This window comes from Novosphingobium rhizosphaerae, from assembly GCF_050920675.1.
Lineage (GTDB): Bacteria > Pseudomonadota > Alphaproteobacteria > Sphingomonadales > Sphingomonadaceae > Novosphingobium > Novosphingobium rhizosphaerae.
In genome coordinates, this window is sequence record NZ_CP137861.1 from 1,318,029 (window position 1) to 1,374,672 (window position 56,644).

The window sequence follows — 56,644 nt, forward strand, 5'->3', positions numbered from 1 at the left end:
CGCGGCGCGGAGCGGCGACCGGCGCGCTCTCACTTGCCGCTGCCATGATCGGCTCCCTTGGTATCGAAGAACTGCTGCATTTGCGCTGAAGGGCTGGCGACGGATGGTGCTGCTGCGCCGCCTTGCGGCTTGGCGAGGCTGGCATAGGTCTCGTCGCGGATGGTGGCGGTGATGTCGGGGACATCGCCCGCAACGACGGCGTTGCTCAGCAGCAGGACTTCGCCTTGCGCGGCATGGCGCGCGACGGCGAGATTGAGGGCCTTGAGATAAGCGCCGGTTTCCGCCGTGATCTGGTCGGGTGCAGCGCCGCTGCGAGCCTGTCCTTGCACATACTCGCGAACGAGATCGGCCAGCGCCACTTTTCGGATCGTGGTCACGCGCTGCTCGAGGCCGAGCAACTTGTGCGTTGTCCAGCTTCCCCAGAGCAGGCAGGCACCGGTGAGGCCCATGGCCAGGATTTGACGACGATGGCTGGCGAGGAAGGTCAGCAGCCTGCGGCGTTTCCCAGGGACGACGACAGCAGTGGAAGCCGTGTCCATCCCCAAAGGCAGTTCGCCCTGCGGTTGCGGGGTGTCGTCATGCATCGGTGGAATCCTTGTTGCCAATGGGGTCTTCAAAGGCCCGGGCGAAGCCACTGCGACGGAAGAAGGCGACCAGCAGCAGGATCGCGAAGAAGCCGATGAGGACCTCTTGGTCGAACTGGTCGCGGCGGATGGCATTGGCCGCGACGTAGCGATCGGCCAGGTTGGCGAGCTGCGTCATGGTGATGGGCAACGAGAAGTCGCCGATCGCAAAGAGGATCAGCGCCATGACGCCGGCAGCGGCCAGCACATTGACGGCGAACCAGCCCATGAGGCGCAAACCGCAGGCGGTGACGGCACCCCAATTGATTGTGGATGCGCGCCGCGTCATGGCCGCGCTCCCTTGGGATTGCGATCCAGCCCATAGGCGACGCATTCGATCGCCTCGGCCATAGTGGCGCCGCGCGCGACTTCGGCCTCGATCCGGGCATAGATGGCCGGGCTCGACGAATAGAGCGTGCCGGAAAAGGGATCGAGCACGAGGCGGCAGACTGTCTGCGTGTCAGGGCCGCGGATCAGGAGATCGGAATATTCGGTGCCATTGCGCTTCAGCGAACGCAGCAGGGCATCGGTGAAATTGTCCATCTCGAACCGGTCGGACTTGCGGAAGTCCGCGATGGTTTCCGGCTTTTGCTGGAGGACCAGCATCCAGTCGGAGTTTTCCAGCGCTGCCTTCGAGCCGCCCGACTTGTAAAAGTCGTTGATCGACTGGGTCGCGGTGATGAGCGAGGCGCCATATTTGCGGCAGGTGCGCGAATAGGTCTCCACGAAATCCGCCATCGCGCCGCCTTTCAGCATCGCCCAGGCCTCATCGATGATGAGCGCCTTCGGGATCTGCCGGTCGAGCTTCCTCATCGTCTGCGAGGCAACGAACATGATCGAGGTCAGGACCACGCTGCGCAGTTCCTCGCGTGAGGAAAGGTCCGACAGCTCGAAGACTGTCAGATCGGCTGAGAGGTCAAGATTGGTGTCGCCAAGGAAGAACGGCCCGTAGGTGCCCGCCTCCGAGAAGGGCAGCAAGGCCGTCGCCAAATCGTCAGCCTGCGGGTGACCGGCGGCATGCAAGGCTGCGATAATGCCATCGACAGTGCCCTCACGCGCCTTCTCGTTCCACACCGCGTTGACCGCCGCATCAATCAGCCCGCGCTCGGTGTCGTTGAGGCGGTTCTCGTGGCGAGCCATCTGGCTGATGATGGCCTTGAGCATGGCGAGGCAGTCGACGAGATAATCCTCGTCACCTGCCGCAAGATCGAGGTCGATCATGCGGAACGGGTTGATCGAGATCCCCGCCGACAGTTTGAACTCGGTGAACGTGCCGCCCAAGGCTTTGGCCATATGCTCGAAGGAGCGGCCATCATCGATAACGATGGTCTTGGCGTTCACCCCGGCAAGGCTGGCAGTCAGATCCTGAAGCAGCACCGATTTGCCCGAGCCCGACTTGCCCGCGATCGCGACATTGTGGTTGCCGGCATTGTTCTGGAAGGGTGACCAGAACTGGGGCTGGCCGCGCCGCCCGATGAACAGTAGATGCGGGATGGCCCCGCCATTATACTCGCCCTGGACCGGCGCGAGGGCCGCAACATTGGCGGAGAGCACGGTGCGGAAACGCCGCATCCGCATGAGATCCCGCGATAGGCCATCGGCCAGCGTCAAAGGAAAGGACGCCAGCAGCCCGCCGGTCTGGAGATAGGTCTCGTCGATCAGATCCCAGCCAGCGGCCTTGTAGATGGCTTTGAGCGTCCGCTCATTCACATCGCCCCGACCGAGCGGCGACACCATGGTGACGCTGTAGTAGATCTGGACCAGTTTTTGCCCCAGACGCACTTGCGCCTGCACATGCTCCCACTCGGCCGATTGCGTCTTGAGGGTCGGCACAAGGCGCGCGGCCTTGCCATCGGCAAGTGCGGTGGTGCGGGTGAACTTCCAGCCTGCCTTGGCTTCGGAGGTCTCAGCCGAGGGGATGATCCCGGCGATCGATTGGAGCACAGGGCAAGGCAGACAGAGCTTGGGATTGAAGATGTCGCCGATGACCTTCTGCGTGTCCCAGGGTGCCCAGCGTTCGGGGAAGTAGCGCACCGACATGGTCCGCACATCGAACTCATGTGGGCTCATTTCGGCCATTTCCGGGGTGCCATCGATCACCAGCCCAGAGGGGCGCAGCGATGGGGCATCAAGGATGAGCCGATCCTTCTCCACGCGGGTGACCAGATCGCGGCGGATGCACTGCTCGTTGATCGGGTCGAAGGGGCTGTAATCGGGCGCATCATCGCCAGCGCCCGTCGCCGGGCAGACCACATCGTCGATGAAGCGGATCAGCTCGGTCGGGCTGAAAATCCGGGTTTTGACATTGATCGAGTCAAGCGCCGAGGTAATCCCGTCGCGCACGGCGAGCAAGGTCTCGGTATCGACGCCCGATCCCGTGCCAACGCCCACGGCAAGCAGCACGCGGAACTGGCGCAGATGGAAAGGGCCATCCGTGGCGAGCGAGGTCCAGGCGCCGCCGCGCAGCAGGTCGAGCCGATAGCGGGCGAGCTTGTTGAACACCGTGCCTGCCCGGATGCGGGGCAAGGCCCATTCTTGCAGCTTCTCGGCGATGCGGGGTGACGCATAATTGATGATCTGGAATTCGCAGCCCGCAACCAGCACATCGGAGATGATCGAGGTCAGGATGTCGCCGATACGCTCGTCAGCTCCCATAAGCGGGGCGAGTTCAAGGATGAAGCCCTTCGAGCGGGTCAGATGGAAGATCTGCGTCTCGGCGGCATAGGCGCGATAGCCAAGGAAATTGGCGAGCATCGGCACATCACGCGTTTGCGCGCGGTGTTCGGGCGTTTCGCTGTCGCCAGTGACGAGTTCGATGAGCCGGGAGAGCATGGCGCGTCAGTTCCCCTGCGGCGGGAAGGTGGCCGCGCCCGCTTTGGTCTCACCAGGCTTGGCTGGATCGACTTTGATGGGGGCAGCGACCTGCTTGGGCTGGTTCAGGATCTCCTTCACCTGTTCCTTGATCGCCGCCGTCGGATCCGTGGGCAGCACTGGAGCTAGCTTGCCTCCGTCCGGCACTTTGGCTGGCGCCGGTGCCATCAGCGCCATGTCGGGAGCCATTTCCGCGAGGGTGAGCAGGCTCATGTCTTGCCCGGCACCCATGGCTTTCGCGTCCAGCGGAGCGCTGGACGCCTCGGCAAGCTGCGTTGCGTCGATGGGGATAAAACCTGTGGTGCGAGGGTGGAGGCGACCCGTTCCATCGCGCCAGGGCATATAGACGATCTTGAGCACCGGCCGAGCAGGGCCGACAAAGGTCCATGCCTTCTTCTCCTTGGGATTGGTGGATGGGTGAGATCCGTTGGCAGCGGCTTCGCTATCGGGCGCTGGAGCGTCCTTGGCTTCGGCCTCGGCGTCGATCGCATGGATGGCGCTGTCATCGATCGTGGTCGATGGCGCGCAGGTGCCGCGCGGTGCGCTGCACACGAAACCGCCTTTGACGTTCGAGTGGAACAGCGAGCAACCGGCCAGCGGCATCAGCCCGAGCGCGGCGATGATGGGGGAAATGCGCATGGTTCAGGCGCCTCCCTTCAGCCAGCTTTCGAGGAACTCTCGCGGGCGAAAGCCCAGCAGCACAGCGCCATCCTCGCGGACCAGCACGGGCGTACCGGTGAAGCCATGGGCGCGGGCAAAGGCCTCGTTGGCATCGAGACCGCTCGTTTCGCAGGCGCGTTTTGCGATGTCCTGATCGCTGTAAGCCCGCTCCACGGCCGCGGCCTTGTCCTCGGCGCAGATCACGCTTTCCGAAATCGCGCGCGTGCCGAGGATCGAGATCGGCCGTTCGGTGACGCGCACGCCCATAGCCTTGAGGGTCTGGTGCAGCGCGCGGCAGTAGCCGCAGTGGAAGTCGCTGAAGACCGTAACGCGAGGGGCGTTGGGGATGCTCGCCCCCCATTCAATGGCGCCATTGGCCGGAAGGCTGGCAAGGCTCACCTTCTGCGCGGGCGCCGAAGCGGGCGCAGAAGCGGGCCCTGATGCCGACTGCGGATGCGAAGGGGCAAGACCCGCGCTCTCCGTCTCTTGCGCCTTTGCCGTGGCGGCCGCGCCGACCAGCATGTCGGGATTGATCGCCAGCAGGCGCGCGGCGGTCAGATCCTGATGCGTCTCCATGTCATAGATCCGCCCGACGATCAGATAACGGGCCGAGGGATCGATGTAGAAGAGGTTGGTGCCAGCCTGGACCTCGCAAATCCCCGGCACATGGCCGCAATCGACTTTGGTGACCGCAGTACGCGGCAGGCGCTGGGTCAAAGCCCGCATGGCGGCGGCATCCCGCGAAACGACGGGACGGGCGCGCGTGGCCGCCGCAGCACGGGCATCGGCGATGCTCGGCAAAGTACCCAAGGCGAGCCCGAGAATGGGCAGCAGGCGCAGAAGTGAGTGGCGGTGAGACACGTGGGTGGGTTCCCTTCAATTGCGGATGAAGACGCCGTCGAGGAACACCACCTCGACATCGAGGCCGGTCGGCATTTCCACGACTGGCTGGTACTGCTCGGCGCGCTCGATCAGATATTTGGAGACCATGTCGCCGGACTGGGCGACGCCTTGGCCAAGCCCGCCCTGGGCGATGTCCGAGGGCGAGAGCGTCGAGCGCTGGCCGTTCACGCTGACCGTGGGCGAGGTCAGATAGGCCGAGGAATTGGTCGAGAAGCCGCGGCCGAACCCGCCCAGCACGCCGGCGATGAAGGCCTGGCCCACCAGATTGCCCGAGCGATTGACCACGCGGCCACGCACGCCGGTCTTGCCGCCAAAGGCAATGAAGCCTTTGACTTCGCTCACCGCGACTTTGCCGCCCGGCTGCGGACAGGTCATGCGCTGGAGCTTCACATAGACTTTCTCGGACGAGAGGTCGGCGAGCGCCGCGCCATTGACCATGCAGCCCACGATGTTGGTTTTGAGCAGCTTGCCAGCCACATAGACCGAGCGGGCGGGCCCCGTGATGCGCAGCACCACCGGCAGCGGATCGGTCTGGCTCTTGGTGTTGGTCGTGGCATCGACGCCCACCACCACTTTGGCTGTCGCGATCGAATTGGGCGGAAGATAGTTCTCGCTGTCGGTGAACTGGGTCGTTTTGCCTGGCACCATGCGCGTGCCTGTGCCGCCGGCATCCCCGCCGAAGGAGAGCAGCTTCACTTCGCTTGAACGCGGCGCGCTGGCCGGATCGATGGCGGCGCGGGCGGGATCACCGGAAGGCTGGGCCAGCGGCGAACCGCTGGGGACCGAGGCAGAGCGCTGATATGTCGGCGGGGCGCCAGTGCCATAGAGTGCGCTCGGCCCGGCGGTGGCGCGCTGCATCTGGGTCGAGAGCGCCGAGATCTGCGAGCGAAGCTGGTCGTTCTCGGTCTGATACGCCGAGAGCACCTTCGATCCATCACTCTTGAGCGCCTGGTTCTGGCCCTGCAAATCCTCGATCTGCTTCTGGAGTTGATCGAGGCGGACGGAATCGCCTTGCAACGTCTTGATCTGGTTGCCCTGCGTGGTTAGCTGGTTCTCCGACAGCGCCATCCATTCCTTGTCGGCCATCGACCGGTTGACCATGTCATCGGTCGAGATCTTGATGGCCTTGGGATCGTCTTTCTTCTCGGCGGCGGCATCCTTTGGTGTGGGCGAGGCAATGATCCACCACATGCCCGCCATCACCAGCACGCCGCCCAGACCCCACATGGCGATCTGCTGATTGCGGCGGGTGGTGGCGTTGCGGGCGAGATCGTCGGTTGTCGATGCGGGCACCGATGACGGTGCTGCGGGGCTGCCCTGTGTGCTCGGCGCGTTCATGGCTGGCCTCCGGCATCAGCGCTGCGCTGGACAATGAAGGCGGTGGTTGCCTCGCCGGGGGCCAGACGGGGGTTGGTAATGCTCACCGCGATCGCGTCAGCAGGCGCGACCTTGTCCTCGGCCAATGTCGCCGGCTTTGTCCCGCGATTGGTGATCTTGATGAGCTTGCCGGTGTAGCTGGCCCCGACATATTGCCCGACCATCTGGACGACGAGCGTATCGATGTTGACCGGCACCAGCGCGCGCCAGGTGATGTCGAAACCCTCGACCGGCTTCTGGGCATACATGGCAGCGATCAGACGCGCCGAGGCATCCTGCGGCGACAGGCCGGTGGGCCATGTCTCACCGACCGGGCGCGGGTGCTCGACATCGGCATTGGCGATGAACACCTGCCGCGCATCACTGCCGCCCACGGCGCAAATGAATTTGTAGACGAAGCCTTTGCGGGTCGTGCCGAAAAAGGAGATTGTGGGCTTGGAAAAGCCATTGGCGACCGACAGGTAGATGTCGCCGCGCAGGGGTTCATTGACCACCTGGAAGTCATCGGCGGGATTGGGCGCCTGCACCTTGGAGACCGAGGCGAACTGGTCGTCCTTCAGCGAAATGCGGGTCAGGTTCTTCGCCGAGGCTTCGCAGCGCACAGTGCCATTGTCGGCAACAAGCAAGGTCTGATCGGCATAGGCTGGCGCGGCCGTGGCAAGGCCAGCGCTCACCAGCGCGATGCCGAGGGCGCGTTCCGCCCACCACAGGCGCGGGGCAAGGCTTGCCCCCGCCGACAATTCCAGAATGGCCATGAAGGAAAACCCCTGTGTGAAGAGGCCGGGCAAGGAAGCGCTCATGGCGTCTCCTCCGGCTTGGCAATCATCCCGAAGCCTTTGAGCTTCAGCGAGATGCCGTTGTAGGTCCAGGTGAAGCGGAAGGTGCGATGCTCGGAGGTCACCTCCTTGGAGGCGACCACGGTATGGAGCGTGCCGCCGACCGTGCTGGTCAGATGATCGGGATCGACCTGCATGCCATCGGGCGTGAAGAACTGGGTGATCTGCGAGCTTTGCTGCTCGGCCACCACTTTCATCAGCGCCTTTTTGACTTGCCCACGCGCCTGTTCGTCAGTCACCTCAAGGATGGAATCCATCCAGTAAGTCAGGCTCTGGGGCGAGCGGTTGAGGGCGACCAACGCCACATCGCGGGTCACCATCTCGAGATAATCGGGCGAGACCTTGGCGCTGGTCAGCGTGACCGGTGCGCGCAGGGTCGGGACGAGCACGACCTCGCGGTCCTTGCGACCGGCTGAGACCACACTGCCGACCGCAACGAGGCCGAGAACCAAGGAAAGCAGCGCCAATCCGTTGCGCTGGCGCAGGACGCGTTGCGATTTGTCGTGGGCGAGATCGATGTCCATCTCAGCCCGCCAGCACGCGAAGATGGGACGGCGGGAAGCTTTTCATGGCGAAAAACTCGCCAGGAAGGTGCCAGTATCCAAAATGCAGGATCCAGGACATCGAGCGTCCGGCGCGGAGTTTGCGATAACCGAACCAGGCCACGGTGGAGAACACCAGCCCGATGACGATATGCGAAGCCAGAATGCCCCAGATGAAGGGGGTGACCATCACCAGGAACTCATCCAGCGTCCAGAACCCGATGAGTTCGGGATCATCCAGATGTTTGGGGATCGCATAGCGTTCCATCGCTGCCCGCCGTCACAAGAGTTGATGGGGGATCGGGCCGGTCTACGCGGGGCTGTGGAAGGGGCGATTGCCCGCGCAGCCGGCCTTCTCGTCAGATGGTGGCGGTGACCATCGCGGTGACGATGGGAACGCCCGTCCCGGCGGCGACACCCGTGCCGACCGGCACGGCGACCTGCGCCAGCGAGAAGCGGCCCGAGGCCAGACCGACGATGCCGCCAGCAAGGCTCAGCACGGTGATCACCTTGCCGCCCGAACCGGACAGGAAGTTGGTGAACTGGGTGAGAGCGGTGTTGAACGAGGTGTCGGTGCCGGCAAAGGCGGCGCCCGGGCCTAGCCTGTCTTATTCACCGCGGCGGGTGAGAGGGTTGGCGGGAGTGGCGTAAGCGATTGCTTTGCAGTAGGAAAATGGGTGTCTAGACCAGTCCTTCAGCGAGGCAATTTATGCCACGGACCACACCCGCCGGGAGCGATGATAGCGCACCGGGATTTTCGTTTCCAGCGGTTGGCGGCAAGAAGGTCACAACCGCGTTCGACGGTGGCCGGCTGACCTCTGACGGCGGCGTTCTGCTGCTGGCGCAGGCCGAGCGCGCGATGGGGATCTGCCGGCAGCTTGCTGCGTGCATCGCCGATCCGCGTGACCCGACGCGGGTGATCCATCGCCTCGATGACATTCTGCGTGCCCGTGTGTTCGCGATCACGTGTGGCTATGAGGACGCCGATGATCTCGATGCCCTGCGCGACGATCCGGGCTTCCGCCTGGCGCTGGGCAAGTTGCCGGGATCGGGCGCGGGGCTGGCCAGCCAACCGACGATGAGCCGCTGGGAGAATGCACCGACCACGCGTGAACTGGCCCGGATGATGGTCGCGATGATCGGCGTTTACTGTGCCAGCTATCCGGCCCCACCGGCGGCGGTGACGCTGGATATCGATGACACGTGTGATGTCGTGCACGGCTATCAGCAGCTCTCGTTCTGGAACGGACATCACGGTGAGCGCTGCTTCCTGCCGATCCATGTGTACGATACCGCGAGCGGGCGGCCGGTGGCGATGCTGCTGCGCACTGGCAAGACGCCGTCGGGTGCCGAAGGTGCCGGCCACATCCGGCGCCTGGTGCGTCATATCCGCCAGCACTGGCCCGATACCCACATCACCATCCGCGGCGATGGGCACTACGCCCGTCCCGAGATCATGGCGTTCTGCGAGGCGGCCGGGGTCGATTACGTGTTCGGCTTGCCGACCAACGCCGCGCTGCGGGCCGATCCGGCCATCGTTGCCGTCGCCGATGCCTGCGCGGTCAAGCGGGCCCAGGCCCAACATCCGGTCCTGCGCAACTATGTCGAGACCCGCTACGGCGCCAAAAGCTGGAAGAGCCAACGCCGCGTCGTCGCCCGGATTGAGGCCAGCACGCTGGGCATGGACATCCGCTATGTCGTCACCTCGCTGACAGAAGGCTCGCCCGAGCACATTTACGACACGCTCTATTGCGCGCGCGGCCAAGCCGAAAACCTGATCAAGCGCCACAAGACCCAGTTGGCCAGCGATCGCACCTCGTGCCGCTCGGCCAATGCCAACCAGATGCGCCTCATCCTGCATACCGCCGCCTACTGGCTGATGTGGCGCGTCCAGCAGGCCATCCCCAAGGCCACCTCTCTGGCCACTGCCGAGTTCGCAACGCTGCGCCTGCGGCTGCTCAAGGTCGCCGCCCGCGTCATCGAGACCGCCTCGCGCATCCGTGTCGCCTTCGCGTCAGCATGCCCCGACGCCGGCGTGTTCAAAGCCATCGCCACCAGTCTCCGGCCAGCGCCGACATAGCCAGCGCGGCTGTGCCGCACAAAGCCCGAGCCATCGCCCATCAACCTCGAAAAGCCATCGGTTTTGCTGCGGCGAAAAACGCCGCCGAAACCGCGCGCCCGGATCACGCGGCCACCGACACATCAAACCCGGCACGCCCCAGTGCAGCGGGCTCATGAATAAGCCGGGCTAGTATGGCGGCCGCCACCACGGCGACGCCGAGATAGGGCAGGATCGAGGCGCGCTTGGGCGCCGGCAGAGCAAGGGACGTCATGGGGTAAGTCCTTTCGAGAGGGCCAGGACGCGACGTGTTCCTGTGCCGATCCGAAGGCTCCGCCAGTCGGGGACTCACCGACAAGTCGGCTCCCGCCAAATTCGAGCTAAATCAAGTAAAATTCCAAGGCCGGGCGTATGCTCGACTCGATTCGGCCCAACAGGTGTGTGGGAAGCGCCCAGTCGCGGGCGAAACGAGACGGGGCTTGTTTCAATCTCGCGCACGGGTGGGCGCTCAGCGCCCATTATCGGGCTGAAATCATGGGGCAACAGGAGGTTGATATGGGGGCAGGCCATGAAAGAGGATCAGACAAGCGATAATCATCAGCCGCGATCTCAAACCGCACATCGCCTGAAAATGAGCCCGGCGGCGTTTCGGGCGCTAAGCCTGGCGCTGCACAATCTTTCGTCACGTGAGCTTGAGCTTTGCTCGCCCAGACGCCTGCTGACCACAGTGCTGTCCTCAGCGAAGGGAGAAATATTTCATATACCTTTGAGTGAGTTGGATGGCATTTGTCATCACGACGCGCTGGTTGGCGAGGTGGCGATCAACATCCGGGTCGATTCCACGATCAATGATCGCATGCGTGATTTTCGTGACGATGCGGGCCGCAGGCTCGGTAGATCGGTCAGCGTGATGGAGGCGATCAACGCTTGTGCCCATGTGCTGAACGAGGGTCTTTGAGCCAAAGCAACGACATTGTCTGCAACTTGACAAAGGTCACCCTCCCGCGCCGGTATTGGTTAACGCCGCAGCGCGCCGAGGAGTATTATGACTGAGCCCATCACTCCAACCACTGACTATACTTTAGTATCCCAAGATGGCGCGGCCTCCGAATGGGATGCCCCGTTTTCTGAAAGCTATCGCGCCTTGCTTAGTGAATGGATTGAGCGAGATAGTCGATCATTAGCGGAAATCGCATCACTGGCACGGATGAGCCGACGTCAGCTTGGCCGTATCATCGCAGGGCAGAAGCCACTACGGGTCGTCGATCTCCGGCTGCTTTTCGACATTCTTGGGCTTAACGCGGCACGAGCCGTTATTGCCATCGAAGTGATCGGTGACTGGAGTGCCTATGACGATCCGATGTTGGGAATCCTGATCGGGATGCTGGCACCGGTCTTCAAGAAGGTTGACACCCGTGCGGATTTTCCGATGGAACCTTTGACCGATAAGGCGCAGGAAGAGTTAACAACCTGGCTTGCCGAAACGCTCGTCACCAACCAGGCACAAATCCGCCAAAGGCGGGATAAATTCTTCAGTTCCACAACGCTCTGAAATGCCCTCGGCCTGCAAAGCAAAGGCAAACGGCTGCATTCCCTTCGGGTCGCCACAGCCGCAATGAAATGAGGGGCGCCAGGGCTATTCCCTGAGTGGCGTGGGCGCGGAAAGCTGCCTTTGCATCGTCACCAGAATGCTTGAGACGTAATGGATCGTCTCAGTGATGCGTGGCACCCGGCCAGTTGCCCGCACGCGCCCTGCACCAGCATTGTAGGCGGCCAGCGCCAGATCAAAACGGCCGAATTCATCGAGCAAAGCGCGAAGGTAGCGCGCGCCACCGTGCATGTTCTCGCGCGGGTCCAGAATGTTGCGCACGCCAAGGATACGGGCGCTGGCAGGCATGAGTTGCGCGAGGCCCGTGGCACCCTTTGGGCTGACAGCGACCGGGTTGTACCGGCTTTCCTGAATGATGAGGGCGTCGAACAGGTGAACGGGCAAGCCAGCCTCGCAAGCCGCTTCTGCCATGGCCGGATACCAGATGGCGCGGCGCTGCTCGGCCGCTGCGGGAAGTCGAGGGCTCGGGGCATAGCGTGGGTAGTCGCATCCATCGCGCAGACGAGCAGCATCGAAAGTTGAGGAGACGGAGGCAGGCTTAGTGCCCTTGGCCATCGTTTTACCGCGATGAACTGTGGTGTCCGACTGGGCCCGGGATTTCTCGGTTTCAAATGCGACGAACTCGTTGAGCAAGCCATCAAAGGCATCGGGCCTAAGCTGGTTTTCCCTAGGGTACGCCCCTGTTACTAGGAGTGAAAAAGGTTGCTGAACATCGCCAGCAGGGGTGAACGCCTTCAGATCTACCTGCTGAGCATAAGCGCCGGGAATCATTGCCAACGAACAGGCGTTGGCTAGAAGCAATTTTGATATCATGGCTCAATTCCATGGACGCGGCGGGCTCGGTTATCGCTCAGCTAACATGTGAGTTCGTCCAAGTTTTGCAAGTCTGAGCAAAACCAAGCGGATAAATGGCAAAGTCAGGTAACACGCACCATGTCTCATGGATATCGATGGTGCACATGCGGGATCGTGCCCGATGGCGTGGTGTATCTTATCGGAGGCATCGCCGATTTCGGCATCGGTTTGAGCCGATCATGCGCCTAGCACAGCCGAAAGATCGGTGCGGTCGAGCTGGAAGGTGAGGCGCAGTGCCCAAGCCCTAGAGCCACGAGTGGAAACCTGCAAAACTGGACACAGCCCTTCGACAGGCCAGTGATCGCTGTGCTCATCCACGAAGGCAAACCTCACGATTTTTGGCTCGCAAAGAACTGCGTAGCTTCCTAAGAAACAGTCATCTCTTGCTCATCCGGCAATTCCTTCAGCGCAATGCCAAAGGCCTTTGCGCGCCGCTGCAGATTGCTAATCACGCGACTGCGATAGCGCTCTTCGTACTGAGCTGCGTCTGGATAATGATGTACCATAACAATAAAGGTGAATTGGCTGGTGGCAAATGAAGTGACATCGCCTGACCGTGTCTAATGCCCCATCAGCATGCGCCGTATCGCTTCGAGCATTTATTTAAATTGATTATACATAAAAGAAAATGAAGCGGGCTGGAGCCTGGTCTCCAACCCGCTTCACCATTGAGCACGGCATGAACTATGGGAGAGAGGATGAAGTGCCCATGCCGGGGCTCACGATGTTCAAGGTGCTTCGATTTTTAAGCCGAGATGCGCTCGCCGGTTTCTTGTTCGTGAAGCGCGCCGAGCAGGCGACGCGTCTGGTTGACCGCACCGTCGCTGGCGATACCCACGAAAGCACGCAGCGGATCATCATCGATTCGCTTCTGCTGGGCATCCAGCGTTTCCTCATCCTCGGTAATCGTGTCGAAGAACTGAGAGAACAGCACTTCGGGAACGCCGCTGTCACGCGGAGCCGTGGTGCAGATCGTCCAGAGGTAATGACTGGTCGTGTCGGTTTCAGGCGTGATGAAGTGGTTGTTTGCGAGCATGAAACCGTGATCGCGTTTGCCTTCGTAAGCGCCGGTGCCAGCATCGCACCCGCCTGCGTTCACACGGCACGTCATGCCATGCGTTGGATCGAAACGAACTTCCTGCCAGCGGTCAACGCGCCCCTTAAAACCGCCTGCGTCAATGTAGGACTTGGGAGGAATTGAATTGGGCATTTTGCGCAGCAGGGTCACTTTTCGACCATCGAACTCCACCTTAGTGTCGGCCCCATAATGCTGTTCCGGATTGCCGCCGATGGTGCGTGCATGGATGTACGGCACGTGCGTCAGGTCCATGATGTTGTCGATGATGAGTTGCCAGTTGGCCTTGACATGAAAATTGTAAGGCTTCCAGGTCCAGCGTGGGTCATCATGCTCGGGATTGTCGATAATAGTCGACGGATCGGCCAAAGCGGCTTCGCCCATCCAGATCCAGATCAGGTGATCCTTCTCGACCACCGGATAATGGCGGACATTGGCGGCAGGCGGGATACGCTGCTGGTTGGGGATACGGGTGCAAGTGCCTTTCCCGTTGAATTCCACACCGTGGTAGCAGCAGCGGATGATGTTGCCGTCGACATGACCGGCGCTGAGAGGCATGGCCCGGTGGCTGCAACGATCCTCCAGCGCCGCGATTTCGCCGTCCTCAGTACGGAAAAGGACGACCGCTTCGTTCAGGAATTTCCGTCCCAGCGCTTTGCCCGGAGCGACTTCATCGGCGAAAGCCGCGACATACCATGTGTTGCGAATGAACATGTAGCTCTCCCAATATATAGCGGCGCGGGACGCTTGTGCTCCCGTTGTGCTCTGGTCTGTATTCCTTTCCAGAATATATCCGGTGCTGTCTGCCAGCCAATCGCATTCTCATAACCCCATAAAAAAAACGGAATGGCCTTTCCGTGGCGTTTGAATGGTGAATGCGATTGGCCAAGATTGCGGTCAGCGAAGGTAAAGGCCGCCGTTCATGTCCAGTGTGGCACCGACGAAAAATCCGCCACGGTCAGAGGCCAGCAAAGCAGCGGCCGCCGCGATTTCGCCGACTTCCATGAATCGACCGATCGGCACTTCGCCTTCTACACGGGCGATCTGATCGCCGCTGAGGCGCGTCTTGGCTGTATCGATCGGTCCGGGAGCAATGGCGTTCACTGTGACGCCGGAACCGGCCAGATAGCGCGCGAAGTATTTTGTGAGCATGATTGCGCCTGCCTTGGACGCGGCATAATGGGGCGATGCAACCGTCCCGCCGTTCTGCCCGGCCAGCGATGTGATGTTGACGATGCGGCCATAGCCGTGCTCGCGCATATGCTCGGAAAAGATCTGGCAGCTCAGGAACACACTGCGCATGTTAATTTGAACTATCTCGTCAAATTCTTCTGGACTGATGTCTTGCGTTGGGGTGCGCTTGGCGTAGCCTGCATTGTTTACGACAATATCTACCCGGCTCCAAGCATTGACAAGCCTGTCTCGTGCGGCCAGGAAATCGTCCTTGCTGCGGACGTCCAGCGCGACGGCCATGGCAGTGGAGCCGGACGAATCAAGGGAACGGGCAACCGCCTGCGCGGCCTCAAGGTCGACATCGCTGACGGCGACCTTGCCGCCGCCGGCATGTATTTCCCGGGCGATGGCTTCGCCCACGCCACGACCACCGCCGGTGACGAGCGCTTGACGCCCCTCGAATGAGAAGCTGCCGTTCGCGGGTAGGGTAAAACTTTCGGTCATAAGTGGCTCTCTTGATGATGAGAGGCAAGTTGCCTCTTTCGGGGAAATGTCGGGGCACAGCAGGGCGGACAGGCTGCCGATCGAAGAGCTTGCAGTGGACCATCAGCCGAAACATGCGAATTTGAAATCAAGGCAGGTGAAGGCCCGATTTCCGCATTTCTTGCCGTTTTTTGAGCTCGCGCCTTATCGCATTGCAGCGTTGCGGTTATGTCGTTGCGGGTGAAAATGATCGACTGAGGCGGGACGCAAACTGGGCGTAGGCAGTTGGTGCAGCAGGCCCTTAGCCGCGCTTCGGATGGGGAACCTTGCCCCATAAAACAGGACATTTTGCCTGACATCCGAAAACTCTCTCCATATCATCTCGCAACCTGACTGTCGCTTCGCGTCGGACAAAAGCAGCAAAGTAGCGATGGCTTCAAGCACATCGTCCCGAATTTTGAATGGTAAGACCTTATTCCGATTGGGGCGGAGGAGAGCACGGTATTATTGACGTCGACACAAGGTCACAGCCGGGCCGGCCAGCGCTCCTAACTGGAGTTGCCCTGCCGGACTCGCCACCAACATGAGGAAGAGCCTGACAATGCAGTCTAATGACAGTATCGATCTGACCCGGGTGGGGCCCGGCACGGTCATGGGCGAGTTTATGCGCCAGTACTGGATACCAGCTTGCCTATCGTCGGAAGTGACGGTCGATGGCGATCCGGTGCGCCTGATGATCCTGTGCGAAAAGCTCATCGCCTTTCGCGATAGCTCGGGCAGGGTGGGCATTATGGACCACCGCTGCCCGCACCGCTGCGCCTCGCTGTTCATTGGCCGCAACGAGGAAAACGGCATCCGCTGTGTGTATCACGGTTGGAAGTTTGACGTTGACGGCAAATGTGTGGACATGCCTTCGGTGCCGGCGCGGCTGGACTTCAAGGAAAAGGTGCACGCCAAGGCCTACAAGACGCATGAGGCCAACGGGCTGATCTGGGTCTATATGGGGCAGGATCAGGCCAATCCGCCCCCGTTCCCCGAGATCGAGGCGGCCATGCACCCCCAGGCCGAGATTTGGTGCCTGCAACGCGACTGCAACTGGCTCCAGGCGCTGGAAGGCGACATTGACACCAGCCATGTCGGCTTCCTCCATGTCGGCTCGATCGAGGCGGATGATCTGGACGAGGACCACCCGATGCGCCCCACCGTTTTGGACCGTGCGCCCGAGTATGAGGTCGCCCAGTCCGACTGGGGCGTGATGTATGGCGCCCACCGCCCCAATGATGACGGGCAGAAGTCATGGCGCGTGGCCCATTACATGTTCCCCTTCTGGACGCAGACCCCCAACAACCGCTTTGCCACCCGCGCCATCGCCCGCGCCTGGGTGCCGATGGATGACGAGCATTCGATGCTGTTTGACATCACCTGCGGGGTGGATGCGGGCAATCCGGCCTATACCTCTACGCTGAAGGACGGTACGCCGCTGTTCGACAAGATCAGCTATGCCCCCAACACCACCGACTGGTATGGCCGCTGGCGCTCGACCGACAGCGAGGCCAATGATTGGGCCATCGACCGCGACAGCCAGCGCAACGGCACGCAGTTCACCGGCATCCCCAATATTACAATGCAGGACCAGGCGGTGACCGAAAGTATGGGTGCGATCACCGATCACAATTTCGAGAATCTGGCCCCCACCGACCAGATGATCGCCCGCGTGCGCCGCCGCGTGCTCTTGGCGGCCCGGGCGCTGGCCACCAAAGGGACCGTGCCGCCGGGCGTGGAAGATCCCTCGATCTTTTACCGTGCCCGAGCTGGGTCGTTCCTGCATAATCCGGACGATACCCTGCAACAGGCCTATGATGTGGCCCTGACGAAGGCGGTTCGTTGGCCCGATAAGATCGAGGCCGCCGAATAATCGAATAGGAGCCGGCGCGATCCATGCGCCGGCTTTAACAAAATGAACTGATCGGGTGACGAAACGCATTCTGACCAGATACGCTGCCGATCCATGGTGAGCGGGTTTGGTCAAGACAGGCATCGCACCGCAGGGAGAGTGTGATGCAAGTAAGACTGAAGGCGATCCGCTGGGAAGCCGAAGATATTCTGTCGTTCATTCTGGAGCCGCTGGGTGGCGGCCTGATGCTGCCTTTTGATCCGGGTGCACATATCGATGTTCACCTGGCTCCTGGTCTTACGCGTAGCTATTCGCTGGTCAACGATCCGGCGGTGCGCGGCCATTATGAAATCGCGGTCCATCTCTCGCCGACCAGTCGCGGAGGGTCGCGACATATTCATGAGCGCTGGCGTGCGGGTGACATCGTCGAGATTTCAGCGCCCAAGAACAATTTCCCGATGGTCGAGGATGCGGTTCATACGGTGTTGATCGCCGGGGGTATTGGTGTGACGCCCATGCTGCCGATGATCGCGCGGCTCAGTCGCCTCAAGCGCAGCTGGGAACTGCATTACGTTGCTGCCACGCCCGAGCGCGCCGCTTATGTGCAGCATCTTGAGGGCTATGATGGTGTTACCGTTGCTTTCGACGGCGTGCCCGGCGGCCAGCGTCTCGATCTCAAGGCGATCAGCGATGCGGCACCTGAGGGGGCGCATCTCTATTGCTGCGGCCCGACCGGCATGCTCGATGCCTTTGTTGCGGTGAACGCCGGCAAGCCGAAGGACCATGTTCACATTGAATACTTCAGCGCCGAAACGGAGGTCGCGACCGAAGGCGGCTATACGCTGGAACTGGCCCGGAGCGGCAAGACAGTCGAGGTCGCGGAAGGCGAGACGATGCTCGATGCGCTGCTCGCAGCCGGCGTGGATATCGGTTTCGCCTGCGGCGAGGGGGTCTGCGGAACATGCGAGGTCAAGATCCTCGAGGGCATCGCTGACCACCGCGACCACTTTCTGAGCGACGAGGACAAGGCTGCAAACACCTCGATCATGGTTTGCTGTTCGGGGGTGAAGTCTCCACGCATGGTTCTGGATATCTGATCTTGCGCCGCTCCCGACCAGGGCGGCGTAACCATTCGGGCAAGCGGCGGCATAGAGAACCGCCCTGTCGGAGAGGAGATGGTTTTGGCCTCAGGTAAAATGCAGATGGCGGTTGGCGACCCGGGCAAGACCGGCCTCTATCGCGTTGGCGTGGTGTTGCTGGTCGCCATAACTGTCGTGCTCGATGGGCTCGACAATCAAATGCTCGGACTGGCTGCACCAGCTCTTCTTCGGGAATGGGGGCTGGAGCGAAGCGTGTTGGGCGGCATCTTTGCCCTCGGCTTTGTCGGCATGGCCTTCGGCACGCTGGCCGCCGGCCACATTGGGGATTCGTTCGGTCGACGCGCAGCAATTCTCCTGGGTGTCGCAGTGTTCGGGAGCGCTACTCTCGCGACAGGATTTGCCGGATCAGTCTGGCAACTCGCGCTGCTCAAAGCGTTGGCTGGAGTCGGCTTGGGAGGTGTACCGGGAACAGCGGCAGCCATGATCGCAGAATTCACGACAGCCCGCTGGCGGAGTTTGGCCGTGACCTTTGGGGTGGTTTGTGTTTCGATCGGCGGAATCCTTGGAAGTACTGCTGCAGCCTTGATCCTGCCCGCCCTAGGTTGGCGCTGGCTTTTCTGGGTAAGCGGGCTCGTAACGATTGTGATCGTTGTCTCGCTGATCCGCGTCTTGCCTGAGTCACCTGGATTCCTCGTCAGACATCCTTTACGCCGGTCAGAGCTTGATTGCTTGATGCAGCGGTTGGGAGATGATCCACCACCAAAGGTGCTGCGCGCCCTTTCCAAACCTCCGATGACTGATCTGATAACGGGAGACCTCGCTCGCGACACGCTGGGCCTTTCGACCGCGATGTTTTCCGGAATGTTCCTGGTCTATCTGATGTTCAATTGGGCGCCGACAATGTTGGCCGGCCAAGGATTTACGCTGAGAGATACAAGCCTCGGCCTTACCTGGTACAACATCGGGGGCACCACCGGCGCACTCATGGCGGCGCTGGTGATCATGGGGCTGGGGTCACGGGTTACGCTGCCGGCACTTGCCGGGCTTGCGGTCCTAGTATGCGCCATACTGGCCTTTGCGCCGATAGACCCGGCAGGACATGGTCTTCCGATTATGATTGGACTCGCGGTATTGGGATTGACGGGGAGTGCAGCCCAATCGGCAATGTTCGCATTAGGAGCTCATGCTTTTCCCCTGCCGCTGCGTGCGCGAGGGATGGGCCTGATGGGAGCCGCCGGACGCATCGGAGCCTTGGTCAGCGCTCTGGCCGGATCATGGTTGGTTGCCGGGAGAGGCGGATTTTTCGGCATGCTCAGCCTGCTTATGCTCATCAATATGACAAGTTTTCTGGCCGTTCGCGGCCATATCCCCCGGCTGGCCCGGGGCAGAACCGAGGATTTCTGAAGGTGAACGACGCATTCGACTATATCGTCATCGGTTCAGGTTCAGCCGGAAGCCTGATGGCCAATCGCCTCTCCGCCGATCCCGCAATGCGCGTCGCGCTGATTGAGGCTGGACCATCGGACCGCCAATGGCCGGTCAACATCAAGACGATCATGCCGGTGGGTAACATCTTCCTTATCCCGCACGCGCGCTACAACTGGAAGCATACGCTTTCCGGGAATGCGCAAATCGGCGGACGCAGCATCAACTTTCCGCGCGGCAAGCTAATGGGCGGCTGCAGCGCGATAAACGGGGGTGTCTATATCCGTGGCCAGCGCGAGGATTACGAGGGCTGGGTCAAGGCAGGTAACAAGGGCTGGGGCTACAGCGATGTGCTGCCCGCTTTCACTTCAATCGAGAATTATGAGGGCCCCAACAAGCCATGGCACGGAAAGGGTGGCGAACTGGATGTGCAGCAACCGCGCTCCTTCAACCCGATCACTCACGCCATCATTGAGGCCGCGCAGCAGGCCGGACACGCCCATAACCAGGATTTTGCGGGAGAGAAACAGGCCGGTTTCGGGACCTATGACCTCAACCAGCGCCGAGGTACGCGGCTGTCGAGCGCACGTGCCTTTCTTCATCCGGTGCTCAAACGCCCCAATCTGACGGTGCTGTCTGACACCCTGGCGCGCCGCATCCTCTTCGATCGCGGGCGGGCCAGCGGCATCGAGATCGAGGAGGCGGGACAGCGTCGAACCCTTGAGGCGCGGCGTGAGGTGGTGTTGTGCGGCGGCGCGATCAATTCGCCGCAGTTGCTGATGCTCTCGGGGATCGGTCCAGCGGCGCATTTGCGCGAAAAGGGCATCGAGGTACTGCACGATCTGCCCGGCGTAGGCGCGCATCTGCAGGATCATCCGACGGTCCATCTCGCGATGGAAAACCCTTCGGCCGAATCCTATGCGCTCTCGCCGCGAACCTATGGCCGCATCTTGCTCAGTCCCTTCCGCTTCCTTCTGAACCGAAAAGGGATGCTGGCGAGCAATGTTGCGGAGTGCGGCGGTTTTCTCTGCACCGACGGCTCCGGGCGGCCGGATATCCAGATCACGTTCCTAGTCGGCTTAAAGGCCAACGCTCGCGTCATCCCCTCAAACCACGGCTATATGGCTTTGATCCAACTGTTGCGTCCCAAGAGCGAGGGCTCGGTGCGTTTGGCTAGCAACCGGCCTGAGGACAAGGCGGTGATCGACCCCAACTTCTTTGCCGACCCCTATGATATGCGCACCTTGATCGCCGGGTTTCGCGAGGCACGGCGCATTTTTGCCCAGCCCGCGCTCGCCCCGATGACCGGTGCGGAAATCGAGCCTGGTGCCCATGCCCAGAGCGATGCCCAGATTGAAGCTGAGCTGCGTAAGATCGTGAACACCGCCTATCACCCGACTGGAACCTGCAAGATGGGGCCGGACAGTGATCCGATGGCGGTGGTTGACGACCGCCTTCGTGTTCGCGGTGTATCGGGGCTGCGCGTCGTCGATGCTTCGGTGATGCCCGAGATCATCAGCGGTAACACCAGCGCCCCAACCATGATGATTGCCCAGCGTGCAGCAGCCTTTATCCTTGAGGATACTGCACGGTCCAACATTGCCGCGTAACCCCCAATCAAAGATATCTGGAGAGACCTGCATGGAGACCACATTGGTTCGCAACCGCCCCGCGATGCTCGATCGTGTGGAACAGGATATGCTGATTGACGGAAAGCGTGTTCCAGCCCTTTTTGCCAAGCGCTTCGAAACCCGCAATCCGGCGACCGGAGAGCTTCTTGCCCAGGTTGCCCAGGCTGGAGCCGAGGATGTCGACCGCGCCGTCGCTGCCGCACGTGCGGCATTTGAGGGGCCCTGGCGGCGTATGAAGCCCGCAGAGCGTCAGCGTATCATGCTCCGTCTCGCCGACCTGGTCGAGGAGCATTACGAGGAGTTGGCACTGCTCGACACGCTCGACCTCGGCGCCCCGCTTTCGCGCACGGTTCTCGGCAAGGCCCGCGCTGGCGGACTGTTGCGCTATTATGCCGGGCAGGCGACCCTGCTCTCCGGGGACACGCTGCCCAATTCGGCGGCGGGCGATGTCTTGTCGCACACGCTCAAGGAGCCAATCGGCGTGGTAGCCGCGATCAACCCGTGGAACGGCCCCATCGGCATGTCCGTGTGGAAGGCCGGGCCGGTTCTGGCCAGCGGCTGCACGCTGGTTATGAAACCTGCCGAGCAGACGCCGCTTTCGGCGTTGCGCTTTGGCGAATTGTGCCTGGAAGCTGGCGTGCCTGCTGGTGTGATCAACATCCTGACCGGGCTGGGTGATGCCGGGGCGGCACTATCCTCGCATCCGGGGATTGATAAGATCGCCTTTACCGGTTCGACCGGGGTGGGTGAGAAGATCCTGCATGCCGCCGCCTCGACCATGAAGCGGGTGAGCGTGGAACTGGGCGGCAAGTCGCCCAACATCGTCTTTGCCGATGCCGATTTGGACAAGGCTGTGCCTGCTGCCGCCATGGCCGTTTTCGCCAATAGCGGACAGATTTGCAGTGCGGGAACGCGACTCTTCGTCCAGCGCGAGATCCATGATGAATTCATGGCTCGACTTGCTGATTTTACCCGGACTATCCGCGTGGGCGATCCGCTGGACCCGGCGACCCAGATCGGGCCTGTCGTTTCCGCGACGCAAATGGACAAGATTCTGGGCTTCATGCAAGGTGCCGGGCAGGAAGGTGCGCAAGCGCTGGTAGGCGGTGCGCGTATGGCGGGCGCGGGGCTGGAGGATGGCTTCTTTATCGAGCCGACGATCTTCACCGGCGTGACTGACGAGATGACCATAGCACGCGAGGAAATCTTCGGTCCGGTGCTCAGCGCCTTTGCCTTCGATACTGAGGAGGAGGTGTTGAAACGCGCCAATGCCACGCCTTTTGGGCTTGGTAGCGGGGTGTGGACGCGCAACCTTTCCACCGCTCATCGCATGGCGCGTGGTATTCAGGCGGGTTCCGTCTGGATCAATTGCTACCAGATGCTCGATCCCGGCGTGCCCTTCGGCGGCTATAAGCTTAGCGGCTTCGGGCGCGAATCCGGCCCGCATCACATCGAGGAATATCTGGAGACCAAGGCGGTCTGGATCAATCTGGACTGACAGACGCCCTAGACCCAGCCTGAGTTGCGCTCCTCAGGCTGGGGAAACTCCAGCCGCATGACTGCTGCGGCCTGCTCGAGGCAATTGAGGAAATGGCGCTGTGTGGCCGTTGGCCGCCAGCTACGCCGCGTGGTGATACCCATCATGCGGCGGCTACGGTCTAGGGGCGCGCCAATCTGCGTGAGAAGGCCGCTGCGGATCTGTAAGGCAACCTGATCGGGTGAGAGCAAGGTCAGGAAATCGCCCTCCGGCAGCAACCGGCTGATGATCATCACCGAACCGCATTCGATTGGCGTTTCCGGCGTGGTTGTGCCATTGAAAACCCGTTCCCATTGCTCGCGCAAGGGGGAATTGGTAGGTGGCACGATCCAGCGATAAGCGGCCAGTTGCTCCAGAGTCGGCTGTTCCACTCCAGCAAGCGGATGTTTGCTTCCGGCAGCAACAACCAACCGATCTTCGTAGAGCGGCATTTGATAAAGGTCGGCGATATCGAACGGACGAAGAGCACCGACAATCATGTCGATCTCGCCGTCGCGCAGCGGCTCAACCATTTCCTTCCAACTACCCTCGAGCACCTTGAAGGCTGCGCGGGGATGAGTACGAGTCATGCTCCCCATGGCCGTGGGCACGAGATAGGGGCGAGATAGCGGGAGGGCACCGAATGCGATCTGCTCTCCACCGCTATCAAATCCCATGTCGGCGACAGCTGCGGTAATTTCAGTTGCGGCTAGGCGGGCACCCCGCGCAAGGCGCTTGCCCGCCGCATTGAGCCATATGACTCGCCCGCGTCGTTCAACCAGTTGCCCGCCAATCATATGCTCCAGATCGCTGACTGCACGATGCACTGCGGTCTGGGACATGCCACTTGTATGGGCGGCAGCGGAAAATCCACCAGCTTCGGCTAGTGCGAGAAAAGCGCGCAACTGGGTCATAGTCATCAAGCGCTCGGGAAATTGAAAGACGGCCGAAAGGCCCTTCGCGGCATTGGATAGATGGTCGAGCGCTGCCCGCGTGCGTTCGATGACGATGACGCCCATCGGCGTAGGCACCATCCCCCGGCTCGCCTCTCAAACATTGAATAACCAAACTGTCGTTCCAGCTTGGCGAGGCCCTGCGTCAATGCGGGTTGGGAGAGGCTCACGCTTTCAGCAGCCGCAGTGATGCTGCCCTTTTCAGCAATCGCCAGCAACGCTCGCAGATGACGCAAATTGAGTTCGAAAGGATCGGCGGCCATGACTCCCTTGTACCCAAAAGGGCAGTCTGCGCCAATGCTGATTTTCAAATGGACAGACCTTTTGCTAAATGGTAGGACCATTTTGGATTGAGCGCCGTTGCGCCGCGATCGTTTCCACAGGAGAGACCTCATGGATTTTGAACTGCCCGACGAAATCGCCGAATTCCGCGAAGTCACGAAACAGGTCGTCAACGGCCTGCTGGCGCATGAGCGCGCCTTCCATGAAACCGGCGAGATCGACCCGATCGTCCGCAAGACGCTTGTCGACAACGGTTACTTCGCCATGGCCCTGCCTGAGGAATATGGCGGTCTCGGACTCGGTGCCCTCGCGCAGGCGGTTGTGCAGATCGAGCTGGCCCGTCTTCCTCCCCAGTTCTGGACTGAGTTGCGGCCGTTGATGGGGCCGGCGGCCAAGAACATCATCCACCACGGCAGCGAAGAGCAGAAAGCTCGCCTGTTGCCCGGCATGGCAACGGGTGAGATCGGGATCGCCTTTGCCCTGACCGAGCCCAACTCCGGTTCCGATCCCGGATCGATGCGCACAACCGCAGTGCGTAATGCCGACGGCTGGCTCATCAACGGCAGCAAGACCTATATTTCCAACGGTAAGAAGGCGAAGTACGTCATCGTCTATGCCTATACCGACAAATCTGCAGGATCACGCGGTGGCATTACTGCCTTCCTGATGCCCGCCGATACGCCGGGCTTTTCCGTGACGGGCACGATCGAACTGATGGGAACGGCTTCACCCGGCGTCTATGAACTGGCTTTCGACAATTGCCAGTTGCCGGTCGATGCTGTGATTGGCGAGGAAGGTCGCGGTTTTCATTATGCGCTGGAAGGCCTCAATGAGGGGCGCATGAACGTCGGTGCGACCGCCGTCGGCATGGGCGAATATGCGCTGGAACTGGCGATTGCCGAGTCGAAGGTGCGTCCGGCCTTTGGCGGTGTCATTTCGGATTTCCAGGCCATCCGTCACTATATCGCCACCATGGCGACCGACATGCGCGCGGCGCGCCTTATCCTGCTCGACGCCGCTTGGCGCTATGATCAGGGTGAGAAGAAGCGCGAACTCGCCTCCATGGCCAAACTCTTCGCAACCGAGGCCGGCAGCCGTACCGTGGACACTGCCCTGCAGATTTTCGGTGGTTCGGGCTATTGCAAGGGCTTCGCTATCGAGCGGCTTTATCGCGATATCCGTATCACCCGTATCTACGAGGGCTCCTCGGAAATTCAGCGCAACACGATCGCGCGCGAATTGCTGCGATAAGGTTCGGGCCGGGGCGTGATCGCCCCGGCCTTCCCTGTCAGAGTAGGTTTCCTGCAGCGCGCAGAGCGGCCAGTTCGTCCCCGGTCAAGCCAAGTTCCTCTTCAAAAACCGTGCTGCCGTCGGCTCCGAGTGCCGGCACCTGATTGCGGGCGCAGGTGCGCGAGGCGCTCATGCGGAACGGCGGATTGGTAACCTTATAGGGACCGGCACCATCGTCGATGTCGGCAAAGGCGTCACGCGCGGCCAGTTGCGGGTCTGCTAGAACATCTTCCATTCCCCGGTAAAGTGCACAAGGAACGCCGTGTGCCGCCAGTGTCGCCTCGGCTTGCGTGCCTGAAAGGAGGCAGGTCCATTCCTCGACCAGCCCCAACAGCGTGGCCCAATTGGCGTTGCGGTCCGAGACGCTGATGAAACGTGGATCTTGCTGCCATTCGGGGTGGCCGACGGCCTCGGTCAGTTGCTCGAAATTGCGGGGGCTGGTGGGGGCGACCATGATGAAGCCATCGGTGGTGCGCAACGGTGTATAGAGCGGGCGGCGTGCATCGCCGGGAAACTGCGCGGCCTGGGTTTCATAGACCAGCATGCCGACCATCGCCTCCAGCATCGAAACGTCGATGAACTGACCCTGGCCGATGCGCTCGCGCTGATAAAGCGCTGTCTGGATCGCTCCGAAGGCATGGGTGCCTCCGAGCACGTCGGCAATGAAAATGCCGCTGGCGGCCGGACGGGTCGTGTCGTCCTGATAATGTAGGTTGACCATGTCGAAGCCGCTGGCAGCATGAATTACAGGAGCATAGGCTGGGTGATGAGCCTTGGGACCATTCTGCCCATAACCCGAAATCGAGCAGTATATTAGCCGGGGGTTGATCTTGGCCAGCGTGGCGTAATCGAGCCCGAAACGAGCCATGACGCCTGGACGAAAGTTTTCGATCACCACGTCGAAGTTTGCGATCATACGGTAGATGAGATCCCGGATCGCAGGAGCCTTGAGATTGCAGGCCAGGGAGCGCTTGCCCGCGTTCAGATGTCCGAAATAGGCGCTCTTGCCATCGCGGACAGGCGGGCGTGCGCGGACCTGATCTCCCTCGAGTGCTTCGATCTTGATGACGTCAGCTCCCAGGTCGGCCATCATGCGGGAGGCAAAGGGTCCCGCCATCACGCTTGTGAAATCAAGCACGCGGACGCCTGCCAGGGCATCGCGCGTGGGATCTGCGCCAGGATAGGACATAGGCTCTCCGTTATAAAAGTATAATGGTCCTACCTATCGCATGATGTCGACAGAGGGTCAATCGCGCTTGGCGCGTCAATGTGTGGGAGATGAAAAGAATGCTGGGCTGGGTCAGGCGACCTGGGCGCCCCGGACTTTCAAAGTCTTGCGGACATGGCGATGAAGTCGCTCAAGATGCTTACGCATTTCCTGGGCAGCTGCTTCGGCGTCGCGTTTGCGCAGATGGCGGATAAGCCGCAGCCGCGAATCAATCAGAGTTTCCTGCAAGGTCTCGTAATCGGGACCCTGAACGAACTCATGCAGGATCGAAGCGAGCGAATTGACGAAAATGCCGTAGATACGGTTTTTCGTTGCCCGGGCCAGCGCCTCGTAAAACTGCGCCGCGCATTCATAGCGCGCCTCGACCCCGGTCACTTGCTTCGTTCTGGCGGCAATGGCTTCCAGTTCCGCGAGATCGCTCTCGCTAGCTCTTTCGCATGCAAGGCGTACGATGATATCGAGCGTAGCCAGGCGAGCTTCGGTCAGTTCATCAAGGGTAACATTGCCCAGATGTACATAGTCTTGCATGGCCTGGACGATGCGGTCGGGCTCGGCTGCCTGAATGAAGGAGCCGCCTTTCACTCCCTTGGTGTTGCGGATGATGCCCGCCACCTCAAGGCTGCGCAACGCCTCGCGCAGAGCACTGCGGCTGACTTGGAACTCAATCGCCAGCTCGCGCTCGGCTGGCAGCTTGTCTCCGGTCTTGAGCGTGCCGTTCGCCAACTGGCCGCGAATCTGTTCGCAGATCGCTTCGAAGGCGCGCTGGGTCTTGATCGGGGCGAAATTAGGCTTCTCTTTGGCGCTGGGCATGACCTGCAACTCTGGAACGGAACTGTCACTGCTATAGCGCTTGCGTAAAAAGGAGCAATGGCCAGACCGCGCCGTCTTGACACCGCCTTCGCCCTGCATAATGGTACGACCATTCAGCAAGGATGCCAATCATGAAGATTCTCGTGCCCGTTAAAAGGGTGATCGATTACAACGCCAAGCCGCGTATCAAGCCCGACGGCTCTGCCGTCGATCTCGCCAACGTAAAGATGAGCATCAACCCATTCGACGAAATCTCCGTCGAGGAAGCTGTCCGCCTGAAGGAAAAGGGCGTGGCAAGCGAAGTGGTTGTCGTCTCGGTTGGGCCGGCGAAATCTGTTGAAACGCTTCGCACGGCGTTGGCTATGGGCGCGGACCGTGCAATCCATATTCAAACCGACGAAGCTGTTGAACCGCTGGGTGTCGCCAAGATACTCAAGAGCATCGCCGATGATGAGAAGCCTGCCTTGGTTATCTTGGGCAAGCAGGCGATCGATGACGATAGCAATCAGACGGGGCAGATGCTTGCTGCCCTCATGGGGCGTCCTCAAGGTACCTTCGCTTCTGTTGTTAACGTGGATGGCGAGCATGTCTTGGTTACGCGCGAGATCGACGGCGGACTCGAGACCCTGCGTCTTGCTCTGCCCGCGATCATTACGGCTGATCTGCGCCTGAATGAGCCTCGCTATGCCAGCCTGCCCAATATCATGAAGGCCAAATCCAAGCCGCTTGTGACGAAGACGCCCGCCGATCTCGACGTGGATGTCACGCCGCGCCTCGCCACGCTGAAAGTGGCGGAGCCGCCGATGCGCAGTGCCGGCATCAAGGTTGCCGATGTCGATGCGCTGGTGGCCAAACTCAAGGACATGGGAGTAGCCTGAGATGACGAGTCTGGTCTGGGTCGAACACGATAACAAGTCTGTGAAGGATGCCACCCTGTCCGCGGTGACCGCTGCGGCACAATTGGGTGATGTTGTGGCGCTGGTGGCAGGTCAGGGCTGCGACGAAGCGGCGCAGGCTGCTGCGCGGATTGCGGGCGTCACGCGCGTTCTGCTGGCTGACGACGCTGCATACGGCCATGGTCTGGCCGAGAATATCGCCCCGCTGGTCGTCGGCTTGATGGGCGATTTTGATGCGTTCATTGCTTCAGCCACCACGGCGGGCAAGAATATCGCGCCGCGCGTTGCTGCGCTTCTTGATGTCATGCAGGTCTCGGAAATCCTCTCGATTGAGGGGCCCAGGACGTTCACCCGCCCGATTTATGCGGGCAACGTCATCGCAACAGTTGAAAGCCGCGATGCCAGACTGGTGGCGACTGTCCGCACCACCGCCTTTGCCAAGGCGGCCGCCACAGGCGGTTCGGCTGCGGTCGATAGCGTGACCGGGCATGGGGATGCCGGTCTTTCAAGCTTCGTGGGCGCGGAGATCGCCAAAAGCGAACGTCCTGAACTTACCAGCGCCAAGATCGTCGTCTCGGGCGGGCGGGCGCTCAAGGATGCAGCCGGCTTCGAGGCGATTATCATGCCGCTGGCAGACAAGCTTGGTGCAGGCGTGGGCGCCAGTCGTGCGGCGGTCGATGCAGGCTATGTGCCCAATGATTATCAGGTCGGCCAGACGGGCAAGATCGTTGCGCCAGAAGTTTATATCGCCGTCGGCATCTCCGGCGCGATCCAGCATCTGGCTGGTATGAAGGACAGCAAGACCATCATCGCTATCAACAAGGACGAGGACGCGCCGATCTTCCAGATCGCTGACATTGGTCTGGTGGCCGACCTGTTCGAGGCCGTTCCGGAACTCACGGCCAAGTTGTGAACGGGGGGAGGAGCCAATGAGCGAGCGCGAGGCCATGGACTATGATGTCGTGATCGTGGGGGGCGGCCCTGCCGGGCTGTCCGCTGCGATCCGGCTCAAGCAAGGCAATCCGGATATCAGTGTCTGTGTGCTCGAAAAAGGCAGCGAGATCGGCGCACATATTCTTTCTGGGGCAGTGATCGATCCCCGATCACTCGACGAACTGATACCTGACTGGCGGGAACGGGAATGTCCGCTAGCTGCTGTACCTGTCAGGGACAATCAGCACTGGTTCCTGACCGGGAAGGGCAAGTTCTCCGTGCCTCACTGGCTGACGCCAGGCTGGATGCACAACAAGGGAACCTATACCGGATCGCTCGGCAATCTGTGTCGCTGGCTTGCGAGCGAGGCCGAGGAACTGGGTGTCGAGATCTTTCCGGGCTTTGCTGCTGCCGAGGTGCTTTACGATGAGCATGGCGCGGTTTGCGGCGTGGCAACCGGAGACATGGGGGTCGGACGTGATGGGAAACTGAAGCCCGACTACCAGCCGGGCATGGAGCTTCACGCGCGCTATACGCTCTTTGCGGAAGGCGCGCGCGGGCATCTCACGAAGCAGGTCATCGCTCACTTCTCACTCGACGCGGACTGTGCCCCCCAGGTTTATGGCCTTGGACTGAAGGAACTGTGGGATATCGCGCCAGAAAAGCATCGGCCGGGCCTTGTGATCCATACACAGGGATGGCCTCTCAAGGATGCCTATGGCGGGGGTTTTCTTTATCATCAGGCCGACGGACAGGTCGCTTTAGGCTTCGTTGTGGGGTTGGGCTATCGTAACCCGAACCTCTCGCCCTTCGGCGAATTCCAGCGCTGGAAGCAACATCCGCAGATTCGAGCCTTCCTCGAGGGCGGCAAGCGGGTGTCCTATGGCGCTCGGGTCATTAATGAAGGAGGATGGCAAAGCATCCCCAAGCTGGTTTTTCCCGGCGGTGCACTGATCGGCTGCGCAGCCGGCTTCGTGAATGTGCCGCGCATCAAGGGCACGCATACTGCGATGAAATCGGCGATGTTGGCTGCGGATGCAGTCCTGGGGGCTTTGGGCGCCGGTCGTGGCGGCGATACGCTCAGAACCTACGATACAGCCGTGGGCAGTAGCTGGCTGGCGAACGAATTGCGCATGGTGCGCAACGTGCAGCCCCTCATCGCGCGCTTCGGCGCGGTGCTTGGGACTGTTCTGGCCGGTGCTGAGATGTGGATGCGCACGCTGGGCATCGGGCTGCCCTATACTTTGGGTCACCATTCTGACCGAACATTGCTTCGCAAATCGCAGAGCCGGCCGATAAGTTATCCCGCGCCGGACGGTGTCATCAGTTTCGACAGGCTTTCCTCGGTCTTCGTCTCGAACACCAATCATGAGGAGGATCAGCCGGTTCATCTGAGGCTTGCCGATTCCGAGGCCCCGATCGCATGGAATCTGCCGCTCTATGACGAGCCGGCACAACGCTATTGTCCAGCAGGAGTCTATGAGATCACCGATCGCGAGGCCGGAACGCCGCGCTTTGTGATCAACGCGCAGAATTGCCTTCATTGCAAAACTTGCGATATCAAAGACCCGGCCGAAAACATCAACTGGGTGGCGCCTGAGGGTGGCGGTGGCCCGAACTATCCGAATATGTAATAAGGCCACCAATGGGTTTGAGAGATCCAAACGATACGCCGTTGCGGATGCCTTCCTGCCAATCGGCACGCTTTTAATATACAGGCCGATCATTACTCTGGTCGGCCTGCGAAAGCTCCCTTCAATTCCGGCAGATCCTGTCGTGGTTTCCTGAAGCCGGTAGTTGAGCGTGGAGAAGGGCGGTCGCACGCGGGTTCGGGCTACCGCCCTTCCAGATTCAGAAGGTAGTGATGACGCTGCGTGCGATCGAGCCGCCCTTCAGTTCGGTATAGGCCTCGTTGATTTCCTCGAGGCTGATTTCCTTGGAGATGAGGTCGTCCAGGTTCAGTTTTCCTTGAAGATAGAGACTTGCATAGAGAGGGATGTCATTCTTGATATTTGTCGATCCCATGTAGACCCCGCGCACGTCGACCTGCCGGGTCAACAGGTCGATCGTCACATTCAGGTCGATCGTCGATGTAGGCGAATGGACGCCGATCAGATAGGCGCCACCACCCTTGCGTGCCATCTGGATCGCCTGCTCCGAGGTTGCCTTGAGACCAACCACCTCAAAGGCATGATCGACGCCACCACCGGTCAGCTCACGTATTTTGGCAACTGAATCCACCTTCGATGCATCGATGAAGTCTGTGGCACCGAACTTGCGGGCCAACTCTTCCTTCTGTGGCTGACGATCGACCGCGATGATTCTCGCTGCCCCTGCCAGTTTGGCGCCGGAAATGACATTGAGGCCGACACCGCCGATGCCGATCACGGCAACCGTCTCGCCGGGACGGACCGAAGCGGTGTTGATCGCGGCACCTGCGCCGGTGATCGTTCCGCAGCCCAGCAGGGAAGCCTGCGCGAAAGGCATCTCCTTGGGGACGGTCGCCAGCTGGTTCTCGTGAACGAGCGCGCGTTCGGCAAAAGCCCCGGTGCCAAAAACCTGGGATACGCCGGCCCCGCTGCGTGTCAGTCGATGGGGATGGTCGTGATCATGATCCCCTCTCAGCGTTTCCTCGGGATGGAAGCACTGATAGGTACGCCCGCCGATGCACGCCGGGCAATGCCCGCAAAACTGGATGAGCGACCCCACCACATGGTCACCGACGGAAAATTCCCTGACTTCAGGGCCGATTGCAACGACGATACCGGCAAGCTCGTGACCAAGCACTGCTGGAAGCGGTACGCCGAAATCCTGCTCGGCGAAATGCAGGTCGGAGTGACAGAGGCCTGATGCCTTGACCTCCACCAGCACTTCGCGGCCGCGCGGTTCGTCGATATCGATCTCCTCGATCTGAAAGGTACCGTCGAGGTGGTTGAGAACTGCTGCCTTCATCATCTTCTCCTGAGCAAAATCAAGGTATCACGCACGCGAGAACCTCGTGTATGTCGGGGACTTTCTCCATCTCGCAACACAGGCTGATCAGCCGGTCGAGTTTCTCGTAAGGGAGGGGGGCTGCTGCGAAAGCGGCGCAACGGTGTAGCTTCTCGGAGAGATCCTTCCAGCCCATCGGATTGCGCGTATGACCCTTCACATAAGGGGTGACATGGTTGAAGCTGCGACCATCCCTGAGCGTGATCTTAACGCGAAAGCCCGCGAATGGGTCAGGGTGATCGGGATCCGAGGTGATTGAAACACGGCGCATCAGATCTCGCCGGTCTTCATCGAGGATGGCATCGATCCGCAGATCATCAAGAAAGAAGCCACCAGTCATCGCGGCGGTGGCGATGGTATAGGGCGCGCTGAACATCGCCTCGGGGACGCTTCGCGGGTTCCATTTGGCGGCTGCCGGTTCGTAGGTCATGCGCGAACTCTCGCTTCCCACGCAATCGATGCGCTCGATGCCGCGATGGTCTAGCCCTTGGTCGGCCATGATGGCGAGGGTGCTTGCGATGAAGCTGTGTGTGAACTTGCAGGCCGAATAGCGCTTCATCGAAAGCCCCTCGGCAAGCTGCCAATGACGACCAAGCCCCTCAGTCAAGAGCTCAGGCTGAACATCATCCCAGGCGATATGGCGCAGAATGCCGCTTGTAACGCCCTGGAAGATGCCGCGCGGCGCTGTAACACCCAATCGGGTCAGCAGGACGGACTTGACCGCGGTATCTCCGGCAAAGCTATGCTGCACCCGCGCCATCTGGGTGCCCTCGGAATATTTGTCGTATTCAGACATCCCATGGACCGTGTAGGCTATGCCCATGGCATTCCAGGTTCCGTCGCGGTCAAGCCCAAGCAGCCTCGCGACCGAGGCGGTTGCACAAAGCCGACCGTTCCATTCGCCAGGCATGCCCCATGTCGTGTGGTAGCGTACGAGACTGAGCGCCGCGCTGGCACGCACGCCAACTTCGGCTCCCACAATATAGGCGGCGAGGAAAGCTTTCCCGTCGATCGGCGCGCCCGCGATCCCCAGCACGGAGAGCATCGCGGGCACGTTCCATTCCGTGACATGACCGCCGGTTTCATGGACGTCACCCATGTCGATCGCGCGGGCCATCGCGCCATTGGCGAAGGCTGCCATGGGAGCTGGGACCCTGTGTCCATGGACGAGCACCGTCGCCCGAGGCGTACCACCCCACTCGACGACCTGAGCGGCGATCGCGGGGCTGACCTCCCATCCTGATCCGGCAAGCGTTACTGCCAGCGTATCGAGAATCGCCTTCTTCGCCAGATCTACTACTGCGGCAGGGATATCTTCAAAGCGGGTTGCTGTAACCATGCCAGCAAGCGCTCCGGCAGGATCGTCTTGCGGGAGCACCGGATTGTCGTGTTTCAAGAGGTGTCTCCCTGCCGCATGCCGCACTCTTTCAGGCGTTTGCCAGCATAGAGGCGATTGAAGGCAGCTCGGAGCGATCCGGGTCCAGTTGATTGGCTTGGAACCAGATGCGTTCACGCCGGGCGTGGCGCAGTGCATATTCGAGCACCGCCTCGCTTGCCGCGCGGGAAAGGGGGCGATGATCTTCTCCACCCAGTATGGTCATATCGACGGCTTGCCCGAGTATTTTGTTGGCGTCTTCCAGGGCATCGATGCTGCTGTGGTCGCAGGTTGCGGTTTCCTTCAATGCGCTTGTCAGCAGGCGCTGCTGCGGCTCTTCGACCAGCTCCGCCAGATCACGGGCAAGGGCAGCAAGCTCCTCGAACGAGATTTCTTCATAGCGCAGCGCGGTTTTCCATTGGCCGCCCAGCATGCGCAGATGACCGATGACCAGTCGCACTTGGTCTCGGGCAAGGCGCTGGCTGGCGGGAAGGGCCGGCAGGATCACTTGCTCGAGCGCTTTTACCAGATTTCCGATACGCAGATCGATATTGGGCAGCATGTTTCAGGCCTCCCGCATCATTGTGACAAGTTGTTCGAGAAAAACGCCGCCTGCCGAACCGAGCCAGGTGAGAACAATATCCTGGTGACTGTTGCCCTCAGTCGCGGCGCGCATGGCTTGCCCCAGATCGATCACCGCGCATTTGTAGGCGTTGAGAACCTCATAATAGCGCAGTTTCACTGGATCGATGCGATTGCCTGAAAGTTCCTCGTAGACGCTTAGAAACTGCGCACGAGGGATCAGACCGCTGACAAGAAATTCACCACCATCGTCCCAGGTGCCGAACAGGCGCTGCATCGACCAGGCCAGATCCTCGTGAAAGTCGCCGATATGGGCCAGTTCCCAGTCGAGGACGGCTGTGAATTGGCCGCTGGGTTCCTCGAACATGAAGTTACCGAGCCGCAGATCGCTGTGGCACATTACCGGATTGTCGCAGATGGGAGCATTTTCCCGCAACCAGCGCTCGGCATAGGCCATGATCGCCACGGGTTGGACAGCACCATCCCACCACACGCGCGACCACCAGTTGACTTGCCAGATTGCCGCTTGCCGGGTTCCGGGTTCCGGGGCCGCGAAATAGGAGAGGTCCGCGCTGCGCCAGTCGAAGCGATGCACTTTGGCGAGTGCGTCGAGGAATTGCGGGGCCAGCTTGCTCGCCCACTCCTCGAAATGCGTGCCGATGCCCGAGATGCCGTGCCCCTTGCCTTGGGTGGGCTCGGTAACACCATGAACATAGCCCAGAATGATCGCCGGTTGACCAATAAGGTCTCCGTCAGCATCCAGGCTGCGCACGGGGGCCACCGGTAGGATGTTCTGGAAAGCCCGGTGGACCTGGGCTTCGCGCCCCCGGCAAGTCTGTGCAATCGCTTCGAGCGGATCCATCCGCAGAACGAGGCGTTCACCCTCAATATCTCCTGCACGGCGAAGCGTGAACGCGAACTGCTCCTTGGAAGCACCTCCGGACAGACGGGCGACATCGACAATCTCAATCGGCACCGTGCTTTCTGAAGCAAAATGACGCTCCAGCATGGCGATCACCTCGGTATCGGTCTTTGCGGCGTAGGGGCCCCTGGCCCGATCGCGGAGCGTGCGATCCAAAAGATCCTTGATGCGGGGCTCGATTTGGTCCCTGTCCCAAATGTCGACCCGGTCGATGGCGGGGGTAGTCCGAACTTTAGCCATATCAGTTACCATTGCCTTCCCAGGGGAAGCGGAATCCACCTTCCCCCATGCCGTAGCCGATGGTCCCGTCGCTCAGGCGGAATTCCATCATCTGCTCAACCATGACGAATGTGTCGAAAGGAAATTGCCAGCGGAACAGAGGGGTCCCGGTAAACTCCCACAGGCGGTCTTCCTCGTCCCAGGCCTTCCACTGGACGAACTTGAATCCCATGTCGTCGGGTTCGAACTCGATCTCTTCCTCGAGCCTCCCGATGCTGTGCCAGCGCTCGCCATCGTGAAGGATCTTCTGATAGCTGTCGCCATGCTCGGTGATCGCGTGAACGGCGACACAGGACATGCCATTGTCGAAGATCGGCCACGCAAGGCGATAGTGGCGCACGCCGGCCCAGTTGCGCGGGCCACAGCTGATGTCGCGGAAGCCCCCGTCTTCGATTGGGATGGTTTTGCCGTCACGCAGCCGTATCGTGCCTGTGACATTGCAGACGCCCTCAAGATGCACGTAGGCCAGTTCACGGGCGATCGCATCATCCCCGTCCTTGGTGAGAGCGATGCTATCTCCCATCGGAAATCGCAGGTCCCAGACCAGCTCTGCGCCGAAATCCTCTGTGTCGATGCTGATGCTGCAGGTCTGGAGCGGACGCGTGGCCGTGAGCTTCACGCCTGCCACCTCAAGACCGGGGTCAAGCCGATCGGAGGTGTAGGGAAGCTGCATGTTGACCCGGGTAAACAGCGGTTTGCCGTTCATGAAGAAAACGGCGAAACCGTTCGTCTCGCCCAGGTTTTCCATGATGCCAACCCGAATGAAGCCGCCCAGCCGTGCCTTGCGGTCATAAAAATTGAAGTAGTAACTCTGATTCCACTTGGGAATAGTCGGGTTGGGGATGTAGCGCTCGCAGTTCTCTGTCATGTAGGCGTTCGTCAGTTGCGTCATGCCCATACCCTTCCTGTTTTGGATGTCCTGCCCGGCCGGGGGTGGCCGGGAGGAGCCATAGTTTCCGGTCAGCGGACCTTGAAGCCAACGGTCACGCCGTAGGTGACGGGCCGCCCGGCCATCCGCGCAGCCGTGTCGGTTGAGGCGATGACCGTGGTCCAGTAATAACGGTTGAAGAGATTTTTGCCCCAGAGCATGATCCGCCAAGCCCCGTCCGGCGCCTCGTAGCCGATCCGCCCGTCGACCGTGGCATAGCCATTGATGACGAAGGGATTGGTAACGCCAGGAGCAAGGCGAACGACCGCGGCACCAGAGGCAGGATCTGGAACATAGGCGATCTTGCTGGCACCGGGGACCGCGTCTGAAGAACTACGGGCATTGGCACTGACGCCGATAAAGGGCGCCCCACCATTGGCGAGCCTGGCGCGGTACTCAACATTGACTGTTCCCGACCACTTAGGCGTGAAGGGCAGGGGGTCGCCCGAGAAGTTGGTTACCTGGGCCAGAACGTTGTAATTGCGGGGCGCTGCCGGACCGATCTGGATCTCGGAATCGAGATAGGTGACGGCGCCATTGATTGTCAGCCCGGCAACCGGACGGACCGTGATATCGGCTTCCGCGCCTAAAATCCGTGACTTGGGCAGATTGACCAGTTCGTCGAGCGCGCCAAACAGCGGATCGTTGAATTTGCCGCGGATCTGCTTGTTGCGATAGTCGTAGTAGAACACAGCGCCGTTCAGGCTGACACGGCGATCCAGAAGTTGGGTCTTGATGCCGCCTTCATAGGCAGTGACAGATTCCTGGGTGACTGGTTGCAGGCCCTCATAGATCGACGCGGCGAGGCTGGGGAAGGAGCCAGCCTTGTAACCGCGCGAGACGTTGGCGTAGACCAGTGTATCGCGCGTCGCCTGATAATCGATCCCCGCACGCCACGAGACATTGTTCTCGCTCAGCGTCCGAACGAACGCCTGGCCGGGCACGTTGTTGTCATTGAGTGTGTAGGGTCCGGCAATCGTGATCGGGGTGAATGGCACAGTACCAAGCACTGTACCGAGCAGATTGAACAGCTTGTCGACATTGCCGCCGACGATTGTGTAGCTTCCGATGTCGCCGTTGTTGCGCGACTGGGTGAAGCGTGCGGATGCCTTCAGTGTCAGCTTAGGCGCTACGGCATATTCAGTGCTGCCGAAGAACGCGTAATTCAGGATGTCCTGCTTGTTGGTCACGCCGCTGGCGTTGATGTAGAGGTTGTTGGGATTGTAGTTCGAGCTGTTGAAATAACGTAGCAACTGGTTCTCGAACGTGTGGCTGCTCTCGACATTGCCGCCGATGAGCCATCGAAAACTGCGATGCGGGTCATTGGCCAGGCGCACTTCCTGGTTGAACGTCTTGATATAGCCATCATTGCGGTAAAGGTCGTAGGTGACAAAGGGACTGCCATCGCCATCGGTCCGCTGCTTCTGATCGAAGTCAGCGTAGGAGGTCTGCGAGGTCAAGGTCAGATTGTCGGTGATATCGACGTCGGCGCGCAACGACGCCTGAATCATGCGGCGGTTGGAGAAGGGGGTGAAATTCACCGATTGCGCCGTTCCAGGTGTTACCGCGCCCGTGGCCGGATTGACCACGCCTGTGGCAGGATCCTGAACGCTGGCGCTCCAGTCAGCCGCGCGGGCATTGGCAGGTGCAAATTGTGCTGCCAGCACATTGGCCGGAACGTAAGCCGAATAGGTCGGACGTATGGCGATCAGTTGCTGCGCCTGAGGATCGGAGGTATCGCGCCAACCATTGACGTTGAGCGAGAGGCGCACGCCGCTGTTGTTGTCCCAATCGAGCAGCATGCGTCCTGCGATGTAGGACTGCTTGCCGAGCTTGTCGCCCCGCGAGATGCTGTACTGCCATGGATCGGAATTGAGGCCAGTCACAGAAACGCGGCCACGCAGCGTGTCGGTGATCGGTCCGCTGATATAGGCATTGCCCTCGACCTGGTTGAAGCGGCCATAGCTCAGATCGCCACCCGCCTCGAATGTTCTGGTGGGCTTGGCCGCAATATAGTTGATCGCACCGCCGGTTGAATTCTGGCCGAAAAGCGTGCCTTGTGGTCCCTTGAGCACCTCCACGCGCTCCAGATCATAGGCGGAATGGCTTGCGAGCACGGGGAAGGAAAGCGGCGCCTGATCGATGTAGACGCTGACCGCAGGATAGACACCCAGCGAACTCTCGTTGAAACCGACACCGCGTAGGGTGAAAATCGGCGTGTTGGCAGTGCTGGGGGAATAGGCAAGGCCAGGTACGAGCGAAGCGACGTCCTCGAGCGAGGTCACCTTGCGCTCGGCAAGTTGAAGTCCTGAAACGGCGGTGATCGTCAGGCCGACCTTGTTGATATTCTCCTGCCGCTTGTTGGCGGTCACGACAATTTCTCGGCTGTTGTCGGGGGTGGTCTGCGCCTGAGCAGGTTGCGCATCCTGAGCCAGAGCCGGTGATGCGGCCATAATATAGGCCAAACTCGCCGAACACAGCTGTCCCTTCAGCTTCTTCATAAATCTCTCCCAATTGGTTCATTAATATTAAGTCAGTGCGGCGATCGTTGCCGCCGCACTGTTATCAGCATCAGTCGTCCAGCAAGGCTGTGACGGTCTTGGTTTCAGTGTAGAGGAGGACGCCTTCCTCACCGACCTCGCGTCCCCAACCGGATTCCTTCACCCCGCCGAACGGCGCGGATGGGTCGTTCATGCCGTGCGTGTTGATCCAGACCGTCCCGGCCTGAAGCTTGCGCGCGGTGAGATGGGCGCGAGACAGGTCGCGGGTCCAGATATTGGCCGCCAGCCCGTAGCGCGTGTTGTTCGCGGTCTTGATGACCTCTTCGGGATCGTCGAAGGGGGTTGCGACGAGCACCGGACCGAAAATCTCCTCGCGCACAATGGCTGCATCCGGATCCGGATTGGCGAAGATGGTCGGTTCGACGAAATAGCCTTCGGTGGGGCCTGTACCTCCGCCGGTGACAATTTCAGCGCCGGCGGCGCGGCCCTGGTCGATGTAGTCGAGCACCCGCTGTTGCTGCGCGCGGGAGACCAACGGCCCGAGCATCGTATCGGGATCGCGGCCATGCCCCAGCTTGAAACTCTGGGCAACCTTGGCGACGCCCTCCAGCACCTGGTCGTAGACTGATCGCTCCACATAAAGGCGCGAAGCAGCCAGACAGACCTGCCCGGAGTTGAAAAAGATCGCCAGCGCGGCACCGATCGCGGCCTTGTCGAGGTCGGCGTCGGCAAAGATCAGCGACGGCGACTTGCCGCCCAGTTCAAGGGTCACGCGCTTCAGATCGCGCGCAGCGGTCTGAACGATCTGCTTGCCCACGCGGGTTGAACCGGTGAAGGCGATCTTGTCGATGCCGGGGTGTTCGACCAGCGCCTGGCCGGCCTCGTGGCCATAGCCGGTGACGATGTTGAGAACGCCTTCAGGCAGACCGGCTTCAAGCGCCAGTTCCGCCAGACGCAGTGCCGTGAGCGGGGTGACCTCAGAGGGCTTGAGAACAATCGTGCATCCTGCCGCCAGTGCGGTTGCGATCTTCCAGGCCGCCATGGCGAGCGGGTAATTCCAGGGGACGATCTGGCCGACGACGCCAATGGGCTCGCGCACCGAATAGGAGTGATACTGACGGCCATCGCCCGAGATCGGATTGACCTGACCGGCGATCTTCGAAGCCCATCCGGCCATGTAGCGGAAGATGTCAACCGCGGCAGGGACATCCACGGCGAGCGCATGATGAACGGCCTTGCCGTTATCATAGCTTTCAAGGAGCGCCAGTTCGGCGGCATTTTCCTCGATCTTGCGGGCGATGGTCTCGATGATCCGGGCGCGATCGAGCGGGCGCATGCGCGACCATGCCCTGCTTTCGAAAGCCTTGCGCGCCGCTGTCACAGCCGCGTCCACTTCATGGGCGCCGCCTGCCGGAACATGTGCGATAATCTTGCCGGTAGCAGGGTCCTCAACCTCGATGGTGCGACCATCGCCTGCTGCGACGCGATGTGCGCCGATCAGTATGCCGGTGTCGGGCATTCGCACGTCGAGCTTTTCGGGTGCGGTCAGAGTGGTGGTATCGTTCATGGTGGGTTCCAGTCCCGTTGCGGCCCCTTTGCGGGGTCCTGATTATGGGATCAGCATGGGGCCGGGCGCATTCCAGCGCGCCCGGCTGGTCGATCAACGCTTCTTGAAACGGACGGGCAGGCTCTTGTAGCCGCCTACGAAGTTGGTTTCGACAAGGCGTGGATCGCCCGCAAGCTCGATGCTCTCGATATGCGGCAGCAATTCCTCGAAGAGCACACGCATCTCCAGCTTTGCCAGATGCTGGCCAAGGCACATATGCGGCCCGAAGCCGAAGGCGATATGTGGATTGGGCGAACGTGTGATGTCGAAGCGCGTCGGATCGGAGAAAACCTCCTCATCACGATTTCCGGAAGGATAGGAGATCATCAGTCGGTCCATCGCGCGGATTGTCTGCCCACGGACCACAGTGTCTTCCGTGGCGTTCCGCATGAAGTGCTTGACTGGGCTGGTCCAGCGGATCGCTTCGTCCACCAGTCCCTTCACCAGCGAGGGATCTGCCTTCAGTTTCGCGAAATTGTCAGGATAGAGCAGCATGCCGTGCAGGCCGCCGGCAGTTGATGAGGAGGTCGTGTCATGACCTGCGGTCGCGATGGCAACGTAATACCCATTCGCCTCATCACGGGGAATGGGAGCTCCGTTGACCTGCGAATTGGCGATAAGCGAGAGCATGTCGTCGCTGGGATTGGCGCGGCGCTGAGCGCTCAGACCATCGAAATATTCGAAGAATTCCTCAAGTGTGGCAGCCCACTGCTTGCCGGCCGCCACGGGATCGGCGACCATCTCTGGGCGCTGTTCTTCCGGATCGTGGACGCCAAAGAATTCTTGGGTCAGTTTGAGCATGCGGGGCTCATCTTCCGGCGGAACGCCGAAGAGGGTCATGATGACCCGCAGAGGATAATGCAGAGCGAAGTCCCGCACGAAATCGCATTCGCCATCAAAGCTGAGCAGCGTGTCAACGCTGTTGCGTGCCAGTGTACGAATCTTTTCTTCCAGCTTGGACACGCGGTTGGGCATGAACCAGCTCTGGGTTAGGTTGCGATAGGCGGCATGTTCGGGCGGATCCATATAGGTCAGCGAAGAGAGCAGACGGGTCGTGCCGCCGTTGATCTGCTTCATGAATTCATCCGAAGCCCGGTCGTTGAGAATCGGGTTGTGATCGGCGTTATGGAACAGCTTGGCGTTCAGTTCGATCGCCTTGATGTCGGCATGCTTGGTGACGACCCAAATCGGGTCGTAGCCTTCGACTTCCGCGACGCCCAGCGGCATGTTTTCGCGCAGCCATTTGAATGCGGGGTAGATAATATCATCATCGGCGTAGGATTTGGGCGTGATAACGATCTTGGCGATGTCCTGAGGGATCAGGGGGCGTGTGTCGGATTCGAGTATGGTGCTCATGTTGGTCCTCTCGATGCATCGCTTTGTGCATCACTTCTGCTTTTTGCGTATAGAAGTAACGTAATGCTGGGTGATGGGGGCGTCAATTATATTAAAAGGTCAGACCAAATATCAAAATTTGAAAAAATTTCTCTGTTTTTCAATTTGATATGGTTTTTACCCTGCGAGTTTTGTGCCGAGATTTGAATGGCGCGCATGAAAATGAATAGAAGGCCGCATATGGAGATTACCGCGGCGGCCGTGAGGAAAAGCGGTCGCCCCTTCGCTATCGAAAGGTTGGAATAGAAGGTATCCGTCCAGATGAGGTGCTGGTCAGGGTTGTGGGCACGGGGCTGTGTCATACCGATCTCGTTGTGTGCGCTCAGGTGTTGCCCACGCCGCTGCCGGCAGTTCTGGGCCATGGTGGGCGTCCCGCGTTCGATCGATGCGATAAGCTCGCTCAACATCATACAGAGGCTTTCGAAAGGCATCCTCGTGTGCGGCGTGGCCGAAGGCGATGCCGATCCGCAGGCTATCCAGCCCTTGCTGGTCGATCTTTACCGGGAGGGCCGCTTTCCTTTCGATAGACTGGTCACTACCTATCCGCTCAAACAGATCAACCAGGCCATCGAGGACCAGCACGCCGGAAAATGCGTCAAGGTGGTGCTCACCATGCCGTGATCCCCAAGCCCTCGCTGCGCTGTTCCAAGAGAGGCGGTGCTGCGGGGGATGTGACAGAGTGAGCAGACGAATAGCCATCACCGCGATCAGCAGGTTGCGAAAAAGGTGATCAGGTCTGCCGCCAGATCTCCGGGACATTCCATTGCCGCGAAATGCCCACCTTTGGGCATCGTGCTCCATTGTTTGATGTTGGCGAACATGTCTCCCGCCATGCTCTGCGGAGGTCGCAAGAATTCGAAGGGGAATTCTGCATAGGCAGTGGGCACTGTAATGGCGGCATCGGCAGGAATGATCGGCTCCCCAAAATACCTTGCGTGATAGGGCCAGAAGGATGATCCGATCGAACCCGTGAACCAGTAGAGGCAGATGTTGGCGAGCAGAGTGTCTATGTCGAACAGCTCTTCAAGGGGGGAGCCAGGATCGGACCAAGTCCTGAATTTCTCGCTGATCCAGGCAGCCAGACCGGCTGGAGAATCGTTGAGAGCCAGAGCCAGAGTCTGGGGCCTCGTCGCCTGGATGGCGATGTAGCCAGTATCGCACTTTAACCAGCTCTCCACTGCCACCAGGTAGTTTCGCTCTTGTTCGTCGCGGGCCCCGACTGAGGGATTGCGGGGAAGCGGGAGCAGGTTGAGATGGATCCCGATCAGGTTTTGGGGCCATGTGTGGGCAAGGCGGGTTGTGATAAACGCCCCCCAGTCGCCGCCTTGCGCAGCAAAGCGTTCATAGCCTAGCACTGAAGTCATCAGTTCCTTCAGCAGATCGGCCATGGCCTCTATCGAGAGGCCACCTCGTCCGTGACTGTAAGAAAGGTGATAGCCGGGTAGTGAAGGGATCACGACGGTGAAGGCCTCACTAGGATCGCGACCGTGTTTTACTGGATCGGTCAGAAGATCGATCATATCGAGAAATTCGAGTGGCGAGCCTGGCCAGCCATGAACCAGCAGAAGAGGTTTCGGGTTGGGACCCTTGCCCTCAACATGAAAATAATGGAGTTCGCGACCGTCGATCACCACTTTGAACTGGGGCCAGGCGTTGATGCGCCTTTCCTGCGCGCGCCAGTCGAAGCGGTCGTGCCAATAGGCGATCAGTCGCGAAAGCCACTGCGGATCCGTCCCGAGATCCCAAGCATTGCCGGGAAGACGGTCGGCCAGCCGGGTGCGGGCAAGTCGCCGCTTGAGGTCGATCAGATCGTCTTCCGGAATCTGAAGGATGTAGGGGCGAATGGTGCTCATTGTTGACCTTGGTATCCCCTTGGTCCCGTTGTTTCCGGGAACTGTGTTGGACGGCTGGAGGGTCATGCAATCGTGAAGCGGATGGGCAGAGACTGCAGGCCGCGCAGCATGTTGTTGAGGCGCCAGACCGGCTCGCCCGCTAGTTCGATCTTCTCAATTCTCCGGAGCATTTCCTCAAGAAGGACTTCCGCCTCCAGCGTTGAGAGCATCTGTCCAACGCACATATGGATCCCGAAGCCGAAGCCGACATGGCCCATCGTCTTGCGCCGGATGTCGAAGCGATCGGGGGCAGTGAATTTCTCCGGATCACGATTTGCGGCCGCCAGCAGCAGCATCACTTTCGAATTGGCCGGGATATTGACCCCGTCGATTTCGACGGGGCGGGTGGTAGTCCGGAAAAGTGACTGCACGGTCGAGCCTAGGCGGATGACCTCTGACCAGGCGGCTCGGATCAAGGACGGATCGGCGCGCAACACCTGCCATTGATCAGGAGCTTGGCCAAACGCATGGAGCATATGGCCGAGGCCAAAGATCGTCGTGTCGAGACCTGCGCTCAGGACTGATCGCACCAGCATGCCGGCTTCGTCTTCGGTCAGATTGCCGTTGTCGACCTCATCGTAGATCCGTGCCCCGATCCCTGTCGCGGCAATTGACTCGCGACGACATTGTCGGGTCACCCATTCGATAACCGGAGCGCTGTTCTGCATCGAGGTGTCGAAAAGTTCGTTATGCGGCCCCATGGCGTTGAAAACCATCGTGCCATAGGGCAGGAGGTTTTCGCGTCCCTCGGGCATCATGCCAACGGCATCGGGGATGATGCGAAGCGGATAGGCCTGAGCGAAATCCTCGATGCCATCGAGCGTGACCATGCTCAAGGCACTGTCGACTATATCGCGGGCGGCGATCTTGAAATCTTCGCGCAGTTGTTCGAGCACACCTTTACTCAGGACTCTGGTCATGACGGTGCGGGGGCGTGCATGATCGGGGTCGTCGGCTTCGTTAATGATGCTCTTGGGGCGCCACGGCGCTTCCTTCCCGAAATCCGTAATGCCGACTCCTCTGCCCGAACAGAAATTCTCCGGATCGCGTAGCGCTGCAAAGACCGAGGTGTGGCGGGCGAGTACGTAGAAGCCGTAGCGTGGCAGGTAGGTCACTGGCCCGAGTTCACGCAGCCGAGCTTGCGGGGCGTGCGGGGAGGCAAGGTACTCGATCGAAAATGGATCGATGTCGGACTCGGGACACCGATTGCCAACCATGCTGCCCATAAATGTCTCTTTCACTCTCGCCTTGCGCAGCAGATGCCATGAGAACTTGCCAGACCGCGATCCGGACCGGACTGTCAATTCCGCAAGGGCGCTATCGACGACGGGGGGGATCGGGATACTTCATAAGGAAAGGCATCCCGAAATAGACCATTGGCTTGCCGTCAGTTGATCGCTTCCTCGTCTCCCACCATCGCTGGCGCTATTCTGATGCACCAAACTTTTATGTGCTGAAAAGGTAGGTAATTTGGTGGGGCAAGTCATATTCGTATTGCGAAATGCCATAAGATATTTGGACTAATGGCTGACATAGCCATGGCAATGAAATGGTCGATTTTGCATGGCTAATGCTACAGCCGCGATGAGGCGCGCGGCTATGCGAGTACAGATACTGATCTTGATCGAAATTCTGCAGCTTTCCGATCAAAAGGTCGTATGCGAAAAATCAGATAGTGGGGTTGGAAACTAAGGCTTTTTGGGAAGGAGCGCAATCAACTTCCCGAGAGTTCGGGATGATGTGGGGGCAGGCATTCATCTTGCTTGCCGCGGAGCCGATTAAAATAGCTGAAAAAGGCTTGCTGCCGAAGCAGACCGAAGAATTCAAGCATAAGCGGAAGAGCGCGCTCGACCAGCCTGGCAGCTTCATCGACGCTTACGCGTCCTTCTATTCGCTGAAGGAATGTCGTCGCTTCCCAGCGCCCAACGAAGTTGGCCGCTTCGACGTAGAACCCCAGAATCTCCGGCGTATAATCGAGATGGCCGTCGAACCCGGCCTTACGCATCTCACCCCAGATCCTCACGATCTGGGCATTCGAGAGTGAAAGCATTTCGCCCTGCTGGGTTTCGATAATTTCGAGGATACCGATGTTTGCGAGAGTTCGCGCGTCTTCATCGGCATGCGGGTAATGCTCAAGCAGTGATCCTATCGCGACGGGTTGGCAGTCGGTCTCAGATCGATGTGCAACCAACTGTTCTAGTTTGTCGAATGCGTAGGCACCGACCTGTCCCTTGGCGGCATCACCATCCATCAGAGCGCTGATCTGGGCCAGTGTGAGGCGGCTGTCCTGCTGGAGTTGTCGGATGGCGATAATCGCACTGACATGCTTTTCATCATAGTCAGCGGCATTTCGGTAAGGGCGTGCGGGTTCCGGGATCAGCCTGTGTCGCAGATAGACACGTATTGTCTCGCGATGGACTCCGGTCCGTGCTTCTAGTTCGCGCATTTTCATGCCTCTGCAATAAATCAGCGCGCGCAATGCGCGCAATTGTATAATGCGCACCACGCCCGTGACGGCCTGGTGTGCGATCGCACCGCGCTCAAGAATCGCGAGAAGATACACCTAATTCGCCTCGGACAGTTGGCTCACCGCCGTCGATATCGCTGTTCGCAATAATGTGCGTTGCGTCATCGCGTCAGGAGTGATGGACGTACCGAAGGGATTGGCGGCGGTCCAAGCTGAGGCGATCGTAACGATGAGCGTCAGAAGGAAATCCGCGGGATATCGGTTGGCAACTCGTCCCTCGGCCTGAGCGCGCCGAATTTTTGCGACCTGAGCGGCGAGACTCGAGCCTTCATCCAGCGGCCAGTCCCCCTGCTGCGCAAGACCGTTCCACATGACCAGGCGCATCACATGGGGATGATCCATCGCGAAGTCGAACAGTGCGGCCGCATAACCCGGAAGATCATCTGCGGAGAACTGGATGGTGCTGTAAATATTAGCCAGATGCCGTTCCAGCACAGCCCTGAAGAGCTGTTCCTTGTTTCCAAAGTAGCTGTAGATCAGTGCCTTGTTCGCTGGCGCGGCGGTGGCAATGCGGTCAATTCGACCGCCCGCGATGCCGTGGGTCGCAAACTCTTCCGTCGCGGCCAGGAGGATGCGTTCGCGCGTCTGCTCCCCCTTTGTGAACTCAACCTTCTTCATGCCTTCAAAATCCCTTTGACCATCGGAGAGAGTGGATATAACTAAAAAGTTAGTTCTTCAAGCCGGCCACAAGGAGGTGTGCCATGTTTCCATCGATACAAGCAGGAACTTCGAAAGCGAGAGCCTTGACCGGTCTCGCACTGTCGGCGGGTTTCGCACTCTGTGTGCTGATGCCGGATATCGCCCTTGCCCAGAACGCGCATGCGCACGTTGTGCTTGATCCGAATTTCCGCACACTCGCGCCGCCCAACGATGCTTTCCCGCAGAATGCCGAACATGTTTTCTATGCGACCATCGGGATGGTGGCCATCGCGCTCATCATGGTTGTCGTGTCGATCATCGAAGGACTTCGCTTCAGGTCAACCGTTCCATTTGCAATCGTAATGGCGGGTGCCGCCTGCGTCTTTCCGGAAAGCGTAGACAATTACCTGGCCGGCTGCTTCTGGTCCCAGTCGCATGATCCAAACAAGCTCTTCTATTTTCTTATGGGGCGCGAGTTTGACTACTACACCATCGCGATGTGGTGGCCCTTCGGCGCACTGCTTGGGTATATCTTTTACGCCGCGCTCATGAGAAATGTGAAGACCGGTGCACTCTGGACCGCTTTCGCACTTTCCGGCCTCGCCGATATCATGTTCGAAGAGACATTACTTCGCTATGGCGGTATCTACACCTATTTTGGCCATCAACCTCTTGTTTTGCTTGGGTACTTTCCGTGGTGGTGGCTTTTTGCCAATGTCGCGGCATTGTACCTCAGCGTTGCGATCGCCTATCGTTTTCGTGAATGGTTCAATGGCTGGAAAAGCGTGCTCCTCTTGGCCTTGATGCCGCTTTGCTACATCGGCGGCTTTGCCTTTTCCGGGCTGCCGACGATCTATGCGATCCAGGGCAATTTCTCGCCGTTCGTGACTCAGGCAGCGGGTATCCTCACCTGCATCCTCGCCCTGGTCCAGGTCGTCGGCATCCTTTACCTGATCCTCGGACGTAAGCCGCTTGCTTTCGCGGAGAGAGAGGCAATCATTAATGGCAGTGCGCAGAACCGTTCCGCGCAGATCGGAGCGGCGGCCCCTCAATTCTGAATCGCAAGAATTCAAATTGGGCGCCCTTCCAAGCTCGGTGAGGGCGCCCATTTCTCTGGTTGCAAGGAGCACTCCATGCCAAACAAACTGCAGCCATCGATCACGCCTTTCAGGATCAATGTCGCTGACGAGGAGATTAGCGACCTTCATGCCCGTCTCGATCGTATCCGCTGGCCAGAGCGAGAGACGGTTTCCGACTGGTCGCAGGGCGTGCCATTGGCCGAAATGCGCAAGCTTGCCGATTACTGGCGCCATTCCTACGACTGGCGCCGCTGCGAGGCTACGCTGAACCGGTACCCGCAATTCAAGACGACCTTGGACGGACTTGAGTTCCATTTTCTCCATATCCGCTCTTCGAATGAAAATGCACTTCCCTTGATCCTCACCCATGGCTGGCCGGGATCGATCATCGAGTTCTTGAAAGTCATTGGCCCGCTGAGCGAACCGCAGGATTTCGGTGGCGACGCCCGCGACGCCTTCCATCTGGTTGTTCCCGCCCTGCCCGGTTATGGTTTCTCTGGCAAGCCGTCCGAAAGCGGTTGGAGCCTCGCCAGGATAGCCGCGAGCTGGGACACGCTCATGAAGCGCCTGGGCTACCGGGAATATGTCGCACAGGGCGGCGATTGGGGCTCGGCGGTTACGCATACGTTGGCAAGGCTGAAACCGGAGGGGCTGAAGGCGATCCATACCAACCTGCCGGTGGTGATGCCGCCGCCGCCTTACGAAAATCTCAATGCTGAAGAGACCGCGATGCTGGCAGCCATGGGGCATTACCAGCGCTGGGAAGCAGGCTATTCAACCCAGCAGATGTCCCGCCCGCAAACGCTGGGCTACGCTCTAGCAGACTCGCCTATCGGACAGGCAGCCTGGATATTCGAAAAGTTCAGGGCATGGGCCGATTGCGATGGCAATCCGCTCAACATCCTGAGCTATGATGAGTTGCTCGACAGCATCATGATGTATTGGCTTCCCAACTGCGGCGCCTCGTCGGCGCAGCTCTATTGGGAGAGTTTCGAGAACGCCTTCGTGGTTACGGAACCCGTTCCCGTGCCATGTGGCTACAGCGTGTTTCCGAGAGAAATCTATCAGGCACCGAGACGCTGGGCTGAACGGTGCTCGCCAGAGCTGATACACTGGAACGAGCTCGACAAGGGCGGTCATTTCGCGGCCTTCGAGCAGCCGGGGCTCTTCGTCAATGAACTCAGAAATTGCTTCGGAAAGATACGATAAGGCCGTCGAGAAGCTCCGCAGGCTGGGCTTCCGTTCACGCCGGACCATCGTAGCTAATAGCTGGGAATCAGTCTTTGGTCGCGGCAAACAAGATATTCTAAGCGATGCAAATGTTGAGCCGGCATCAACTTCGCCGCCGGTTCCACATCTCCTGCCACCCTTCCCTGCGCTAATTCTCAGAACACGAGGCCGTTAGATGGGGTGGGGCGGCTACTCACCAAATTGGTTGCGCTCCAACCGCCTGACTGATGGTGGCCACGGCAGGAATACGCACACGCTTCAGATCCTGAAGCATGGATATGGGGAACGAGACGAAGAACAGAATTCATGCACCATAGGCAGTCCTGACGATTTCCAGGCCTCCAATCGAAAACGTACCGATCTTATGGTAGGGAATTAGGAACCATGACGTAAATAATTCGCTGATGCCGTGTCTGATGATGCTGATGGCTGAAGTAGCCATGGCGAGGCTTAAGCGTGATCGAGCCAATCGCAACCTGGATGAGCTAGAGTCGTATTCCGCGGAAGGGCATCAATGGCTGGCCGGTGCTGATTTCAATGTCGCGGATTTCGTGATGAGGTTTCCGTAAACCACCGTGCGTGCCTTCATCCTGTTCGATCTGTAGCCCTATCCAAATCTCCGTGCCTATTTGATACGGGTGGAAGGCCATCTTCCTTTCGCAACCGCGATGTCCAAGGCTGCACCTGGCCGCGAACTCCTGCTGGATCGAGCGTCTTTCACTCGTTCGGTTGACGGACGTGACCACAGTCGATGGCGCGACATACACCAGTCAGGCTATCGCCATGTGACCCAACCGCTGCTCGTACCAGTACCCTAAAATCTCACGAACGCAGATTTGCGGTTGTATATCGGGGCGGCGTTATCTCGGAACTTGTCAGAGAGAGGGGACGATATCCGGAATTTCCGAGCCGGGCGCACGGGTGACGGCACTGGCCCTGCCGAAATGTCCGGCGGGGCGCAAGAAGCCGACATTGAGCCGGTTTGACAGGACTTCAATTCTAGCGTGTGCAGGCATGTAAATTTATCGCTTATCCGGCCGATCCGGCAATCATTATGCGTTATCTGGAAAGCCATACCCAATAAGAGGGCTTCTGTCTCTCCGCTTGAACTTATCGGCCTTTGGCTGGTCACTCATTCGTTTTGTTCTGTTCGATATACTCGGCTTGTCCATTGTGATGAAGTACCCAGCGGCCAAACTTCTTTTCGGCTTGATCTACGATCCAGACTGGCAATAGGAGAGAGGCAAAGAGGGTCGCTGTGGTTTTCACGTCGAAAAGGCCTTTGAAAAGAGCGAGGGCCAAGGCGATGAGAGCCAACGTTGCTGCCCCAAGCGCTATGGCTTTAACGATACCAATGTACTTCGGGATCAAGTGATAGCGGACACGTTCGAGCTCATCTTTAGCTTGCCTCATCTCCTGCCGCAGTGCGAGGCGGTCAGCCAACAGCTTTTCTACCGGAGGGTTGACGGCCTTCATCGCGGCTAGCCTGTCTTATTCACCGCGGCGGGTGAGAGGGTTGGCGGGAGTGGCGTAAGCGATTGCTTTGCAGTAGGAAAATGGGTGTCTAGACCAGTCCTTCAGCGAGGCAATTTATGCCACGGACCACACCCGCCGGGAGCGATGATAGCGCACCGGGATTTTCGTTTCCAGCGGTTGGCGGCAAGAAGGTCACAACCGCGTTCGACGGTGGCCGGCTGACCTCTGACGGCGGCGTTCTGCTGCTGGCGCAGGCCGAGCGCGCGATGGGGATCTGCCGGCAGCTTGCTGCGTGCATCGCCGATCCGCGTGACCCGACGCGGGTGATCCATCGCCTCGATGACATTCTGCGTGCCCGTGTGTTCGCGATCACGTGTGGCTATGAGGACGCCGATGATCTCGATGCCCTGCGCGACGATCCGGGCTTCCGCCTGGCGCTGGGCAAGTTGCCGGGATCGGGCGCGGGGCTGGCCAGCCAACCGACGATGAGCCGCTGGGAGAATGCACCGACCACGCGTGAACTGGCCCGGATGATGGTCGCGATGATCGGCGTTTACTGTGCCAGCTATCCGGCCCCACCGGCGGCGGTGACGCTGGATATCGATGACACGTGTGATGTCGTGCACGGCTATCAGCAGCTCTCGTTCTGGAACGGACATCACGGTGAGCGCTGCTTCCTGCCGATCCATGTGTACGATACCGCGAGCGGGCGGCCGGTGGCGATGCTGCTGCGCACTGGCAAGACGCCGTCGGGTGCCGAAGGTGCCGGCCACATCCGGCGCCTGGTGCGTCATATCCGCCAGCACTGGCCCGATACCCACATCACCATCCGCGGCGATGGGCACTACGCCCGTCCCGAGATCATGGCGTTCTGCGAGGCGGCCGGGGTCGATTACGTGTTCGGCTTGCCGACCAACGCCGCGCTGCGGGCCGATCCGGCCATCGTTGCCGTCGCCGATGCCTGCGCGGTCAAGCGGGCCCAGGCCCAACATCCGGTCCTGCGCAACTATGTCGAGACCCGCTACGGCGCCAAAAGCTGGAAGAGCCAACGCCGCGTCGTCGCCCGGATTGAGGCCAGCACGCTGGGCATGGACATCCGCTATGTCGTCACCTCGCTGACAGAAGGCTCGCCCGAGCACATTTACGACACGCTCTATTGCGCGCGCGGCCAAGCCGAAAACCTGATCAAGCGCCACAAGACCCAGTTGGCCAGCGATCGCACCTCGTGCCGCTCGGCCAATGCCAACCAGATGCGCCTCATCCTGCATACCGCCGCCTACTGGCTGATGTGGCGCGTCCAGCAGGCCATCCCCAAGGCCACCTCTCTGGCCACTGCCGAGTTCGCAACGCTGCGCCTGCGGCTGCTCAAGGTCGCCGCCCGCGTCATCGAGACCGCCTCGCGCATCCGTGTCGCCTTCGCGTCAGCATGCCCCGACGCCGGCGTGTTCAAAGCCATCGCCACCAGTCTCCGGCCAGCGCCGACATAGCCAGCGCGGCTGTGCCGCACAAAGCCCGAGCCATCGCCCATCAACCTCGAAAAGCCATCGGTTTTGCTGCGGCGAAAAACGCCGCCGAAACCGCGCGCCCGGATCACGCGGCCACCGACACATCAAACCCGGCACGCCCCAGTGCAGCGGGCTCATGAATAAGCCGGGCTAGGAGCCGTTCGTCGGCAATCGGTGGTAGCTGGTTGTCGTTCATGTCAGGCGCTCAGGGCAAAAATCTTCTCACTCATGGCGGGGCTGATCTCGCCATGCTCCAGCAGGTATTGAAACAGCGCGCCACCGAGTTTGATAAGCGCGTCCTGTTCCACATCGTCGCCACCGCGGCTCAGGAACGCCCAAGCCGTCGCGATTGAACGGGCATAGATACTGTCCAGGCTTTCGGCATCAGGTCGGCCTTCGCCGGTTAGAAGCCAATTTGCGCTGACGCCATAGACCTGGCTGAAGGCGAGGATCGCCGAGGCCGGAGGCTCACGCCCTTTTTCATAATTGACCAAGGCGCCGTGCGAAATGCCGATCGCTTCCGCGACATCGGTTTGCTTCAGCCCCTTTGCCTTTCGGATCTCCAGAAAACGCGCGCCGATGCTCATTCTGCACCCGTGCACGATTCTGCCTTGACGGAACTCACAAACATGAGTTACTCCAATAATTGTGAGTTTCTGCCAAACTCCCATCACAAACTACTACAGAGGTGCTAGTCATGCAATTGCTGACACTGCCAAAGCTGGCCGCGCGCAGCGGTTGGCCGGAGTCTCGCGTCCGTCGTATGGTTGCGCGGGGGTTGCTGTCCCATATTCGCGTCAACGGTCGGCTTCTTCTGCCGGAAACCGCCATTGAAGATTATGTGGCAAACCACTTCGTGGCTGCCGCAGGTCGGTCAACCCCGATAGGGCGACTCACCCTGGCCAGTCCGGCGCAAGACCCTGATCCCAGAAACTGACCAATGAGGAGCTCTTGGAATGGCTGTCCTCTCATCCATTCTCGATTCCGGGAGGCCGCCCAGCGAATGGGTTGAATTGCTGTCCACCCGGGGCCTTGTCATTTCCGAACGAGCATTGCGCGAGAAGGCCAACCGCATCGGTGCCTTCCACCGGCTCGGGCGGAACATGATCATCACCGCCGATCAGATCGACCAAATTTTGGAATATCGCAAACCATGCCCCTCGAACCGTTCCGCAGAGGCCCCACGTGGTGGGCGCGCGGGCGCGTCGAATATCTCGGCGCCCCCATCACCGACTACTATCGATGCAGCACTGGAGCATCTGAAGAAGCAGGCGCGTGGGACTGGTGTCGTGCCGAGGAAGAGAGGCAAATACGCCGCCACGTCCTAGGCGAGGATGCCGAGGCGCAGCCGCCTGCCAAGTTCACATTCGCTGATGCTGTGCTTCTCTACAAGCCGAGCGAAGCGGATGCTGGGTATCTCGTTCCAATCTTGACTAAGCTTGGCTCGATGGCTGTCGCAGACATTACGCCCAAGCTCGTGCGTGAACTGGGCGGGGAACTCTATCCAGAGGCATCGACAGACACGTGGGTGCGCCATGTCGTGACGCCCGTTCGCTCTGTCATCAACAATGCGCATGACCTTGGCCGCTGCGCGCCGATCCGCATCAAGGGTTATTCCAAAGAGGAGCGAGTCGCACAGGATCTCAAGCGCGGTCGGAAAAGCCGGGTCAAGAAGACGCCAGGAAGCTGGGAATGGCTGCTCAAATTCCGCCAGTACGCGCCGCGGCGTCATGCTGCTCTGGCCATGTTTATGTTCATGACGGGCGCGCGGATCAGCCAGGCCGTGGCGATGCATCCCGATCGTCATTTGAGGCTGGATCAGAACATGGTCTGCATCCCGGCGGCCAAAGGGCACGATGACCGCTGGATCACGGTTCCGCAGGATTTGGTCAGGGAACTGGCATCCCTGCCTCGACTTTATCCGCGCGGGTTCGAGCGCATTCAGGATAATCTGAGGGTCTTCGGTTTCGCAGACCGATCAAGTCCTCGGAAGGGATGGGCCAAGGCCTGCAAACTGGCTGGCATCGATCTGCTGCCATTTCACGCCGCCGGGCGCCATGGCTTCGGCCAGGAAATGAACGTGCGGCAGGGCATCGACGAGAAGGCTGCGGGTGAATTCGGGGGGTGGTCCGACACCAGTCTGATGCGCAGAACTTATACCCACGCCGAGCAGGCGGCAGAAAAAATTCACGAGGCGCAATTGCGTGGTCTGCGGGCTGCCGAGGAGCGGACCAAGCTGACTTTGTTCAGCGCCGGCGTTGCCAAAAGGAAGGAGAGAGCGTGATGGCCGTGTACGCGATTTGTACGGGCAAGATGCGAAATGGGACGTTTGTTCCCGTTATTTTCCGCATCCAACATTTTTCGACGGAATGTGGTTTCCATAAAATCCCCTTGTTTCAGAGGGTTTTATGGTGGGCGCGGCAGGGATTGAACCTGCGACCCCACCCGTGTGAAGGGTGTGCTCTACCGCTGAGCTACGCGCCCGCCTCGATGGCGTCCCGCCGCGGCCGTTTGGGGCCGCCCGGGTGTGGAGGGGGCCTCTAACGGCCTTGCACAGCGTTGACAAGTGGGCACGTAAAGATATTTCGCACACACATGACCGATGCAATCGAAACGCCCGAAAACGCGGGCACCGAAACTGTGGACACCACTGCCACGTCCGCTCCCGCGCCTGCCGCTTCGGGCGATGTGCCGCCCGATCGCCTGGCGATCAACCCGCGCAGCCCGTTCTTCGATGCCGATAAGCTGACGCGTGGCGTCGGCATCCGCTTCAAGGGCACGGTGCGCAAGAACGTGGAAGAATATTGCATTTCCGAAGGCTGGGTGCGCGTGCAGGCCGGCAAGACGATGGACCGCAAGGGCAACCCGCTGACGCTCAAGCTCTCGGGCGCCGTCGAAGCCTGGTATGAAGACCTGGGCGAAGACGCCCCCGTGGCCAAGGCCTGATTCTGTTGGTGCCGGGTGCCTGCGTTCAGCGCAGGCGCCCAGTGCTGGCCAACGTACTGGCCGCTGCGCCGCCCATCCGGCTGGCAATGATGCGGCCGATCGGATCATCCGAAAGCGCCGTCCGCGCCATGCTGCCCGGCACCGTACGCGGGGCCGGGGCACGCCTGGCCACCGTGGTGGTGGCCGCAGCGGGTTCATCGGCCACCCCTTTCAGGAAATCTGCATCGATGCGGCCGCGCGCGGTCGCCGGAGCCCGGGCCATCAGCAATGTCTGGCGCGGGGCTGCCGTCGTGGCGCTGGCCAGCCGCAGCGGGCCGCCCAGGCCGATATTGGGCCGGCGCGCAGGCGCGCGGTTATAGATGAAGCCATCGACCGGCCAGTGCGTGGTGCCCAGGCCCTGGATCGGGGCAAACCACACGCGCACTTCGCTCCAGTCGTTGGCATCCGAAACGTCCACCGCGCGCACGTCGTCTTCCCGCTGCCCGCGGGTGCCGTTGATGGGTGACCAGTTGGCATGGCGCAACAGCACCGTGCGCGAATCGATCACTTTGCTGACCATGGCGACATGGCCCAGGCGCATCGCGCCAAAGGGATGAAAGCTCATCACCGCGCCGGCCTTGGGCGTAAAGCCGCGTTCATAGCGGCCTTCTGCCTGGTCCCACCAGGTGTGGGCATCGCCATAGAGCTTGATGCCCGAAACCTGCCGCGCATAGGGCACGCACTGCAGATAGGGCAGGGCGCCGGTCGTGTCCGCTGGCGCGCTATCTCCCTGCTCAGGCCCGGGAATCAGCGCGATCGGGGCGGCGCGAGCAACCCCTGGGGCCATCAGCCCGGCGATCAGAGCCGCCCCCGCGGCCAGGCCCAGGGGCCTTGTTCTTGTCCACCACACCATGCCGCCGTTGTGCCGGCAAATGGTCAATGGCTGCCTGATCAGATTGGTTAACTGCGCGGATACGATTGGCCCGCCTTGGCTGCATGCATGCAACGCCCGCTTGCCTTTGCCGCCAAGCCGGGCCAACGGGGGCTATGCGTCCCCAGGTTATCATCATCGGACGGCCCAACGTGGGCAAGTCCACTCTGTTCAACCGGCTTGTCGGCAAGAAGCTGGCGCTGGTTGACGACCAGCCCGGCGTCACCCGCGATCGCCGCTTCGGCGATGCGTCGCTGCTGGGCCTTGAATTCACCATCGTCGACACCGCCGGGTGGGAAGACGACGATCCCGCCAGCTTGCCCGGCCGCATGCGCCAGCAGACCGAGGCCAGCCTCGAAGGGGCCGATGTCGCGCTGTTCGTGATCGACGCACGCGCCGGGATCACCCCGCTGGACGAGGAAATCGGCCGCTACCTGCGCGGGCACGACATTCCCGTGATTCTCCTGGCCAACAAGGCCGAAGGCCGCGCCGGCGACCATGGCCTGTTCGAAGCGTTCTCGCTGGGCTTTGGCGATCCCGTGGGCGTTTCGGCCGAGCATGGCGAGGGCATGGGCGATCTGTTCGAGGCGCTGCTGCCCCACATCGGCGAAACGCCGGAGGACGAGGGCGAGGCGAGCGACGAGGAGATCGAGTACGATCCCAAGGCCGTGCTCAAGCTCGCCATCGTGGGCCGGCCCAACGCGGGCAAGTCCACGCTGATCAACCGCTTCCTGGGCGAAGACCGCCTGCTGACCGGCCCCGAAGCGGGGATCACCCGCGATTCGATCGCGATCGACTGGAGCTGGACCGATCCCAAGGACGGCGAAACCCGCCCGA

General features: G+C 60.3%; 53 protein-coding genes, 1 tRNA gene and 1 pseudogene (2 of these 55 only partly in view). 20 read left to right on the top strand and 35 right to left on the bottom strand.

The genetic code is table 11. The features are described 5' to 3' along the window. The 11 genes and pseudogenes from R9J51_RS06080 to R9J51_RS06130 form a co-directional block, all read right to left on the bottom strand. A protein-coding gene (locus tag R9J51_RS06080) for a S26 family signal peptidase (RefSeq protein WP_179506113.1) crosses the window boundary here: on the bottom strand, positions 1-46 show its 5' portion. Its footprint begins 497 nt before the window's first position; only the first 46 of its 543 coding nucleotides appear in the window; its start codon is at positions 44-46; its stop codon lies off the left edge, out of view. Beyond that, the gene (locus R9J51_RS06085) at positions 30-584 is read right to left on the bottom strand and encodes a TrbI F-type domain-containing protein (RefSeq protein ID WP_179506114.1); all 555 of its coding nucleotides are present in this window, start codon (positions 582-584) and stop codon (positions 30-32) included. The genes R9J51_RS06080 and R9J51_RS06085 overlap by 17 nt, the downstream gene beginning before the upstream one ends. Further along, on the bottom strand, positions 577-912 hold the full coding sequence (locus R9J51_RS06090; protein ID WP_179506115.1) for a hypothetical protein: 336 nt from the start codon (positions 910-912) through the stop codon (positions 577-579). The genes R9J51_RS06085 and R9J51_RS06090 overlap by 8 nt, the downstream gene beginning before the upstream one ends. Continuing rightward, positions 909-3,455 carry a type IV secretion system protein TraC gene (gene traC / locus R9J51_RS06095; protein WP_179506116.1) on the bottom strand — a complete coding sequence of 849 codons (2,547 nt, stop codon included), beginning with the start codon at positions 3,453-3,455 and terminating at the stop codon, positions 909-911. The genes R9J51_RS06090 and traC overlap by 4 nt, the downstream gene beginning before the upstream one ends. Before the next feature lie 6 nt (positions 3,456-3,461). Beyond that, entirely contained in the window at positions 3,462-4,133 is a 672-nt protein-coding gene (locus R9J51_RS06100) for a hypothetical protein (protein WP_179506117.1), read from the bottom strand. 3 nt (positions 4,134-4,136) lie between these two features. Beyond that, positions 4,137-4,979: a DsbC family protein gene (locus R9J51_RS06105; protein WP_179506679.1), complete on the bottom strand. Its 843-nt coding sequence runs from the start codon at positions 4,977-4,979 to the stop codon at positions 4,137-4,139. A gap of 51 nt (positions 4,980-5,030) precedes the next feature. After that, positions 5,031-6,395, bottom strand: coding sequence for a TrbI/VirB10 family protein (locus R9J51_RS06110; RefSeq protein ID WP_179506118.1), 1,365 nt, complete (start codon positions 6,393-6,395; stop codon positions 5,031-5,033). Then, the gene (locus tag R9J51_RS06115) at positions 6,392-7,234 is read right to left on the bottom strand and encodes a type-F conjugative transfer system secretin TraK (protein WP_432787890.1); all 843 of its coding nucleotides are present in this window, start codon (positions 7,232-7,234) and stop codon (positions 6,392-6,394) included. The genes R9J51_RS06110 and R9J51_RS06115 overlap by 4 nt, the downstream gene beginning before the upstream one ends. Beyond that, entirely contained in the window at positions 7,231-7,794 is a 564-nt protein-coding gene (locus R9J51_RS06120) for a type IV conjugative transfer system protein TraE (protein WP_179506119.1), read from the bottom strand. Before R9J51_RS06120 ends, R9J51_RS06115 begins: the two co-directional genes overlap by 4 nt. 1 nt (position 7,795) lies before the next feature. Then, complete coding sequence (gene traL / locus R9J51_RS06125) at positions 7,796-8,080, bottom strand: type IV conjugative transfer system protein TraL (RefSeq protein ID WP_179506120.1); 285 nt, start codon at positions 8,078-8,080, stop codon at positions 7,796-7,798. A 91-nt stretch (positions 8,081-8,171) separates the two neighbouring features. Beyond that, positions 8,172-8,414, bottom strand: a pseudogene (locus R9J51_RS06130) (hypothetical protein); the annotation flags it as partial. Between the two features lie 107 nt (positions 8,415-8,521). Here R9J51_RS06130 and R9J51_RS06135 point away from each other — a divergent pair. Then, on the top strand, positions 8,522-9,892 hold the full coding sequence (locus R9J51_RS06135) for an IS1380 family transposase (RefSeq protein WP_066763960.1): 1,371 nt from the start codon (positions 8,522-8,524) through the stop codon (positions 9,890-9,892). Positions 9,893-9,995: 103 nt separating this feature from the next. On the opposite strand, the gene R9J51_RS06140 is transcribed toward R9J51_RS06135, so the two are convergent. Further along, positions 9,996-10,145 (bottom strand): hypothetical protein, encoded by a 150-nt coding sequence (locus R9J51_RS06140; RefSeq protein WP_179504177.1) that lies wholly within the window; start codon positions 10,143-10,145, stop codon positions 9,996-9,998. Between the two features lie 294 nt (positions 10,146-10,439). Here R9J51_RS06140 and R9J51_RS06145 point away from each other — a divergent pair, with 294 nt between their 5' ends. Together R9J51_RS06145 and R9J51_RS06150 are read left to right on the top strand one after the other, a co-directional pair. Continuing rightward, positions 10,440-10,829: a hypothetical protein gene (locus R9J51_RS06145; RefSeq protein WP_179504178.1), complete on the top strand. Its 390-nt coding sequence runs from the start codon at positions 10,440-10,442 to the stop codon at positions 10,827-10,829. Positions 10,830-10,916: 87 nt separating this feature from the next. Next, the gene (locus R9J51_RS06150; RefSeq protein WP_432787891.1) at positions 10,917-11,423 is read left to right on the top strand and encodes a hypothetical protein; all 507 of its coding nucleotides are present in this window, start codon (positions 10,917-10,919) and stop codon (positions 11,421-11,423) included. Between the two features lie 84 nt (positions 11,424-11,507). Here R9J51_RS06150 and R9J51_RS06155 read toward each other — a convergent pair whose 3' ends face one another. The 3 genes from R9J51_RS06155 to R9J51_RS06165 all read right to left on the bottom strand — a co-directional run bounded on the left by R9J51_RS06155 (position 11,508) and on the right by R9J51_RS06165 (position 15,087). Continuing rightward, positions 11,508-12,293, bottom strand: a complete 786-nt coding sequence (locus tag R9J51_RS06155) for a lytic transglycosylase domain-containing protein (RefSeq protein ID WP_432787892.1) — start codon at positions 12,291-12,293, stop codon at positions 11,508-11,510. Positions 12,294-13,080: 787 nt separating this feature from the next. Beyond that, positions 13,081-14,124 carry an aromatic ring-hydroxylating dioxygenase subunit alpha gene (locus R9J51_RS06160; protein ID WP_179506121.1) on the bottom strand — a complete coding sequence of 348 codons (1,044 nt, stop codon included), beginning with the start codon at positions 14,122-14,124 and terminating at the stop codon, positions 13,081-13,083. A gap of 183 nt (positions 14,125-14,307) precedes the next feature. Then, positions 14,308-15,087, bottom strand: coding sequence for an SDR family oxidoreductase (locus R9J51_RS06165; RefSeq protein ID WP_179506122.1), 780 nt, complete (start codon positions 15,085-15,087; stop codon positions 14,308-14,310). Between the two features lie 580 nt (positions 15,088-15,667). Between R9J51_RS06165 and R9J51_RS06170 the strand changes: the two genes are divergently transcribed. The 5 genes from R9J51_RS06170 (at position 15,668) to R9J51_RS06190 (ending at position 22,614) form a co-directional block, all read left to right on the top strand. Further along, positions 15,668-16,981, top strand: a complete 1,314-nt coding sequence (locus R9J51_RS06170; protein ID WP_432787893.1) for a Rieske 2Fe-2S domain-containing protein — start codon at positions 15,668-15,670, stop codon at positions 16,979-16,981. A 143-nt stretch (positions 16,982-17,124) separates the two neighbouring features. Beyond that, on the top strand, positions 17,125-18,057 hold the full coding sequence (locus R9J51_RS06175) for a PDR/VanB family oxidoreductase (RefSeq protein WP_179506123.1): 933 nt from the start codon (positions 17,125-17,127) through the stop codon (positions 18,055-18,057). 105 nt (positions 18,058-18,162) lie between these two features. Beyond that, the gene (locus R9J51_RS06180; RefSeq protein WP_179506124.1) at positions 18,163-19,464 is read left to right on the top strand and encodes an MFS transporter; all 1,302 of its coding nucleotides are present in this window, start codon (positions 18,163-18,165) and stop codon (positions 19,462-19,464) included. Between the two features lie 2 nt (positions 19,465-19,466). Beyond that, the gene (locus R9J51_RS06185) at positions 19,467-21,095 is read left to right on the top strand and encodes a GMC family oxidoreductase N-terminal domain-containing protein (protein ID WP_179504179.1); all 1,629 of its coding nucleotides are present in this window, start codon (positions 19,467-19,469) and stop codon (positions 21,093-21,095) included. A 31-nt stretch (positions 21,096-21,126) separates the two neighbouring features. Beyond that, the gene (locus R9J51_RS06190; protein ID WP_179506125.1) at positions 21,127-22,614 is read left to right on the top strand and encodes an aldehyde dehydrogenase family protein; all 1,488 of its coding nucleotides are present in this window, start codon (positions 21,127-21,129) and stop codon (positions 22,612-22,614) included. Between the two features lie 8 nt (positions 22,615-22,622). Here the strand turns inward: R9J51_RS06190 and R9J51_RS06195 are convergent, their stop codons facing one another. Together R9J51_RS06195 and R9J51_RS06200 are read right to left on the bottom strand one after the other, a co-directional pair. Further along, positions 22,623-23,651, bottom strand: a complete 1,029-nt coding sequence (locus R9J51_RS06195) for a LysR family transcriptional regulator (RefSeq protein ID WP_432787894.1) — start codon at positions 23,649-23,651, stop codon at positions 22,623-22,625. Then, positions 23,552-23,980 carry a helix-turn-helix domain-containing protein gene (locus R9J51_RS06200; protein WP_432787895.1) on the bottom strand — a complete coding sequence of 143 codons (429 nt, stop codon included), beginning with the start codon at positions 23,978-23,980 and terminating at the stop codon, positions 23,552-23,554. The genes R9J51_RS06195 and R9J51_RS06200 overlap by 100 nt, the downstream gene beginning before the upstream one ends. Here R9J51_RS06200 and R9J51_RS06205 point away from each other — a divergent pair. Continuing rightward, a complete protein-coding gene (locus tag R9J51_RS06205; protein WP_179506127.1) occupies positions 23,979-25,118 on the top strand; it encodes an acyl-CoA dehydrogenase family protein in 1,140 nt (379 codons plus the stop codon). The genes R9J51_RS06200 and R9J51_RS06205 overlap by 2 nt on opposite strands. Positions 25,119-25,155: 37 nt before the next feature. On the opposite strand, the gene R9J51_RS06210 is transcribed toward R9J51_RS06205, so the two are convergent. Beyond that, positions 25,156-26,346, bottom strand: a complete 1,191-nt coding sequence (locus R9J51_RS06210) for a CoA transferase (protein ID WP_179506128.1) — start codon at positions 26,344-26,346, stop codon at positions 25,156-25,158. Positions 26,347-26,457: 111 nt separating this feature from the next. Continuing rightward, positions 26,458-27,324, bottom strand: a complete 867-nt coding sequence (locus R9J51_RS06215) for a FadR/GntR family transcriptional regulator (RefSeq protein WP_432787896.1) — start codon at positions 27,322-27,324, stop codon at positions 26,458-26,460. A 2-nt stretch (positions 27,325-27,326) separates the two neighbouring features. Between R9J51_RS06215 and R9J51_RS06220 the strand changes: the two genes are divergently transcribed. The 3 genes from R9J51_RS06220 to R9J51_RS06230 are packed head-to-tail and all read left to right on the top strand — an operon-like array spanning position 27,327 to position 30,658. Next, positions 27,327-28,073, top strand: coding sequence for an electron transfer flavoprotein subunit beta/FixA family protein (locus R9J51_RS06220; protein WP_179506129.1), 747 nt, complete (start codon positions 27,327-27,329; stop codon positions 28,071-28,073). 1 nt (position 28,074) lies between these two features. Further along, complete coding sequence (locus R9J51_RS06225; protein ID WP_179506130.1) at positions 28,075-29,004, top strand: FAD-binding protein; 930 nt, start codon at positions 28,075-28,077, stop codon at positions 29,002-29,004. Positions 29,005-29,020: 16 nt separating this feature from the next. Beyond that, on the top strand, positions 29,021-30,658 hold the full coding sequence (locus R9J51_RS06230) for an electron transfer flavoprotein-ubiquinone oxidoreductase (RefSeq protein WP_179506131.1): 1,638 nt from the start codon (positions 29,021-29,023) through the stop codon (positions 30,656-30,658). A gap of 217 nt (positions 30,659-30,875) precedes the next feature. Here the strand turns inward: R9J51_RS06230 and R9J51_RS06235 are convergent, their stop codons facing one another. From R9J51_RS06235 to R9J51_RS06270, 8 genes are all read right to left on the bottom strand, one after another. Beyond that, positions 30,876-31,979, bottom strand: a complete 1,104-nt coding sequence (locus R9J51_RS06235; RefSeq protein WP_432787897.1) for a Zn-dependent alcohol dehydrogenase — start codon at positions 31,977-31,979, stop codon at positions 30,876-30,878. Between the two features lie 16 nt (positions 31,980-31,995). Beyond that, entirely contained in the window at positions 31,996-33,411 is a 1,416-nt protein-coding gene (locus tag R9J51_RS06240) for an MmgE/PrpD family protein (RefSeq protein ID WP_179506132.1), read from the bottom strand. A 31-nt stretch (positions 33,412-33,442) separates the two neighbouring features. Continuing rightward, complete coding sequence (locus R9J51_RS06245; RefSeq protein ID WP_179506133.1) at positions 33,443-33,952, bottom strand: hypothetical protein; 510 nt, start codon at positions 33,950-33,952, stop codon at positions 33,443-33,445. Positions 33,953-33,955: 3 nt separating this feature from the next. Beyond that, positions 33,956-35,134 (bottom strand): phosphotransferase family protein, encoded by a 1,179-nt coding sequence (locus R9J51_RS06250; protein ID WP_432787898.1) that lies wholly within the window; start codon positions 35,132-35,134, stop codon positions 33,956-33,958. 1 nt (position 35,135) lies between these two features. Further along, the gene (locus R9J51_RS06255; protein WP_179506135.1) at positions 35,136-36,065 is read right to left on the bottom strand and encodes a DUF7065 domain-containing protein; all 930 of its coding nucleotides are present in this window, start codon (positions 36,063-36,065) and stop codon (positions 35,136-35,138) included. A 68-nt stretch (positions 36,066-36,133) separates the two neighbouring features. Next, positions 36,134-38,602 carry a TonB-dependent receptor domain-containing protein gene (locus R9J51_RS06260; RefSeq protein WP_179506136.1) on the bottom strand — a complete coding sequence of 823 codons (2,469 nt, stop codon included), beginning with the start codon at positions 38,600-38,602 and terminating at the stop codon, positions 36,134-36,136. 70 nt (positions 38,603-38,672) lie between these two features. After that, entirely contained in the window at positions 38,673-40,121 is a 1,449-nt protein-coding gene (locus tag R9J51_RS06265; protein WP_218843767.1) for an aldehyde dehydrogenase family protein, read from the bottom strand. A gap of 141 nt (positions 40,122-40,262) precedes the next feature. Continuing rightward, entirely contained in the window at positions 40,263-41,564 is a 1,302-nt protein-coding gene (locus tag R9J51_RS06270) for a cytochrome P450 (RefSeq protein ID WP_179506138.1), read from the bottom strand. 399 nt (positions 41,565-41,963) lie between these two features. Here R9J51_RS06270 and R9J51_RS06275 point away from each other — a divergent pair, with 399 nt between their 5' ends. Beyond that, positions 41,964-42,224: a hypothetical protein gene (locus R9J51_RS06275; RefSeq protein ID WP_432787899.1), complete on the top strand. Its 261-nt coding sequence runs from the start codon at positions 41,964-41,966 to the stop codon at positions 42,222-42,224. 86 nt (positions 42,225-42,310) lie between these two features. Here the strand turns inward: R9J51_RS06275 and R9J51_RS06280 are convergent, their stop codons facing one another. The 4 genes from R9J51_RS06280 to R9J51_RS06295 form a co-directional block, all read right to left on the bottom strand. Continuing rightward, positions 42,311-43,456 (bottom strand): epoxide hydrolase family protein, encoded by a 1,146-nt coding sequence (locus tag R9J51_RS06280; RefSeq protein WP_179506139.1) that lies wholly within the window; start codon positions 43,454-43,456, stop codon positions 42,311-42,313. Between the two features lie 62 nt (positions 43,457-43,518). Continuing rightward, complete coding sequence (locus tag R9J51_RS06285; protein ID WP_179506140.1) at positions 43,519-44,721, bottom strand: cytochrome P450; 1,203 nt, start codon at positions 44,719-44,721, stop codon at positions 43,519-43,521. 488 nt (positions 44,722-45,209) lie between these two features. Next, entirely contained in the window at positions 45,210-46,058 is an 849-nt protein-coding gene (locus R9J51_RS06290; protein ID WP_432787900.1) for a MerR family transcriptional regulator, read from the bottom strand. After that, positions 46,059-46,640, bottom strand: coding sequence for a TetR family transcriptional regulator (locus R9J51_RS06295; RefSeq protein WP_179506141.1), 582 nt, complete (start codon positions 46,638-46,640; stop codon positions 46,059-46,061). It lies immediately after the preceding gene. Between the two features lie 125 nt (positions 46,641-46,765). Here R9J51_RS06295 and R9J51_RS06300 point away from each other — a divergent pair, with 125 nt between their 5' ends. From R9J51_RS06300 to R9J51_RS06310, 3 genes are all read left to right on the top strand, one after another. Beyond that, a complete protein-coding gene (locus tag R9J51_RS06300; RefSeq protein WP_179506142.1) occupies positions 46,766-47,719 on the top strand; it encodes a hypothetical protein in 954 nt (317 codons plus the stop codon). 75 nt (positions 47,720-47,794) lie between these two features. Continuing rightward, positions 47,795-48,949 carry an epoxide hydrolase family protein gene (locus R9J51_RS06305; protein ID WP_179506143.1) on the top strand — a complete coding sequence of 385 codons (1,155 nt, stop codon included), beginning with the start codon at positions 47,795-47,797 and terminating at the stop codon, positions 48,947-48,949. A 437-nt stretch (positions 48,950-49,386) separates the two neighbouring features. After that, positions 49,387-49,539 carry a hypothetical protein gene (locus R9J51_RS06310; protein ID WP_179506144.1) on the top strand — a complete coding sequence of 51 codons (153 nt, stop codon included), beginning with the start codon at positions 49,387-49,389 and terminating at the stop codon, positions 49,537-49,539. Positions 49,540-50,098: 559 nt separating this feature from the next. On the opposite strand, the gene R9J51_RS06315 is transcribed toward R9J51_RS06310, so the two are convergent. Next, entirely contained in the window at positions 50,099-50,446 is a 348-nt protein-coding gene (locus R9J51_RS06315) for a hypothetical protein (protein WP_179506145.1), read from the bottom strand. A 116-nt stretch (positions 50,447-50,562) separates the two neighbouring features. Here R9J51_RS06315 and R9J51_RS06320 point away from each other — a divergent pair, with 116 nt between their 5' ends. Next, the gene (locus tag R9J51_RS06320; protein WP_066763960.1) at positions 50,563-51,933 is read left to right on the top strand and encodes an IS1380 family transposase; all 1,371 of its coding nucleotides are present in this window, start codon (positions 50,563-50,565) and stop codon (positions 51,931-51,933) included. A gap of 215 nt (positions 51,934-52,148) precedes the next feature. Here the strand turns inward: R9J51_RS06320 and R9J51_RS06325 are convergent, their stop codons facing one another. Then, a complete protein-coding gene (locus R9J51_RS06325; RefSeq protein WP_008068470.1) occupies positions 52,149-52,538 on the bottom strand; it encodes a helix-turn-helix domain-containing protein in 390 nt (129 codons plus the stop codon). Positions 52,539-53,104: 566 nt separating this feature from the next. On the opposite strand from R9J51_RS06325, the gene R9J51_RS06330 reads away from it, so the two are divergent. Continuing rightward, complete coding sequence (locus tag R9J51_RS06330; protein ID WP_179506147.1) at positions 53,105-54,235, top strand: tyrosine-type recombinase/integrase; 1,131 nt, start codon at positions 53,105-53,107, stop codon at positions 54,233-54,235. Positions 54,236-54,360: 125 nt separating this feature from the next. Here R9J51_RS06330 and R9J51_RS06335 read toward each other — a convergent pair. Next, positions 54,361-54,435 (bottom strand) — tRNA-Val (locus R9J51_RS06335). A 111-nt stretch (positions 54,436-54,546) separates the two neighbouring features. Here R9J51_RS06335 and R9J51_RS06340 point away from each other — a divergent pair. Continuing rightward, positions 54,547-54,897 (top strand): DUF3297 family protein, encoded by a 351-nt coding sequence (locus tag R9J51_RS06340; protein ID WP_168553801.1) that lies wholly within the window; start codon positions 54,547-54,549, stop codon positions 54,895-54,897. 25 nt (positions 54,898-54,922) lie between these two features. On the opposite strand, the gene R9J51_RS06345 is transcribed toward R9J51_RS06340, so the two are convergent. Continuing rightward, complete coding sequence (locus R9J51_RS06345; RefSeq protein WP_168555359.1) at positions 54,923-55,723, bottom strand: CHAP domain-containing protein; 801 nt, start codon at positions 55,721-55,723, stop codon at positions 54,923-54,925. A 200-nt stretch (positions 55,724-55,923) separates the two neighbouring features. Here R9J51_RS06345 and der point away from each other — a divergent pair, with 200 nt between their 5' ends. Next, positions 55,924-56,644, top strand: the 5' portion of a protein-coding gene (gene der, locus R9J51_RS06350; protein WP_179506148.1) for a ribosome biogenesis GTPase Der. The gene runs 656 nt beyond the window's last position; the window shows 721 of its 1,377 coding nt (coding positions 1-721); its start codon is at positions 55,924-55,926; its stop codon lies off the right edge, out of view.

Excerpts from the sequence above, each read along its gene's own strand:
- R9J51_RS06085 (WP_179506114.1), bottom strand. The coding sequence starts at position 584 with ATGCATGACGACACCCCGCAACCGCAGGGCGAACTGCCTTTGGGGATG.
- R9J51_RS06090 (WP_179506115.1), bottom strand. The coding sequence starts at position 912 with ATGACGCGGCGCGCATCCACAATCAATTGGGGTGCCGTCACCGCCTGC.
- traC (WP_179506116.1), bottom strand. The coding sequence starts at position 3,455 with ATGCTCTCCCGGCTCATCGAACTCGTCACTGGCGACAGCGAAACGCCC.
- R9J51_RS06100 (WP_179506117.1), bottom strand. The coding sequence starts at position 4,133 with ATGCGCATTTCCCCCATCATCGCCGCGCTCGGGCTGATGCCGCTGGCC.
- R9J51_RS06110 (WP_179506118.1), bottom strand. The coding sequence starts at position 6,395 with ATGAACGCGCCGAGCACACAGGGCAGCCCCGCAGCACCGTCATCGGTG.
- R9J51_RS06115 (WP_432787890.1), bottom strand. The coding sequence starts at position 7,234 with ATGAGCGCTTCCTTGCCCGGCCTCTTCACACAGGGGTTTTCCTTCATG.
- R9J51_RS06120 (WP_179506119.1), bottom strand. The coding sequence starts at position 7,794 with ATGGACATCGATCTCGCCCACGACAAATCGCAACGCGTCCTGCGCCAG.
- traL (WP_179506120.1), bottom strand. The coding sequence starts at position 8,080 with ATGGAACGCTATGCGATCCCCAAACATCTGGATGATCCCGAACTCATC.
- R9J51_RS06135 (WP_066763960.1), top strand. The coding sequence starts at position 8,522 with ATGCCACGGACCACACCCGCCGGGAGCGATGATAGCGCACCGGGATTT.
- R9J51_RS06140 (WP_179504177.1), bottom strand. The coding sequence starts at position 10,145 with ATGACGTCCCTTGCTCTGCCGGCGCCCAAGCGCGCCTCGATCCTGCCC.
- R9J51_RS06145 (WP_179504178.1), top strand. The coding sequence starts at position 10,440 with ATGAAAGAGGATCAGACAAGCGATAATCATCAGCCGCGATCTCAAACC.
- R9J51_RS06150 (WP_432787891.1), top strand. The coding sequence starts at position 10,917 with ATGACTGAGCCCATCACTCCAACCACTGACTATACTTTAGTATCCCAA.
- R9J51_RS06155 (WP_432787892.1), bottom strand. The coding sequence starts at position 12,293 with ATGATATCAAAATTGCTTCTAGCCAACGCCTGTTCGTTGGCAATGATT.
- R9J51_RS06160 (WP_179506121.1), bottom strand. The coding sequence starts at position 14,124 with ATGTTCATTCGCAACACATGGTATGTCGCGGCTTTCGCCGATGAAGTC.
- R9J51_RS06165 (WP_179506122.1), bottom strand. The coding sequence starts at position 15,087 with ATGACCGAAAGTTTTACCCTACCCGCGAACGGCAGCTTCTCATTCGAG.
- R9J51_RS06170 (WP_432787893.1), top strand. The coding sequence starts at position 15,668 with ATGCAGTCTAATGACAGTATCGATCTGACCCGGGTGGGGCCCGGCACG.
- R9J51_RS06175 (WP_179506123.1), top strand. The coding sequence starts at position 17,125 with ATGCAAGTAAGACTGAAGGCGATCCGCTGGGAAGCCGAAGATATTCTG.
- R9J51_RS06180 (WP_179506124.1), top strand. The coding sequence starts at position 18,163 with ATGGCGGTTGGCGACCCGGGCAAGACCGGCCTCTATCGCGTTGGCGTG.
- R9J51_RS06190 (WP_179506125.1), top strand. The coding sequence starts at position 21,127 with ATGGAGACCACATTGGTTCGCAACCGCCCCGCGATGCTCGATCGTGTG.
- R9J51_RS06195 (WP_432787894.1), bottom strand. The coding sequence starts at position 23,651 with ATGGGCGTCATCGTCATCGAACGCACGCGGGCAGCGCTCGACCATCTA.
- R9J51_RS06205 (WP_179506127.1), top strand. The coding sequence starts at position 23,979 with ATGGATTTTGAACTGCCCGACGAAATCGCCGAATTCCGCGAAGTCACG.
- R9J51_RS06200 (WP_432787895.1), bottom strand. The coding sequence starts at position 23,980 with ATGAGGTCTCTCCTGTGGAAACGATCGCGGCGCAACGGCGCTCAATCC.
- R9J51_RS06210 (WP_179506128.1), bottom strand. The coding sequence starts at position 26,346 with ATGTCCTATCCTGGCGCAGATCCCACGCGCGATGCCCTGGCAGGCGTC.
- R9J51_RS06220 (WP_179506129.1), top strand. The coding sequence starts at position 27,327 with ATGAAGATTCTCGTGCCCGTTAAAAGGGTGATCGATTACAACGCCAAG.
- R9J51_RS06225 (WP_179506130.1), top strand. The coding sequence starts at position 28,075 with ATGACGAGTCTGGTCTGGGTCGAACACGATAACAAGTCTGTGAAGGAT.
- R9J51_RS06230 (WP_179506131.1), top strand. The coding sequence starts at position 29,021 with ATGAGCGAGCGCGAGGCCATGGACTATGATGTCGTGATCGTGGGGGGC.
- R9J51_RS06235 (WP_432787897.1), bottom strand. The coding sequence starts at position 31,979 with ATGATGAAGGCAGCAGTTCTCAACCACCTCGACGGTACCTTTCAGATC.
- R9J51_RS06245 (WP_179506133.1), bottom strand. The coding sequence starts at position 33,952 with ATGCTGCCCAATATCGATCTGCGTATCGGAAATCTGGTAAAAGCGCTC.
- R9J51_RS06250 (WP_432787898.1), bottom strand. The coding sequence starts at position 35,134 with ATGGCTAAAGTTCGGACTACCCCCGCCATCGACCGGGTCGACATTTGG.
- R9J51_RS06255 (WP_179506135.1), bottom strand. The coding sequence starts at position 36,065 with ATGACGCAACTGACGAACGCCTACATGACAGAGAACTGCGAGCGCTAC.
- R9J51_RS06260 (WP_179506136.1), bottom strand. The coding sequence starts at position 38,602 with ATGAAGAAGCTGAAGGGACAGCTGTGTTCGGCGAGTTTGGCCTATATT.
- R9J51_RS06265 (WP_218843767.1), bottom strand. The coding sequence starts at position 40,121 with ATGCCCGACACCGGCATACTGATCGGCGCACATCGCGTCGCAGCAGGC.
- R9J51_RS06270 (WP_179506138.1), bottom strand. The coding sequence starts at position 41,564 with ATGAGCACCATACTCGAATCCGACACACGCCCCCTGATCCCTCAGGAC.
- R9J51_RS06275 (WP_432787899.1), top strand. The coding sequence starts at position 41,964 with ATGGTGGGCGTCCCGCGTTCGATCGATGCGATAAGCTCGCTCAACATC.
- R9J51_RS06280 (WP_179506139.1), bottom strand. The coding sequence starts at position 43,456 with ATGAGCACCATTCGCCCCTACATCCTTCAGATTCCGGAAGACGATCTG.
- R9J51_RS06285 (WP_179506140.1), bottom strand. The coding sequence starts at position 44,721 with ATGGGCAGCATGGTTGGCAATCGGTGTCCCGAGTCCGACATCGATCCA.
- R9J51_RS06295 (WP_179506141.1), bottom strand. The coding sequence starts at position 46,640 with ATGAAGAAGGTTGAGTTCACAAAGGGGGAGCAGACGCGCGAACGCATC.
- R9J51_RS06305 (WP_179506143.1), top strand. The coding sequence starts at position 47,795 with ATGCCAAACAAACTGCAGCCATCGATCACGCCTTTCAGGATCAATGTC.
- R9J51_RS06310 (WP_179506144.1), top strand. The coding sequence starts at position 49,387 with ATGATGCTGATGGCTGAAGTAGCCATGGCGAGGCTTAAGCGTGATCGA.
- R9J51_RS06315 (WP_179506145.1), bottom strand. The coding sequence starts at position 50,446 with ATGAAGGCCGTCAACCCTCCGGTAGAAAAGCTGTTGGCTGACCGCCTC.
- R9J51_RS06320 (WP_066763960.1), top strand. The coding sequence starts at position 50,563 with ATGCCACGGACCACACCCGCCGGGAGCGATGATAGCGCACCGGGATTT.
- R9J51_RS06325 (WP_008068470.1), bottom strand. The coding sequence starts at position 52,538 with ATGAGCATCGGCGCGCGTTTTCTGGAGATCCGAAAGGCAAAGGGGCTG.
- R9J51_RS06330 (WP_179506147.1), top strand. The coding sequence starts at position 53,105 with ATGCCCCTCGAACCGTTCCGCAGAGGCCCCACGTGGTGGGCGCGCGGG.
- R9J51_RS06340 (WP_168553801.1), top strand. The coding sequence starts at position 54,547 with ATGACCGATGCAATCGAAACGCCCGAAAACGCGGGCACCGAAACTGTG.
- R9J51_RS06345 (WP_168555359.1), bottom strand. The coding sequence starts at position 55,723 with ATGGCCCCAGGGGTTGCTCGCGCCGCCCCGATCGCGCTGATTCCCGGG.